The organism is Mesorhizobium sp. M0991 (genome assembly GCF_040318915.1).
Classification (GTDB): domain Bacteria; phylum Pseudomonadota; class Alphaproteobacteria; order Rhizobiales; family Rhizobiaceae; genus Mesorhizobium.
Genome location: NZ_JAMYNE010000039.1, coordinates 1 through 42,657, shown reverse-complemented (window position 1 = coordinate 42,657; position 42,657 = coordinate 1). Strand labels below are relative to the sequence as shown.

34 protein-coding genes and 2 pseudogenes are annotated in these 42,657 nt (G+C 61.8%); 17 read left to right on the top strand and 19 right to left on the bottom strand.

The window, feature by feature from the left end; genetic code table 11:
- Nucleotides 1-455: 455 nt before the first annotated feature.
- From NKH70_RS31475 to NKH70_RS31445, 7 genes are all read right to left on the bottom strand, one after another.
- Nucleotides 456-1,334 (bottom strand): SMP-30/gluconolactonase/LRE family protein, encoded by an 879-nt coding sequence (locus NKH70_RS31475; protein ID WP_353027146.1) that lies wholly within the window; start codon nucleotides 1,332-1,334, stop codon nucleotides 456-458.
- Between the two features lie 35 nt (nucleotides 1,335-1,369).
- Nucleotides 1,370-2,332, bottom strand: a complete 963-nt coding sequence (gene kce / locus NKH70_RS31470; RefSeq protein ID WP_352979686.1) for a 3,5-dioxohexanoate:acetyl-CoA acetone transferase — start codon at nucleotides 2,330-2,332, stop codon at nucleotides 1,370-1,372.
- Nucleotides 2,329-3,276: a 3-hydroxyacyl-CoA dehydrogenase gene (locus NKH70_RS31465; protein ID WP_352979684.1), complete on the bottom strand. Its 948-nt coding sequence runs from the start codon at nucleotides 3,274-3,276 to the stop codon at nucleotides 2,329-2,331. The genes kce and NKH70_RS31465 overlap by 4 nt, the downstream gene beginning before the upstream one ends.
- A 10-nt stretch (nucleotides 3,277-3,286) precedes the next feature.
- Nucleotides 3,287-4,093 (bottom strand): SDR family oxidoreductase, encoded by an 807-nt coding sequence (locus NKH70_RS31460; protein WP_352979682.1) that lies wholly within the window; start codon nucleotides 4,091-4,093, stop codon nucleotides 3,287-3,289.
- Between the two features lie 13 nt (nucleotides 4,094-4,106).
- Nucleotides 4,107-6,179 (bottom strand): ABC transporter permease subunit, encoded by a 2,073-nt coding sequence (locus NKH70_RS31455; protein WP_353027145.1) that lies wholly within the window; start codon nucleotides 6,177-6,179, stop codon nucleotides 4,107-4,109.
- Nucleotides 6,176-7,714, bottom strand: a complete 1,539-nt coding sequence (locus NKH70_RS31450; RefSeq protein ID WP_502908439.1) for a sugar ABC transporter ATP-binding protein — start codon at nucleotides 7,712-7,714, stop codon at nucleotides 6,176-6,178. Before NKH70_RS31450 ends, NKH70_RS31455 begins: the two co-directional genes overlap by 4 nt.
- A gap of 72 nt (nucleotides 7,715-7,786) precedes the next feature.
- Nucleotides 7,787-8,914 (bottom strand): sugar ABC transporter substrate-binding protein, encoded by a 1,128-nt coding sequence (locus NKH70_RS31445; RefSeq protein WP_353027144.1) that lies wholly within the window; start codon nucleotides 8,912-8,914, stop codon nucleotides 7,787-7,789.
- 232 nt (nucleotides 8,915-9,146) lie between these two features.
- On the opposite strand from NKH70_RS31445, the gene NKH70_RS31440 reads away from it, so the two are divergent.
- Nucleotides 9,147-9,827, top strand: coding sequence for a GntR family transcriptional regulator (locus NKH70_RS31440; protein ID WP_292654482.1), 681 nt, complete (start codon nucleotides 9,147-9,149; stop codon nucleotides 9,825-9,827).
- A 94-nt stretch (nucleotides 9,828-9,921) separates the two neighbouring features.
- Here the strand turns inward: NKH70_RS31440 and NKH70_RS31435 are convergent, their stop codons facing one another.
- The 4 genes and pseudogenes from NKH70_RS31435 to NKH70_RS31420 form a co-directional block, all read right to left on the bottom strand.
- Entirely contained in the window at nucleotides 9,922-10,164 is a 243-nt protein-coding gene (locus tag NKH70_RS31435; protein ID WP_353027143.1) for a type II toxin-antitoxin system Phd/YefM family antitoxin, read from the bottom strand.
- A 13-nt stretch (nucleotides 10,165-10,177) separates the two neighbouring features.
- A complete protein-coding gene (locus tag NKH70_RS31430; protein WP_352979673.1) occupies nucleotides 10,178-10,459 on the bottom strand; it encodes a hypothetical protein in 282 nt (93 codons plus the stop codon).
- A 233-nt stretch (nucleotides 10,460-10,692) separates the two neighbouring features.
- Nucleotides 10,693-11,057 (bottom strand): annotated as a pseudogene (locus NKH70_RS31425) (type II toxin-antitoxin system VapC family toxin).
- Nucleotides 11,051-11,266, bottom strand: a complete 216-nt coding sequence (locus NKH70_RS31420; protein ID WP_352979672.1) for a ribbon-helix-helix protein, CopG family — start codon at nucleotides 11,264-11,266, stop codon at nucleotides 11,051-11,053. The pseudogene NKH70_RS31425 and the gene NKH70_RS31420 overlap by 7 nt, the downstream one beginning before the upstream one ends.
- Nucleotides 11,267-11,383: 117 nt before the next feature.
- Between NKH70_RS31420 and NKH70_RS31415 the strand changes: the two genes are divergently transcribed.
- Complete coding sequence (locus tag NKH70_RS31415) at nucleotides 11,384-11,620, top strand: hypothetical protein (RefSeq protein WP_352979670.1); 237 nt, start codon at nucleotides 11,384-11,386, stop codon at nucleotides 11,618-11,620.
- On the opposite strand, the gene NKH70_RS31410 is transcribed toward NKH70_RS31415, so the two are convergent.
- From NKH70_RS31410 to NKH70_RS31400, 3 genes are all read right to left on the bottom strand, one after another.
- Nucleotides 11,586-11,768, bottom strand: a complete 183-nt coding sequence (locus tag NKH70_RS31410; protein ID WP_352979690.1) for a helix-turn-helix transcriptional regulator — start codon at nucleotides 11,766-11,768, stop codon at nucleotides 11,586-11,588. The genes NKH70_RS31415 and NKH70_RS31410 overlap by 35 nt on opposite strands.
- 148 nt (nucleotides 11,769-11,916) lie before the next feature.
- Entirely contained in the window at nucleotides 11,917-12,180 is a 264-nt protein-coding gene (locus NKH70_RS31405) for a hypothetical protein (RefSeq protein WP_352979668.1), read from the bottom strand.
- Nucleotides 12,167-12,427 carry a hypothetical protein gene (locus NKH70_RS31400; protein ID WP_353027142.1) on the bottom strand — a complete coding sequence of 87 codons (261 nt, stop codon included), beginning with the start codon at nucleotides 12,425-12,427 and terminating at the stop codon, nucleotides 12,167-12,169. The genes NKH70_RS31405 and NKH70_RS31400 overlap by 14 nt, the downstream gene beginning before the upstream one ends.
- 503 nt (nucleotides 12,428-12,930) lie before the next feature.
- On the opposite strand from NKH70_RS31400, the gene NKH70_RS31395 reads away from it, so the two are divergent.
- Together NKH70_RS31395 and NKH70_RS31390 are read left to right on the top strand one after the other, a co-directional pair.
- Nucleotides 12,931-13,320, top strand: a complete 390-nt coding sequence (locus NKH70_RS31395) for a VOC family protein (protein WP_352979664.1) — start codon at nucleotides 12,931-12,933, stop codon at nucleotides 13,318-13,320.
- Nucleotides 13,321-13,369: 49 nt separating this feature from the next.
- Nucleotides 13,370-13,567 (top strand): hypothetical protein, encoded by a 198-nt coding sequence (locus NKH70_RS31390; protein WP_352979688.1) that lies wholly within the window; start codon nucleotides 13,370-13,372, stop codon nucleotides 13,565-13,567.
- Here the strand turns inward: NKH70_RS31390 and NKH70_RS31385 are convergent.
- From NKH70_RS31385 to NKH70_RS31365, 5 genes are all read right to left on the bottom strand, one after another.
- Entirely contained in the window at nucleotides 13,558-13,857 is a 300-nt protein-coding gene (locus NKH70_RS31385) for a DUF1236 domain-containing protein (RefSeq protein ID WP_352979662.1), read from the bottom strand. The two genes, NKH70_RS31390 and NKH70_RS31385, sit on opposite strands and share 10 nt — an antisense overlap.
- A gap of 282 nt (nucleotides 13,858-14,139) precedes the next feature.
- Nucleotides 14,140-14,334: a hypothetical protein gene (locus NKH70_RS31380; protein ID WP_352979660.1), complete on the bottom strand. Its 195-nt coding sequence runs from the start codon at nucleotides 14,332-14,334 to the stop codon at nucleotides 14,140-14,142.
- Nucleotides 14,331-14,675 carry an ATP-dependent DNA ligase gene (locus NKH70_RS31375; RefSeq protein WP_353027141.1) on the bottom strand — a complete coding sequence of 115 codons (345 nt, stop codon included), beginning with the start codon at nucleotides 14,673-14,675 and terminating at the stop codon, nucleotides 14,331-14,333. Before NKH70_RS31375 ends, NKH70_RS31380 begins: the two co-directional genes overlap by 4 nt.
- A gap of 4 nt (nucleotides 14,676-14,679) precedes the next feature.
- Nucleotides 14,680-14,961: an ATP-dependent DNA ligase gene (locus NKH70_RS31370; RefSeq protein ID WP_352979656.1), complete on the bottom strand. Its 282-nt coding sequence runs from the start codon at nucleotides 14,959-14,961 to the stop codon at nucleotides 14,680-14,682.
- 143 nt (nucleotides 14,962-15,104) lie between these two features.
- A complete protein-coding gene (locus tag NKH70_RS31365) occupies nucleotides 15,105-15,398 on the bottom strand; it encodes a hypothetical protein (protein ID WP_352979654.1) in 294 nt (97 codons plus the stop codon).
- A 69-nt stretch (nucleotides 15,399-15,467) separates the two neighbouring features.
- On the opposite strand from NKH70_RS31365, the gene NKH70_RS31360 reads away from it, so the two are divergent.
- From NKH70_RS31360 to NKH70_RS31300, 13 genes and pseudogenes are all read left to right on the top strand, one after another.
- The gene (locus NKH70_RS31360; RefSeq protein ID WP_352979652.1) at nucleotides 15,468-15,656 is read left to right on the top strand and encodes a DUF3606 domain-containing protein; all 189 of its coding nucleotides are present in this window, start codon (nucleotides 15,468-15,470) and stop codon (nucleotides 15,654-15,656) included.
- Between the two features lie 1,686 nt (nucleotides 15,657-17,342).
- Nucleotides 17,343-17,768 (top strand): YidB family protein, encoded by a 426-nt coding sequence (locus NKH70_RS31355; protein WP_352979651.1) that lies wholly within the window; start codon nucleotides 17,343-17,345, stop codon nucleotides 17,766-17,768.
- 694 nt (nucleotides 17,769-18,462) lie between these two features.
- Nucleotides 18,463-19,163 (top strand): annotated as a pseudogene (locus tag NKH70_RS31350) (SOS response-associated peptidase).
- A 340-nt stretch (nucleotides 19,164-19,503) separates the two neighbouring features.
- Nucleotides 19,504-20,058, top strand: a complete 555-nt coding sequence (locus tag NKH70_RS31345) for an Lcl C-terminal domain-containing protein (protein ID WP_352979649.1) — start codon at nucleotides 19,504-19,506, stop codon at nucleotides 20,056-20,058.
- Nucleotides 20,059-20,610: 552 nt separating this feature from the next.
- Nucleotides 20,611-21,684 (top strand): hypothetical protein, encoded by a 1,074-nt coding sequence (locus tag NKH70_RS31340; protein ID WP_353027140.1) that lies wholly within the window; start codon nucleotides 20,611-20,613, stop codon nucleotides 21,682-21,684.
- A complete protein-coding gene (locus NKH70_RS31335; RefSeq protein WP_352979645.1) occupies nucleotides 21,681-23,009 on the top strand; it encodes a hypothetical protein in 1,329 nt (442 codons plus the stop codon). The genes NKH70_RS31340 and NKH70_RS31335 overlap by 4 nt, the downstream gene beginning before the upstream one ends.
- Nucleotides 23,006-26,854 (top strand): hypothetical protein, encoded by a 3,849-nt coding sequence (locus NKH70_RS31330; protein ID WP_353027139.1) that lies wholly within the window; start codon nucleotides 23,006-23,008, stop codon nucleotides 26,852-26,854. The genes NKH70_RS31335 and NKH70_RS31330 overlap by 4 nt, the downstream gene beginning before the upstream one ends.
- A 5-nt stretch (nucleotides 26,855-26,859) precedes the next feature.
- A complete protein-coding gene (locus NKH70_RS31325) occupies nucleotides 26,860-28,191 on the top strand; it encodes a hypothetical protein (RefSeq protein ID WP_353027138.1) in 1,332 nt (443 codons plus the stop codon).
- On the top strand, nucleotides 28,188-30,233 hold the full coding sequence (locus tag NKH70_RS31320) for a hypothetical protein (RefSeq protein ID WP_352979639.1): 2,046 nt from the start codon (nucleotides 28,188-28,190) through the stop codon (nucleotides 30,231-30,233). The genes NKH70_RS31325 and NKH70_RS31320 overlap by 4 nt, the downstream gene beginning before the upstream one ends.
- Before the next feature lie 19 nt (nucleotides 30,234-30,252).
- On the top strand, nucleotides 30,253-32,373 hold the full coding sequence (locus NKH70_RS31315) for an RICIN domain-containing protein (RefSeq protein ID WP_352979637.1): 2,121 nt from the start codon (nucleotides 30,253-30,255) through the stop codon (nucleotides 32,371-32,373).
- Nucleotides 32,374-32,439: 66 nt separating this feature from the next.
- Nucleotides 32,440-35,274 (top strand): leucine-rich repeat domain-containing protein, encoded by a 2,835-nt coding sequence (locus NKH70_RS31310; protein WP_353027137.1) that lies wholly within the window; start codon nucleotides 32,440-32,442, stop codon nucleotides 35,272-35,274.
- A gap of 25 nt (nucleotides 35,275-35,299) precedes the next feature.
- Nucleotides 35,300-41,761, top strand: coding sequence for an RHS repeat-associated core domain-containing protein (locus NKH70_RS31305; protein ID WP_353027136.1), 6,462 nt, complete (start codon nucleotides 35,300-35,302; stop codon nucleotides 41,759-41,761).
- A 32-nt stretch (nucleotides 41,762-41,793) separates the two neighbouring features.
- Nucleotides 41,794-42,444 (top strand): hypothetical protein, encoded by a 651-nt coding sequence (locus tag NKH70_RS31300; RefSeq protein ID WP_352716701.1) that lies wholly within the window; start codon nucleotides 41,794-41,796, stop codon nucleotides 42,442-42,444.
- The last annotated feature ends 213 nt before the right edge of the window (nucleotides 42,445-42,657 follow it).

Below are 42,657 nucleotides of genomic sequence, written 5' to 3'. Positions count from 1 at the left end.
TGTTTTTAAAAAGACACTCTAGGCGCCGCCCGCGCGCGTTAAAAATGCGTCCCCGCCCCCCCATATCAAAAAATTGGGGGGGGTTTAAACGGCCCCCGCGCCCGCTCCGGGGGGCGCGCCTCAAAATCCGATCAGGAACTGAGGAAATGACCGTCTTCATGCGTCAGAAAATAGCGTATCTTTTACTGACATTCAAGGCATCGAAAAAATAGGCCTCGCTGTCGGGTTGCTAGGTTTCTCGACAGGGTGCGAGAGCCCAACCAAGCGCCGCGGACTCAGTTGGCGGGCCGCAGCGACAGGGTACCTGGAGAAAGCTTGTCTGGGCGAGCCTAAACGGATTCGGGCACGAAGATCATGCCGGCCGCCGGCCCGTCGGAAGGTAGCCTGCTAGAGGCTGAGATTGCGGAAAGCTGCCGGGACATGACCGCGACTAAGCGACGGTTCAATGCCGAGCTTCATGCGGCAAATCTTGGCTCCGGAACTCCCGTTACGCCGAGGCCGGTGATGGCAAAAAGGCTGCCGCGCAAGACACCGTCGCCCGGAAAGCGCGGCAGCGGCGGTTTGGCCATCGACGTGACGTACAGGGTGTCGAGCTTCGGCCCGCCGAACATGACGCTGGTGATCTTCTTGACGGGCATGTCGATGATGCGATCAACGCTGCCGTCGGGCGCGTAACGCACCAGCCTGCCGTCATAGACCAGCGCGTTCCAGAGGAAGCCCTCGGTATCGACAGTTGAGCCGTCGGCCGCCCCTCCCCGGCTGGTATCGACGCGGGTGAAGGTGCGCCGGTTGTTGGCGGCGCCCGTTTCGATATCATAGTCGTAGGCCCAGATCTCGCCGGTCCAGGTGTCTGCGAAATAGAAGGTGCGGTCGTCGGGGCTCCAGCACGGGCCGTTCGAGCAGATGATGCCGGAATCTATTCTGGTGACGGAGAAATCGGGATCGAGCCGGTAGAGCCCGCCGGAGGGTCCCTCTTCCATCGTGTCCATTGACCCGGCGAAGAAGCGGCCGCGCCGATCGACCTTGCCGTCATTGAGCCGGTTCATCGGCCTGTCCGGCTCTGGATCGTGGATCAGCGTCACCTCGCCGGTGGCGAAATCAAGCAGATGGAAACCGCGCTGCAGCGATACCACCGCGCCACCGCCGTCCTTACGCAATGCCATCGAACCGATCTTCATCGGCACGTCCCAGCAACGGATCTCGCGGCCGTCGGCGGTCGCCCGAAACACACGCCCGTCGAAACTGTCGATCCAGTAGAGGCGCTCCTGTTCAACGTCCCACAGCGGTCCCTCACCCAGCGTGGTCTTCACGTCCACCACGACCTCGATCTTCATGCCGTCCTCCTCTGTTCGAACCTTGCAGAAACCGGTCAGAACGCGACCTGGTCGCCGCCCTTCAATGACAGAATTTCGCGGGCCTCGTCGGGCGTCGCCACTTCCATGCCCAGTCCTTCGATGATCTTGCGGGCAAGCACCACCTGCTCGGCGTTCGATTTGGCAAGCTTGCCCTTGCCGGCCCACAGACTGTCTTCGAGCCCAACGCGAATATTGCCGCCAAGCGCTGCCGATTGCGCGGCGATGCGCAACTGGCTGGCGCCGGCACCCAGCACCGACCAGCGGTATTGATGCCCGAACAGGCGATCGGCGGTGCGCTTCATATGGGCGACGTCTTCCGGGTGCGTACCGATGCCGCCGAGCAGGCCGAATACGGATTGTACGAAGAACGGTGGTTTCACCAGCCCGCGATCGGCGAAATGGGAGAGGTTATAGAGATGGGCGATGTCGTAGCACTCGAACTCGAAGCGCGTGCCGTTGTCGTAACAGGTCTCCAGTATGTACTCGATGTCCTTGAACGAGTTGCGGAAGACCAGGTCACGGGTCGCTTCCAGGTGCGGCCTTTCCCAGTCGAACTTGAATGTTTCGTATTTGTCTACGAGGTGATAGAGCCCGAAATTGATCGACCCCATGTTGAGCGAGGCGACTTCCGGCTTGAACTGGGCGGCGGGGCGCACACGCTCCTCCACCTTCATGTAAGGACTGCCGCCGGTGGTAATGTTGATGGCGGCATTGGTGCCTTGCTTGACGCGCGGCAGGAAACGCGCGAACGCCTCCGGCGTCTGGTCGGGCTTACCGGTCTCAGGGTCGCGGGCATGCAGATGCAGGATCGCCGCGCCAGCCTCCGCCGCCGCGATCGCCTGCGAGGCGATCTGGTCCGGCGTGATCGGCAGATAGGGCGACATGGTCGGCGTATGGATTGCTCCCGTCACCGCACAGGTGATGATGACCTTACCCTTGGTCTGCTGGGTGCCGGGCTTGCGGCTTGTTTCCGTCATCGTCCAAACTCCTGATCCGATTTTTTCTTGTGCGCCGCCAGCGCCATCAGCCGGCGGTCGCGCCAGACCTGCCGTTCGCCGAGTTCTTCCCGCGGCAGCCGCTTGCGGCGCTCGGCCTCGACCGTTTCCATGACTTCGCCCGCCCAGTCGACCCGACGCAGCATCTGCGGGAAGATGTTGGAATAGATCGTCTGGTAGCGCTCTACATAGTCGCGCACACCACCAGGTGCGTTGAGGTCGATCGTTTCGAACGGACCCATGAACGACCAGCGCAGCGCCAGCCCCTCGCGCAGGCCCGTATCGACGTCCTCGACACTGGCATAGCCGTCGGCGACAAGCCGGAACGCCTCCTCCAACAGCGCGCCCTGCAAGCGATTCATGATGAAGCCGTCGAGTTCGCGCTTCATCACCAGCGGCGCGTGGCCCGCTTCGACAAGAAAGGCGCGGGTCCTTTCCACCGTTTCGGCGGAGGTCCATGGCGCCGGCACGACTTCCGCTGCCGGGATGAGATAGGGCGGATTGATCGGGTGTACGACGAGGCAGCGATGGCGCCCCTGCAGATGATCGGTGAATTTCGACGGCAACAGCGCCGAGGTGGAACTGGCGATCACCGCCTGCGGACCGGCAAGCGCATCGATCCGGGAGAACACTTCACGCTTCACCTCAAGGTTTTCCGGTGTGTTCTCCTGGACGTGGACGGCATCGGCCAAGGCTTCGCCAAGCTCCGCCACAATGGTGATGCGGCCGAGCACGGCATCGACCGCTTGTCCCCGCAGCAAATCGTTGGCGGCGAGGTCGCCGAGCACGCCGGCGATATAGTCGCGCGCACCGCTGGTCGCGGCCGGCGCCTGGTCCCACATGCGCACATCATGCCCGGCACGAGCGAAGCTGATCGCCCACGCTCGCCCGATGAAACCGCTTCCGACAATTGCTACCTTCGCCATGATCGCCCCCTCAGAGTGTCTCGACGTTGCCGTCGACGCCGAGCGACTGGCCGGAAATGTTGACGCCCGCATCGGAAAGCAGGAAAGCCACCATCGCCGCGACATCGTATGGGCTGGTCATACGGCGCAGCGAGATGTTCTGCAGATAGCGTTGTGTCATCTCCTCGTTTGAAACGCCTAATTGCTTTGCCCGGTCGGCAATGACCTTGTCGATGCGCGGCCCTTCGATGATGCCGGGCAAGATGGCATTGACCCTGATGCCATGCGGTCCGAGTTCCTTGGCAAGACTCTGAGTCAGGCCGACAACGCCGAACTTGGCAGCCGAATAGGGGGTGCGGAACGCGTAGCCATGGCGGCCGGCGGCCGAAGACATCGAGACAATCGAGCCGCCGCCCGCCGCCTTGATCAGCGGCACGGCACGCCGCGCGCACAGGAACTGGCCGGTCAGGCAGATATCTATGCAACGCCGCCAGTCTGCCGGGTCGATCTCATCGACGCCGCCGGTCGGCCCGGCAATGCCGGCATTGTTGATCAGGGCGTCGAGCCCGCCGAGCTTCTCCTTGACAGTCTCGAACAGCCGGTCGACATCGTCGTCGCGCGAAACGTCGGCTTTGACTGCGGCGGCGAGCGTAATCCTCTCTGGAGCGGCAGCCAGCGCCTCGTCGGAAATATCGCAGATCACGACACGCGCGCCGAGCCGCGACAGCGTCTCTGCAATGGCAAAGCCGATGCCGCCAGCGCCCGCCGTGACCAGCACGCGCTGGCCTCTGATCCCGGTCAGGAATTCGTCCGCCGATGCCGGTGCACTTGAGCTCATTGTTCCATCCCTTTCACTGAATCCGCCTTTCGCGCAGCGCCATGACGGCACCGAGCACCACCAGCCCGAACAGGATCGCCCGCGTCGCGTAAGGCAGCGTCGTGCCGGCGAGCAGCATCTGCAACGCGGTCAGGAGCAGCACCCCGCCCAGCATGCCGAGATAGTGGCCACGCCCGCCGGTGATCAGCGCACCGCCGACCACGACGACGGCGATGGAGGGCAGCAGATAGTCGTCGCCCATGCCGAGGCTGGCCTGGCCGGAAAAGCCGGTCAGCATGATGCCGACCAGCGCCGCGCAGACCGCCGACAGCACATAGACGAGGATGAGCGTGCGACCGACCGCGACGCCGGAGAGCTGGGCTGCGCGCAGGCTGTTGCCGATGCCGTAGACGCGGCGGCCGAAAGCCGTGCGGCCGAGCAGCAGCACGGCAAAGACGACGAAGGCGACCATGAACAGCACCACCGGCGTGATGGCGAATATCTTGCCGGTCATGAACCAGCGCAGCAACGGCGAGGAGAAGCCGGCCGGCGTCCCTTGCGAGTACAGCAAAGCGAAACCTTGCAGAATGCCGTTGGTGGCCAGCGTCATAACGATTGGCGAGATGCCGAGAAAGACGACGCCGACACCGTTGGCGAAACCGATGAGGCAAGCGACGGCGAGCACCGCCGGCAGCGCATAGGCAAGTGCAGCGTTGGATCCGTTGACCATACCTGCGAGCAGGATTCCCGACAGGCCGATCGTCCACGGCACTGACAGGTCAAGCCCGCCGGTGAGAATCACGCTGCCTTGCCCAAGCGTCAGGATGGCAAGGAAGCTCGACAGCACAAACAGCGAATTCCAGTAGCCAAAATTGACGATGGCGCGCCCGAGCCAGATCTGGGTGACGATCACGACGATGGCAAGACAGACATAGGCCGGCAGCGCATAGCGCAGCGTCTCGGCATTACGGACATGGAAGGCAGGCTGCGGCGCCTGCTGGTCGCCGGCGCTGCCCCGCGCAATTCTCAGTCGCCGGTCGGTGCGATCGATCTGCGAGGGCAGCATCCCGGCGCGCCACGCGGCCAGCCGAGCCCGCAGCGCGCGCAGTTGGCGGGCAAGCACGGAGCCATGCGACAGCGAGCCGGCAAGCACGGCAAGGATCAGGATCGTGCCCTCGGCGATCGTCGAATAATAGGCCGAGACGTTGAGCACGAGCAGGATGTTGACGACCATCATCAGGATGTAGGCGCCGAAGACGGTGCCGACCGGCCCACCTTGACCGCCGCCCAGCCTTGTACCGCCGACCACGACCGCCGCGAACATCGATAGCAACAAAGGGTTGCCGACCAGCGGATCGCCGCTGCCCGTCTGGGCGCTGATGAAAACGCCGGCAAGCCCATAGCAGCCGCCGGCAATGACATAGACCAGGAAGCGTACGAGAACGACGCGCACACCAACCGCGGCGGCGGCATCCGGATCGCTGCCGACCGCATAAAGCGCTGTCCCGAAGCGTGTGCCTTTGAGCCAGAACCAGCCGAGCAGGACGACGCCGATGACTACCAGCGGCATCGGTATCCAGCCGGCGATAGCATCACCGAGATAGAAGGCGCCAAGATCGGGCGAGACGAAGCCGCCGGGCTTGTCCATGACCAGCAGCGTTACCCCCTGCAGAATGAACATGGTCGCCAGCGTGACGACGATAGGCTGCATGCGCAGGACGGCAATGAAAAAGCCGTTGAAAGCGCCGACCAGCATGCCGACCCCAATTCCGGCCAAAGTCCACAGCGCGACACTCGTGCGGGTCGCCATCGGATCCATGCCGTTTGCCAGGACGACATTGACCAGCGAGATCACCGCCCCGGCGGACAGGTCGAAACCGCCGGACAGAACGACCAGGGTCTGGCCGATCGCCGCCAATGCCGAAGTGGCGCCGCCGCTCGACAGGAACGAAATGTCGAAATAGGTGAGCCGCCCGGCACTGACCAGATCGACGATCAGCAGGAGCGCCGCAAAGACTATCGCCGCGATGATGGCGCCGCGATGCCGCGCGAGGAGCCGCGACAATGTCGCGGTCGGTGCCGCGGCGGCCAAGCTCGTCACAGTCATTCCGCCGCCTCCCGGACCAACTCGCCATGGCCAAGCGCCGGCCGCATGATCGCGCCTTCCGTGATCTCGTCGCCGGCAAGCTCCGCCACCAGATGGCCGTCATAGAGGACGAGCACCCGGTCGCATTGATGGACCAGTTCGGGAATTTCGGTTGAGTGCAGAAGGATCGAGCCGCCGGCCGCCACATAGTCGCGCATCATCACGTAGAGCTCGTGCTTGGTGCCCACATCAATGCCCCGGGTCGGATCGAAAAGCAGCAGGATCCGGCTTTCGGCGACGAGCCATTTGGCAATGGCTATCTTTTGCTGGTTGCCGCCAGAGAACGCCCCTGCCCTCGTCCACAAGGCACTGCTATCGACCTCCACGGTCGAGAAGGCGGACTGTACGGCCTTTGCCTCCTCGTCTGTTCTGATCAGGCCAAACCGGGTGAAGCGTGCGACGACCGGCAGCGATGCATTCTGCCGGCCCGAGAGCTTCAGGAACAGGCCTTCGGTCTTGCGGTCCTCCGGCACTAGCCCGATTGCCATATTGGGCTTGAGCGCATCGGCGGGCGAGCCGAGCCACACTGTGCGACCGTCGACCAGGATATGACCGCGCTCGATCTCGGCCATGCCGAAACAGGCGAGGAACAGGTCGAGCTGACCCATGCCCTGCAATCCGGCAACACCGAGGATCTCGCCCTTGCGCAGGTCGAAACCGACGCCGTCGAGCTTCCTCCCGGCCTTGAGATCGCGTACGCCGAGCACCGGCGGACCAAAGGCGGCCTCGCTTTCTGGTTTCGGCGGGAAGGTCTGGGCGATGCTGCGGCCGATGATCTTTTCGATCACCTCACCATCCGAAACATCGGCGACCGGCGCGGTCACGATGTGGTGGCCGTTCCTGAGAATGGTCAGCGTGTCGCAGAAAGCCCGCACCTCGCGCATGCGATGGGTGATGAACACGACCGTCGTACCGGCTGCTTTCAACTGCGCGATGATGCCGCCCAGCCACTCGACATCGCCACCCGACAGCGTCGAAGTCGGCTCGTCGAGCAGAAGGATGCGCGGCTTGCGATAGAGCGCGCGCGCGATTTCGATCTTCTGGCGGACGGCGAGATCGAGCGTCGCTACCTCGGCATCGAGATCGACCGTTAACCCCAGATCGGAGATGTGCTTGCGGACGGCCTTGCGCGCGCTCAACCGCCTGATCAGGCCGATCGGACCGACGGGCGCGTATGGCAGCAACATGTTATCGAGAACGCTGAGATCGCGTACCAGCGTCATTTCCTGGAAGGCTGTCTGCACGCCTTTGGCGTGCGCGGCGCGCGGCGAACCGAGTGGCGCCGGTTCGCCTAACAGGGTGATTTGCCCGTCGTCGGGCCGTGCCAGCCCCGACAGCAGCTTGACGAGCGTGGACTTGCCCGCACCGTTCTCGCCAAGCAAGGCATGCACGCTGCCGGAAGCGATCTCGAAGGAAACGCCATCGAGGGCGACTGTCGCGCCAAACGCCTTGCGGACGCCCTCTATGCCGACAGCTGTCGAATGCGCTGACATCATGATCCCAGTCCCGGCCTGCATCAGAGGTACGTGGAGTGCCTCGAAAGCACCCCACGCCCACTTTCGGAGTGCCTACTCCTCGGGCTGGCCTACAAGGGCGGCTGCGAGACCGATTTCCGGTGTCTGATCGGAGAAGATCGAGGCGAACCAGCCTGGGTTCGAGACCAGCGACGGTTTGAACGCGTTGCAACCAGCCTTCATCTCCGCCCATGTGCCTTCGTCGCAGAGCTTTATCGTCTCGTTGGTGACGACCGGCAGTGGCAGGATCGTCTTCTTGGCAACGTCCTTGCCCTCAAGCGCCTCGACGGCAAGCTTGAGAGCGAGCGCCCCGGAATAAGGCGGCGAGGCGTAGGAAATGCGCGACGCGCCGAGCGGTGCGTAGGGAGACGTCGCGCCCTCGACCTCCGTGCCCTCCGGCAGCATCTGGATACGCCCGCCATTGGAACCTTCGCCGGCGCAAGGCAGGAGTTCGCTGGTCTTCTTGCCGGCCTCGAGCTGCATGGAATTGGCGGTGAAGCAGCCGACCTGCATCCACAGCCCGTTGATGTCGTCCCAACTGCGCGTCGCCAATATTTTGGAAAGTTCGGTACGGGCAACCGCCTGGCTCCACATGCCGACAGCCTCGCCGACGATCTTGATGTCGGGATGCTTGGCAAACACCTCCTTCGCGGCTTTGGTGCGCAGATCATCGACCGAGGTGCCGGGGACGCCGGTCACCGCGATGATGTTGCCTTTGCCATTAAGCTTCTTGACCAGCCACTCCGCCGTCACGCGGCCAGCCTCCTCCTGGTCGATATGGACATTGTAGGCGCAGGGCTCGGTGATCTCGGCATCATAGGCAAACACCTTCACGCCCTTATCGCAGGCGTTCTTCACCACCTGGTTGAGCGCTGTCGGCGAGATCGGGAAGATCACGATGGCTTCGGCGCCTGCCTGCACCATCGCATTGATCTGCTGGATCTGGCGCTGTGCGTTCGGCCCCGCCACCTGGACCTGGAGGTCCACCTTGTCGGCCATGCTCTTGTGCGACGCCATCGCCTTGACCATGTTGGCGGCCTCGGCCTGCCAATCATTGCCGATGAAGCTCATGCTAAGAAATATCTTGTGCTTTCCGGCCGCTTCGGCGGCGGACGTACCAAGAACGCAAACAGCTATTCCGGCAAGCAGCGCAAGCCGCCGGCCTTTCGATCCGATACCCATTCGAAACTCCTCCCAGTTCAGACGACCGAATGCCTCCCAAGGGTACGAGACGTACTCCTTGTCATTCGATGCGGCTGACCGTATCATGATTTGATCAAAGATCAATGATGAAATGGCTGAGAGGCAAAAGCTGGACACGCGGGCGCTTGACGCGGCAATTCGAACCTTGCATTCCGGGCACAGGCGCCGGGGATGACAAGAGCGTCGCCCGAACGGGGGAAGGTTGGCAGAAATGGCTGGGGCAGCATTCAGGAAGCCGGGCGTCGAGATCACGCCGCTGTCCAGGGAAACCCTGCAGGACAGGGTTTACCGGCACGTTACCGAGTTGATCCTCGACGGCAGCATCGTTCCAGGTGAGATGGTGACGGTGCAGAGCCTCGCCGACGCTTTCGGCGTCAGCCCGATGCCGGTTCGCGAGGCACTGCGGCGTCTGAGCGCCGCCAACGCCTTGATGGTGGTTTCCGGCCGTTCGATCGGTATCCCGGCATTAAGTCGTGCGCGGCTTATCGATCTCAGGAACGTCAGGTTCGAAATCGAGGCGATCGCCGCCGCATGGGCCGCAGAACGCATTGACGATCACGGCGTGATGCTGCTGGGCCAGCATCTGGAGGCACTCGAGCAGGCCAATGCCGCCGGCGACGTCAAATCCTATCTCAGGGCCAATTACGCCTTTCACTTTTCCATCTACCGGGCCGCGGGCTCGGAAAACATGCTCAGCATCATCGAGAACCTGTGGCTGCAGATCAGCCCCTATTTCAACATGCTGCACGATTCTGGAAACTATTCGACCGCCAACCAGCACCATCAGCAGATGTTTGCAGCGCTGCGAGACCGCAATGCGGAAGCGGTCCGGGCGGCGGTCCGCGCCGACATCGACGCGGCTTTCACAGTGCTGATCAAACTGCTGAAGTAAGATTCCTCGAAGTCGCGCTGGTACGGCGGCGAGCCGCCGCTAGCCACGAATATGTCCATCTGCGTGTAGCGCCCGCCCGTCTGCATCCCTGAGATCAGGAAGGTATAGACTCCGGCTCCATTTCAGAGGCTTCGACCGCCGCGATCTCGTTCGCGCCGAGCTCCGCTGTCAGCTGGACCCGCCGGTCGCGCTTCGACAGCCGGACAAAATCCTCGTAGGCCAGCAGCACCGTGCGCGGGCGACCGTTCTTGGTGATGATGACCGGGGCGCGGACCGCGGCATCCTGATAGGCGCCAAAATTTTTCGAGACGGCGGCGGCGGGGACGGTGGTGGTCATCGGCGAGACTCCTTTATTCCGGAATATACGGGCTTTCCGCAACTGTCGGGCGCCCGCCAGATGGAAACGAGGCAGTGACAGGGCAACTCCCAAAGACCCGGAATGGTAGAATCGTCGCGAGACGGCCGAAACCCTCGACGCACGCGATTCCGTGCTGCCCTTCGACCGCGTCGATTTTTTTCTGGTCCTCGGACAGGGTGACGATGGTCACGCCTGCGAAACTCAGGCCCTTGAAGACGCCTGCCACGTCCTCCTGATCGCGACTGATGGGATCCAGCGCCTCTGACAGAATCATGCCGAAACGGCCCGCCTGAGCATCGGCAAGAAGCGACTGAATACAAGGGATGCTCCGGAGATGCCCGGTCGGATTAGTTCTCTACCGGTCCATCCCTCGCGCGGCGCGCTCACAACACCGGCGCAACTGGTCCTCGATGGAGGCGTCGCGCTGGTTCTCGGAGGAATAACGGGCCTAAAGGGCAATACGGGACATGGGCTGGCTCCTATCGTTACGGGCCGGGGGCGCGCTCGCTACAGGGTGTATGGTTGGCGTATCCCCGGATCGTCAGGTGGAAGGTCTTTGGTATTGCGGGTCACTAGCAAGCGTCCGGCGGTTTGCGCCGTAGCCCAAATCACGGCGTCGGGCAGCTTGATGCGATGTGCTCGCCGCAGCGCTACTGCACGGTTGGCGATCTCGTCGTCCAGAGCGATGACTTTGAAGCCTTCGAGGAAAAGCCGGTCGGCTCGACCAGATCCGGGTCTTCGCCAACCATCACTTCCATCCAGGTGATGATACTGACGGCACGGCTTTCGAACCGCTCGATTTCCTCGCAGGCCCGGGGGACGGCGTTCAGATAGTCGATGAGGATATTGGTGTCGAAAAGCGCGCCTACCATTCGCGGCGCACTTTCTCCTGATAAGCCAGCCCATCAACCTTGCGCTTACCCCATAGGCCGAAGCCATCCTCGACCTGCTCGCGATGATGGCGCTCGAGATAATCGTCTATTGCCGCCCGGATCAGGGCCGCACGGGATTGGCGCGCCCGTTTGGCAAGAGTGTCGAGGGCTTCAACCTGGGCATCGTTCATGTCGATAAGGGCTCGCATCGTAGACTCCATGATGTGCCTTATACATGTCGTATACTCGATACATCGGAAGGGAAAAGATCGTCTCGGGAGCATGTCTCGAGGCAGTCTCTTTACTCCCTGGCGGCCTCGTCTTCCATGGTCGGGGTGTTCAGGGGTTTGTTGTCGTTCGCTGCGGTGCGCGCGGCAAAAATCCTCACGTGCTATGCGGCGGCCGATGATCTGCGCAAGCTGGAGCGCGACGTCGTCGCCCTTTCGCAGCGCCTCGGGATCCGGGGCCGTCCGCGTCGCCATGACTATTGGCCCCCTCTTTCTCTACCGGTGCGTTTCCGCTCACCGGTCACGGCCAAGCTTCTCCCTCTGGCCGCCACCTGACCGGATCGGCAACCCACCTGTTGATATCGGATTCCCGCCATCCTGCGCCGTTGACGCTGATCCTGAACTGGGCCGGGAACGTCCCTTCGGCGATCTTGCTGTAGATTGTGGATCGTGACAGGCCGGTGCGAGCAAGGACGGTGTTCAGGCGGCGACGTCAAATCCTATCTCAGGGCCAATTAACTTCTCGATACAGGGCCGCCGGCTCGGAAAACATGCTCAACATCATCGAGAACCTGTGGCTGCAGATCAGCCCCTATTTCAACGTGCTGCTATTCGGCCGCCAACCAGCACCATCAGCAGATGTTTGCGCTGCGTGACCGCGACGCGAAGGCGGTCCGGGCTGCGGTTCGCGCTGACATCGACGCGGCTTTCACAGTGCTGATCATATTGCTGTCGGTGTTCGGGATGGACGCCCCCACCTCGAACCACCAGCTCGGTGTAGGTGTGGACCTAGGGAGCTGCTGACTACCAAGCGCGGCCGGCTCTACACGCACATGGCTGGCGCGCTCGATCTCGGCAGCCCGGTTAAGACGGTTCGCGATTTCACCGATGTTCATGGCGCGCCTCCTTTTCCTGGCTGTTCTGTTCCTCACCACCGTCCGTGCGGTTGATTGTCACCGTGCACGTGATCAGGGAATTCCAGTCCGGGCCGTGTTCGATGACGTTATGAAGCTCGGAAATCTCTTCTAGAAAATGCTCGATCGCAATGGGGCCGTTCTGGTGGGCGTAGACTAGGACCGCTTTCCAGCGCTTGTCACCATGAAGCGTTACGACGTTACTCATGCCGAGTGTCTCCTGGGTCACGAACAAATCCCGCTGGATGCCCGCGGGGCCAAATGCCTTGACCACCGCTCATATAGCACGCGTCGAGTGCGAACCTCGGTGGGACGACGCCGCGAAAAGTCCTGGGCAACAATCTGGAGCTCATCGTTCGGGCAACCATCCCATGTTATCAATCGTTCGCCGGCGCGGCGCTCAATTTTCGCCGGGCAAGCTCGCACCAGCCTCAGGCGGCGGATCGCGGTCGACAACATGCCGTAGAAGGAAACGCCAAGGTCAAGGCGCAGATCGCCATTGCTCGCGCGATGATGCGCTAGGCCGGCCTTGACGATTGCCAGACGAGCGCCAGATGGGGCCACATGAAGCGGGTCAGGACTGACAACCTAAGCATTTCATCCATTGACCGGTGTGCTGGCAGAATATCGACGCGCACGACTTCGGACAGGTGTCTCACCACGCCGAACCGCAGCATCAGCCACTTTCCCGGGCGGTAGCTGTTTTACGAGCGCCTAAAGAGGTTGGACGTCATGGCCAGACCAATCATCCACTTTGAAATAATAGGGCGCAATCCAGCGAATCTGCGGCGCTTTTACTCGCTACTCTTCGGATGGGAATTCGAGGTCGGCGGAGCAGTGTCGCCGCTTGTTTCCGACGCAGGCGACTATGGCTTCCTCGCCCCACCCTCCGGGGCTCAACCGGTGGCAGGGGGTGTTGGAGGCGGGAGGAATTTTGATCCACACACCATCATTTACGTCAGCGTGACCGATATCGAGACATACCTGGCCAAAGTAGAGCAGTTGGGCGGGTCACGAGTTCTTGGGCCGGAACGCTCGCCCGGCACCCCGCTGACGATTGGGCAGTTCCGAGATCCCGAGGGTAACCTCGTCGGTCTGGCACAAATCGACGAAAACACCTGATCTCTTCAATAATCGATCCCGTGGCAGCAACGGCGGCCAGCTCGTGCGTATGGCGATCGAACTCACTTGCCCGGCCGGCGTGCTGCCGAGCGAAGAGGCAGTCAACCTACTCTATGGACCGTTGCCGGTGCATGAGGGCGAGGCGCTTGCAAAAGCGATCATTGAGACTGTCGAGCGGCTGACCCAGACTATCGACGCTTTGCCGCCGCTGTCCGGGCCAGCGCTCCCGAGATCAGATCAGTCGTAGACCTTGACGATCTTGCGCGTGCTCGGATCCACCAGAACGGTCCGGTTGTCGACCACCACGTAGCGATATTTGACGTTCGGCACTTCATGAAGCTCGACTGTATCCGGAAGGGCCGAACCGATATTGAGCTCCACTCCAGGAATTTTCACCGAAGCGAGCGGCTGCTTCTTCACGAATTCTTTGATGACGGTTTCCTGCTGCGGTTCGATAATCACATCCTGGGCGGCAGCGGCACCAATGCCGGCCAACAACAGAAATCCCGCGGCTGCGGTGGAAAGATGCATTCTCATAGCCGTCTCCTTGTTGAATTTTGCCGGGACGCAGCTTCATCGCGCCAAGCTCACCTCAACGCGAGCCAACCAACGAACGTTCCTCGACGGGGCTTAAACCACTAGACCGTAAGACCTAAGTCTGGCCTACCTGCGCAATGGTCCGTGCACAGGCCGCGACGGGAACAGCCGTAGCTCTTTGTAGTTGGTGCGTCATCTCCGAGAGGAGAAATCGGCGCAAGAACAGGCCCTTCATGCGCTGATTAGGGTCCGCCGACCATGCTGGATTTGGCAGGCGGACCCTTAGTTCCCCGAACGCCCCGGATCGTCGCCAAAGCCCAGCAGCGAAGCGTGGCGTATGTACTTATGCTCGCCACGAAGATGCTTGATCCGCAGCTTCACGCCTGGCTCCACCCACTGCGTCGCCGGTCGCTTCTTGACGCCTTCCGGAGGTGGGCCGGCATGTTCCTTGACCCGCTTCCACAGCCGTTCCTTCATGTCGCGACCCAGGCTGATGAAGGCCGAGCCGACATATTTTCCGGTACCGGGTTGCGCCAGCAGGGCGAACGCCGCCTTGCCAGGCTCCCGCTCAACGCCGAGCAGTTTGATGTTGGCCCGCTCCGATACGGGCTCTCCGCGCGCTTGGAGACGATGCCCTCAAGCCCCGCCTGGTCGGCGAGATAGAAGATAGCCTTAGGGTCGCCAGGGATGGCTTCGCTGAACTGGATGCGGCTGTTCGGCTTGATGATGCCGAACAGCATTTCGCGGCGCGCCTTGCAGCCAATATCGCGAAGATCGTGCCCATCAAGATATATGATGTCGAAGGCGCCGAGAATCATTGCATTAGGGATCGCTGTGGACGGCCTGCTGCAGCGCGTCGAAGTCGGGCAGACCGGCCGCATTGGTGACCACTGCCTCACCCTCGAAGATCGCGTTCTTGACGTCGAGCTCGCGCGCGGCTTCGACGAGCCCTTTGTATTTGCTCGTCCAGTCAGCGCCGGACTTGGTGAAGGCGCGGATATCTTCGGAGCTGTTGATGACGATCGGGGTGCGGTAGCCGTCGAGCTTGATCTCGTGAATCCAGTGTTCACCCTCGGGTGGCTTTGGGACCAGCTTGGGCTCCATCGGCGGAATGAACTCGAGCTGCCGCCGCCGGTACTTACAATTTTACGCACCCAGTCAATACTAGGTACAAAGCTTATATTAGCCAGAGTGAACGGAACGTGATTCCGAACGGCTACGGCAACGCGCGCGGGCTCACCTTGCGCTCAGTGATGAAGAGCTATCCAAATGATAAGCCCGAGCAGCAGAACAAAAACGATCGCGGCGCTACGTCTGACCCCACGTTTCAGGGATTCAGTGAGCCCATACTTCTCGTACGCCCGCTGTGGATCGACGCGGACATCCTCTTGGAATTGGAGTTCAATTCTTTCCTGCAGGCTGAACTCAGTTCGCTCTTTTTTTGACATTGGTGCTCCCCAGACCAGCCCGCTCTCTGCCGCCCCCATCTGCTCGCCATCATCCTCCCTTAGGAAGAGATGTCCATGGGCGTCAGCCGCCATTGCCCGCGCCGGCCGCAACGAAAGTTACTTGCCGGCGTTGCTGTCGATCCAACTCGAAGGAGGACCCAGATGGCTGACGATAGGAGTAAGCGGGATTTCCGAGACCGCAATCGCGTATCCGCGGACGAAGACTATGAGGTGGAATATTTCGCCGAGCAGAACGGCCTGACGCCCGACCAGGTTCGGCAGTTGATCAAGACCTACGGCAACGACCGCGCCCGCCTGACAGAAGCTGCAAAATCGCTTCGTCTCCGGTGATCCCCGAACAAATGCACCAACGCAATTCAGCGATATTTCTTCGAAGGCGGGCCTATCGGTGGAGAGACTTGCTGCGTTAAGATGAACCGCCGCGCCGGTCGGGTGTTACAGCACCAAAAAGTCCCGCCGCACTGCCAGGACGGCGGGACCCGATCAAGCGACTTGCACCAAGCTAGGGACTTCGGGGGTTGGGCTGGTGCGCGCGATCAGGTCGACTTTAGGCGCATGATCTGTAACGCGTCCACCAACCGGCGGTTTTAGTCAGCGCCGGCGTCCGACCCGGTCATGGCTGAATTGCAACAGAGTTTTGGCCGGCAAGCCGGTGCAGAAGGCGCTACTTGGCAAACTAAGGGGGGCACGGGGTCTTCGCGTGAGCCAGTTATCCGATCACCCGCTCAGAAATTTTTACCAAACATTTCCAGGAACAAATTGAGTCCGGAGCAGATCGCTGAGGAACCCTTCGGTACGCTTTCGCACATCGAATTGATCCTTATGACGACGGTAGTATCATCGAACCCTTACAACCGGGGGGTTGGATGGGCGTTGCAAGGATCGATCCAGTGTTGGAGGAGGCAATTAATGCGGTCCTCACCAGGGCTGACCGAGAGGACACCATATCGATTTCTGCCGCGCTACGCCGGGTTCGGGAGGCGGCACCTCATTTGGTCGCGACAGACCAAGAGATAAAGGACGCCATAGTCGAAGTTGCCGATGCCCTTCGGCTGCCAGTAGCGGACAATGACACGTAAAGGCTGCTAAGGAGGGCGGCCCTCTGTTTAGGGCTCGGAGTGCCCGATGTCCGGTTCCGCCTCCACATCGTGGCGCGTGCCCCTCATGGGAACATCGCCCAGGACGGATGAGCACCGCGTGCCGCAGCCTTCCGACTGATCCTTCGCGGCAATCGCCGTCACCACTAAACCGAATGCAAGCGAAATGGCGAGAGCGACACCCATTGGGAGATGATGCATGCCTGCCCGCCTACCGAGCGCTTCGAAGGCGGTCGATGAACGTTTGGAGACAATCCCATCACGGCCTCAAACATGCCTAACGAACCGTTATGCGCCGTCATCGGTTGAAGGAAGGCTATTTCAGAGCCGGGGGCTGGCTACCCACAGAAGCAGTGCAACGCGGATCCCGTAGGGAACCAGCACGACCGCCAGCGCTACCCAAAAGCCGGGGTCCACCAGCACTGCCATTTCACTGCGAAGCTGTTCAATCGCGTGTTTCCAAGGAGGGCGTGTTTTCAGCCTTCAGCCGCTGCTCCCGGAGCCGAGCCGTCTTTGCCTCTCGGACCGCGCGCTCAACATCGATTAACGACCGGGCAGCATCTGACGTGCGCTGCTCTCTCTCGTCTCTTTGTGTCCAAGTGGGCAAGCGGCGCTCTCCTATGCGAGGCCCCGATCTGGGCGAATAGTGTTATTGATCGAACTATCGTCGCAAGCGGGTGTTCCACCCAAGACAACAAAAAGCCCGCCGACCGAAGCCGACGGGCCAGTGTGACCGACAGCTGATCACAATTTGCTGTCTGGCCGGAGTACAAAGCACCAACACGCGAAAGGGCCGAAAGTTCCGCAGATGCTAATATACAACAGGTTCGGGGCTAGCCCGGAATTCCGGTGGGAGACCCGAATCGTGGAACCTTTCAAAAGCGCATGACTTTTGCCTTCTTGTGGAAGGAGATGCGAAATGAGCCTTGACATAGGAAAGGTCGCCATAGCGTTGCTTGGCCTGCTTGCCTACAAGAACAGGGACAAGATCGGCGAGTTGATCGCTGGCAGGAAATCGACAGATCCCAACGCTAGCGCTGGCTCGCCCGGCGGCCTCGGCGACATCCTGGACCGTCTCAGAAATGTGGGTGCGGGCGATCAGGTAGATTCTTGGGTAGGAAAAGGATCCAACCGACCCGTTCAGCGCGAACAGGTTGAGAAAGCAATCGACCCGCAAACGTTGGACGATCTGGCCGAGCAAACCGGATTGTCACATGACGAGCTTCTCGACCGGCTCACAAGAGAACTCCCCGACGCAGTGGACAAGCTCACTCCCGACGGCCAGTTGCCAGCGAGTAAGGGTCCAAATCTCTTGGACGAGGTCCCAAGGACTGGTCGTACTTAGCGCCACCTCGCCACCGACAGGTAACGTTGCGGGCAAGCTGATCCAGATGGCGCGTGGACTTCGGAGGGCAAGCTTGCGCCGTGCGTCCAACTTTTCCACTGCAAATTTCGCCCGTTCTCAATTTTTTGCCTCCATTTCTCGCGACTCAATTAGCATCCGCTGATGGAACGTCGTCACGCCCTCCGAAGAGTCACGAACGGGTTTTGGGAGGTGTATGATATAGATGACGACCAGGTTGTCTTCACAGACGGGGTAGCTCTGACAAATTTGCAGGGGGAAGAGGCACTTGACGCTCTGGAGCTACTGAAGGGCGGATTCCTGATCCCGAGCAAGCGAAGGCGTTCCCGATACTGACCCGCCTGATGCTTTCCGACAAGGTGCAGCATGGAATTATCGCGCATTACAGATGCGCGATAATTCCTATCGGCGCTCAGGTGGCAAGGTTTTTTGCGCATCTAAAATGCGCGATATTGTTGCGCAGAGATCAGGCTGGGCGTAGTCCGCTCCCTTCGGAGATCGCGACAGCCAACACTGCTCGGATGCATTCTAACGCTGCTAGGAGGAGCCGCCTGGTGTGCGCTTCGCCAAAGCAAGTCTTGCTAAACCTCTGCCAGGCCATTTCAGGGGAATGGAAGCCGTGCCTATTGCCCTGTGGACGTTGCGACACAGCAGCGATTGGGGCACATTCCAGGCCATGTGCAATCTTTACAATATCACGACCAGCCAGGAGGCCATTCGCCAGTGGACCCGCGCCTTGCGCGACATCCTCGGCAATCTCGAACCCTCCATCGACATCCCAACCAGCCAGGCCCGGTGGTGCGCAATGCGTCGGACGGCGAACGCGAACTGGCCAATCTGCTGTGGGGCATGCCGACGCCACTGGAGCGGGTGAAGGGCAAGGCCGACTACGGCACCACCAATATCCGCAATCCGCAATACGGCCACTGGCAGCAATATCTCGGCATCGAGAACCGCTGCGTGGTGCCCGTCACCAGCTTTGCCGAGCCCAGCCCGACGCCCGGCGACAAGGACCCCGAGACCGGCATCCAGCGCAACTACTGGTTTGCACTCGGCGAGGACCGCCCGCTGTTCTTCTTTGCCGGCCTGTGGACGCGCTGGCAGGGCATTCGCAAGGTCAAGGACGGCCCCGGCGATCACCAGGTCTATGGCTTCATGACGACCAGGCCCAACGCGCCGATCCACGACAAGGCAATGCCGGTGATCCTGACCACGCCGGAAGAAACCCAGACCTGGCTCACCGCGCCATGGTCGGAGGCAAGACACCTGCAGCGCACGGCGCCCGATGATGCGCTGGTGATCGTCGACAAGCCGGCGACACAGATTAAGTTCGCGGCAGCGCCTGAACACGCGCCGGCGCAAGGGTCGCTGTTTTAGGTATGAGTCAACACTCGCTCCGCACTTAAGCGAACGGGCCTTGTCGCGCCGTCGCGCTCGCCCTTTGGCGCCCCCTGTATGGTCTAATAAGTTAGCTGTGGTCGGCTGTTCGCCAATATGCTCCCATGCAGTTGGCATACGTCACGCAACCAGTTCCCCATGTATGGAAACCTCTTGCAGCAGATTTTCGGCCGAGCACCAACTGGGATGTCCGTCATGGTGGCCGTAAATTCAAGGAAGTTCCTGCCATCTCCGAAGTGCAGGAACTTTTAATTGTTCGCCGGTTCAACTACGCTTATTCGGATGCCACGCGGAACACGTGGGCAGGAAGGAGGAAGGCATGCTTCGGATTGCCACCCTTGCGACTTTCAGCATTGGCTTTGCCGTTTTCGCAACCATGTCGGCGCCACAGTCCCAAGCCGCACCTTGCGGTATTGTGCACAAGCAGGCCCGCCAGCCGCTGAATGACCAAAATTTCTGGCTGCTCGCTGAACATGGCGGCAGGGCCTTCGTTGACCAACGCACTTGCCTCGTCGCCAGGATAGACAGGCTTGATCAGCCTGCCACGCTGAGCGATGCGATGGGGTATTGCGCTACGCTCGGACAAGGCGGGCCGTACGGCGACATGGGCTGGCAACTTCCGACGATGGCGGAATTGACGAGCCTCGATTCGGCGGACTGGCCAAGGCAGCGCGAGGCGTTCGCGCAATACAAGCTGCCACCGCTCGCGCGTAGCGAAACCGAATACTGGACGCGCACTGAATGGCCAGGGCTGGCAGGATCCTTCGCGGTCGTCACATTCAGTGCACCCACGACTCTGGTGCGTCCGCTTGAAGCGACCAAGAAGGCAAGCGCATGGTGCGTCTTTGGGGTGCCGGCCACAGGCGTGGACTAGCTACTGGCGTGACCTATTGAGCACCATATCGCTCTTATGCGAGCTATATTTCCGCGATTGTGGAAGGTAATCATAGAGTCGTTATGAATTTGCCAAATTGGCGATCGCCAGGCGATCGCTGGACGTTGGTCTGCTCTTCCTCAGCGCAGTTCTTCGGCTTCTCAGGCCAGATCGTGACCTTCCGCACTCGAACGTGGGCGCCGAACGACGCTTGGACGAGGCCAAAGCAAGCGGAAAGACAATTCTTTACGATATGTTAACTGCCTCGACACTTAGGCCGAGTTTTCCGGGATGGAATGCAAAAAGCCAGGTGTGTTGACAGACAAATTGTTTTAACTTACTTTATTGAGGCGTTTTATAGCGAATGTGAGGTTGAATTGGCCACGCCTTTGGCGGCCAATTTTCGCTGTAACGAGCAAATACCAAAAGTAGCCTGCTAGATATTGCCAGTAAAAAAGCAATGGGGCCGCCGCTTCGGCGGGAGGGGAGGCTTTTGTGCATTTTCCTTTGGTCGTTATGTTGAAGAGATGCGTCTTCAATACAGCGATCATCTTGGCCGCGGTTCTTGTGCTCGGCGGAGGGGTTGACCTCGCGGCAGCCCAGCAAATGTGCGGCTCCGCGCTATCGCAGTGCGACCTGCAGACCGACCCCGCATGTCTTGAACGCACCTATGCGTGCGGCGAATATGATACCGTTATCCAGTCGCTCTTCGTCGAGCGGTTCGAACCGACGCCCGACCAGAAATACTTCGTCGGCGCATCGTTCTACGGACGCCATATTCGCGAACGCGCCGCCGGCGTGCAGTGCGAGATGGTGAAGTTCGCGCGCGAATACCTGACCGACTATCTGTCCGGCGTCGAGGCTGAGTTCACCACCAGCGGCTCGTTCGGCACCATGCGACAGATGGATCAAATCTATCATGCCGCGCAGATGCTGACTGACCTCGGCGACGTCACCGGCTGTCCGGAATCGGCGCTGACACGCGCTACCGTCGAGGACATCGCCCGTAGCGAGGCCGTACGTTATGCGCGCTCGGTATTCCTGCAGCCGCCGCCGGAAGCCCGTTCCTCGTTCGACACGCTGCAACTGGCGCTGAGAAGCTTTGTCAGTCGAGCGTCCGATCTCGAAACAGGCATCGCTCTGCGCCGCGTCGAGATCAAATCGGCCGATACGCACTTGAAGGCGATCCGCGCCATTTTTGCAGAGATCTTCGGACCGGTGAGCGGTGCGGGCGCGACGCTGGTCGCCAACACCTCGATCCTCGACGGGCTGGCGGCGAAGACAACGCAGATGCTGCGCTCCGTCGAAGTCTCGGAGGGAGAGTTCAAGCGGGCGCTCGGCGACGTCACGCCTGAGCAATACGCAAATCTCAATCGCAACACTGTTGCAAGCGCCGAGGACTTTCTCAAAATCTCTGCCTTCCACATCAACATGATCGGAGTGCTGCTGCCGACCGATCCGGCAAAGCCCTTCTGGCGACTGGACGCCGAGGTTCATGCCGACAATGCGGCACAGGGCGCATTCAACGATCTCGCCAAAATAAAGGCTGACTGGAAGGCGCACGGCGGTGCGACCGGAATCTGCGCCCAGGCTGGCGCGGCCGACAGGGTGTGGTACTGCCGATGACAAGCATCCGAGACATTGTGCTGTTTCTAATCGTCAGTTGCGTCCTGGCCGGCGAAGCCGGCGCCGCATCGATCCTGGAGCGCGCTTACACGTCGGAGAAGCTTGACAGTTTCTGGAACGCGACGCTCTCTAGCGCGACGCCCGAGACGACCCGGTTCAGCCTGCTCGCCCCCGGTCCCGCCGCCGTCGAACCGAGTCGCGAGGCGACGCAGCCCGATTTCGGCCTGCCCTTCGCCGGCGAGGTAATCGGCGAGGCATCGGCCCCTTCCGGCGGCAGCCGCAGCGTCGGTTTTCCGGTCATCCCGCTTTCGGCCGACGATGCCTCGGTGCTGTTGCGACGCCTTGCCTGGGCGGAGATTTATCTCAGCCGCTACCGCTTCTTCGCCCCAGTTTCGACCGATAGCGCCGAAGAGCTCGCCGCCCTCGTCGGCCGACAATACGCAGCCGCCATCGAGGCTTATCTGGTCACCGGGCGGCTTTACTTCTCGGGGGCCGACTTGCCGGCGAAATGCCGGCATCTGACGAGAATGAACGAAATCGATGCCGGGCCTTTGTCGGGCGCAAGCGCGGATGCGCTGCCTGCCGCCTGGCGTCCGCTATTCCCGATCGTCGAGGCCGTGCGCGCACGGCTCGGCTCGGACGCGCTGGCGAAGCTGGTCTGTTCGGCCAAGCCAGTGCGCGGGCGCGCCGAAACGACCGAGCTGATCGAGACGCGGGTGCGCGGCCAGATCGTCAAGGCAGTCAGGACGAAGGTCGACGATACGCTCAACCTGATGAACGCCGCTTCGACCGAATACCAGTCGCTGGTCAACGAGATGGACGTGTCGATCAAGTCGGCCGAGGTTATGGAGTTGGAGCGTGTGCTCGGCAACGCGCAGGCCAACATGGTGCTCGTCAAGGCGGATCAGCTGAAGGCAGCCGAGACGATCGCCACGCTGCAAGCGGTCGATCTCTCCAGCCTCAACCAGCCGGATTCGCTGAAGGAGTTCGAAGACGGGAAGGCAAGGATGGCGCAGATCGTCGGGCAGATCGAAGGGGTGATGACGGCTCTGTCGGGCCTCACGCATGTTGTCGACGATCCTGCGATCACGGCTGAGCTTTCTTCCTGCGCAGGACTGGGTGGAGCGTATTCAGCGCTCGACCTCACGCTCGACACTGGCGCGCTGACCGCGAAAATCAGCAGCCCCTACGAGGACTGTATCAACCATGCCCGCGCAGTGGTCGCACGGTTCCAGAATCCGTCGCTTTCCAAGGCGCAGATGGCCGAACTTGCCCGGCATGTGCGCCAGATTTCCGAGGTCTTTCTGATGGCGGGGCAGCCATGAGGCGGTTCTTCCTGCTTTGCGGACTGGTCATCAGCATCATCTTTGCGGCTGCGGGAATGGCGCGCGCGCAAGATTGCATGGCGCTCGACGTCGACGCGGCCGCCGGCCATGCCGGCGAGCTGACGACGCTGCTCAAGATCGCCAATTTCCGAGCCGACGTGAAATATATGGGTGAAGTCGCAACCGAACTCGAACAGTTCTTGACGACCTGCGGCGACGAGACGACCGGACGGCTGGCGATCGTGTGCGATTTCGACTGCCACCTGCAACTGGGGCGCTATCGCCTGTTCCTCGCTGCTGACATGCCCTTCCTGTCATCGGCGAGCGGCGTCAGCCGCAACGATACGCCGGTTTCGCCGCAGGCGGCGCAGGAATTCGGCCGGCAAGGGATCGAGATCGTCGACCGGGGCCTTCGCGTTCTCGCCCGACAACAAGGGGGTGACCATGGCACCACGGCGGGAGAGGATGCGAGCTACCGCACCTTCGTGCGGCAGCTGACGGCGCTGTCTTCGCTGAAGATCCAACTGCTGATGAATACCGGCGACGTATGGTACCAGACCCTTTCGGAGGCTCGCGTCAAGGTGCTCGACTTCCTGGTCAGCGATACACTGGGCGCCGTTGGAGGCGCTGGTCTCGACAGCCAACCCAACCTCTCCAAGGCCTACACCAACTACGAAGCCGCGATGTGGGTGCTGGTCGAGACGCAAATGGATATTCCGGGCGAGTCCACCTACGACGACCTGCGAGCCGACCTGCTGCTGCAGCAGAGCGACCTGAACGCACGCATGGACAGTGTGCGCAAGGGTTTCCTGTTCCTCAATATCGACCCGATGCAGTTCACGACGATCCCGTTCGAGGAACTGCAGCAGGCACTGACCGAGAGCGAACAGCGGCTGACCGATGTTGAGCGCAATGTCGAGACGTTGGTTGACCGGTGGTACGCCAACAAAGAGGGCGAAGCGACCCGCGCGATCGACGAGGAGCGGACGATCCGTAGTCAGGAAGTCAACCTGATCGCCCACAAGATCGGCAAGCTGGAACACGAGGCGCAGACTTTCGCCACCACTGTCCAGCAAGAGATCAACGCGGTCGATGCCGAGAAGGACACGTTCGGCTATCGCCAGCAGATCAGGTCGCTGGAGATCGAGCTCGCCACCAAGATCGCCGAGTTCGAGAACCAGCGCCGTCAAATCAACGACAGGCAGGAACTCGACCTGATCGTCCTCTCCAAGGAGGCCGAAATCGAGCGGCGCAACGAACTGCGCTGGCTGCTGAACTGGGAAATGACGCAGATGAACCTCGATCTGCAGATTTCCTCGCTCGAAAGCCAGATCACCGAATATGCCCGCCAGACCGAGCGCAACGCCAACCAGCTCGAACAGGCGGTTCGCCAGCGGCAGATCCTCCAAACGCAAATCACCAACAACCAGGGTGCGATCGCTCGCGCGAACGGAGCAATCACTGAACTGCAACTGCGCCAGACCGATCTCTATCAGCGCCGCCGGGCCGTCGACCGCGAGCAGCTTTGCGGCATCGAGAACCAGCTTGCCTTGATCGGAGAAACGCCGGCCCATCCGTTCACCCCACTGCTGGCGGGTGAACAGCCGTGCCAGACAGTAACGCCGGCGTTCACACGTAACCAGTACGTGGCCCAGATGTGCGGCCCGGACGGACAATCAGGCCTCAGGGCTCAGCTCCTCACCACGCAGACCCAGGCCAGGGCTTTCCTGATGAAGTGCGTCATCGGTGACGCCGATTTCGCCGACGTCGAGCCGCTGATGTCCGATCAACAGATGATCACGTCGAACATCTCGCTGCCGCAGGAACTGGCGAACGTCAGTTGCGGCTCGTTCACGCAGACGGAAACCGACTTCGCCAAGAAACTCTACCAAGCCGAGCGTGACGTCTACGCTAAGAGGAAGGCAGACCTCGAGGAGGCGCGTGACCAGGTCGACGGCCAGCTCACCGAGGTGATCGCCTGGTTCGCCGCGTTCAACGGCACGACGCAGGCCGCGCAGATCACACTCACCGCCATCCAGGCCGCCTACGCGATCTCCGCGGCGATACCCGAGGTCAATGTCTGCGCCTGCGGGCTCGCCAGCGGCGCGGCGACCAAGATCGACACCTCCAAGGTCGTCAAGGCATCGCTCGAAGCGGCGCAGTCGATCCTGTCGACGATCATCGCGACCGGCCGGGTGACGCAGGAGAACATCAACCAGATCAATGGCCTGAAGCAGCGGATCACGCAGCTTCGCCAGGCGAACGAGGAACTCGACCTCGACAAGGCGCTCAAAGCCCGGGCACTCATCGACACCCACTTCCAGCTCGCCGGTCGGCTGGCGCAGGGAGCCGAGGAGATCAAGGAACTGACGCTGCAGGGCTCGATGGCGGCGGTCGACTGCCAGAGCCAGGATCTCGGCATCGACGAGCAGGTGGCGCGACTCACGTCCGACCATGCACGCATACTCGCCGGGCTCGATCTTCAGGCGCGCGAAAACGACATGCTCAGTTTCCAGATCGCCGACCAGCAACGCACGATCGACCGGCTGACCAACGAGATCGCTATTGTCAATCTCGAACTCGACAAGCTGTCCCTGTCGGAAGCTCAGCTCAACGACGACAATGCACGTGTCGCCGAACTGGTCGCCGCAACCAACGGCCGCATCGACCGCGTTCGCGCCGCGCAGACGACCGTGACTGGCCTCGCCGAGGAATCAAATGCCTCTACCAACCTGATCAACGAACTGCGCGACCGGCAGAAGGACAAGATGCTGGCGCTGAACGATGCCGAGCTCGCCTTCGTCGAGCAGCGCATTACACAGTCGCGCGGCAACACCGAGGAACTCGTCGCAGGCCTGAACCAGGCCAAGGAACTCGGTCTCAAGAGCCGCGCGCTGCAGGACAGCATGCTGAAGTTCCAGAGCAACGTTCAGGCCGAGGTGACGAAGCAGCAGGAGGACATGACGAAGCTCGTCACCCAGATTGACGATCCGGCGAGAAGCAAGAATCTGTTCATCGCAACCCAGGACACCGTCGCCGACCTGATGAAGGGCATCCCCGAATATCTGGTGACCAAGCGGCGCGTGCTCGAGACCGCCAACCGGCTGATGCACCTCATGCGCCGCCGCTTTGAAGTGGTGCAGGCCTTCACCGGCGAGGCGGCGACTGTGCCCGTGGTCTATGTGCGCAACGCAACTCAGCTTCAGGCGATGATCGACGACATTGTTGCCAAGCGCTTCTTCGACGAGCGGCAGATCAATATCGATGTCGCCCAGATCGTCGTGCCCGCCAATTCCGGTTTCGCCCGCAAGCTGGCGCTCGACGAGAATGTCGAGTTCGAGGTTTCGCCCTTCGCGTCGACCGACGCGCTGATGAAGGCAAACGGCTATTTCGCGCTGTGGGCGCCCAACAAATTCCGTGAGCGCAAGAACCTGACCCTGATCGATGTCTTCGTCGGCACCGACTATCAGTGCACTGGGGCGCAGTGGAACCGCTTCGCGTTGCAACACCGCGGCAGCGGCTTCGTCCTCAAGCCGCTGACCAAGGGGTCGAGCGAGGTCCGCGCCGACATTTCGGTCGGGCCCGAGCGGGTCGCTTTGCAGACCTTTTTCAACCAGGCCGACAGCGGCGACGAGATCAGCCGGATCATCCGCTACTGGGTGCAGGATCGCTACCAGGCGCGCAAGTTCCCGCGCGCTCCCGGACCATCGAACGACACCAGCCTGATCCTGCCCTATCTCGGTGCGCCGCTGATCGGCTCGTACCGGCTGTCGCTGCAGCCGAGCGACTGCCCCTTCGACGGCGCTGTGTTCACCCTCTATTTCATCTTCGCGAGCGCTCCGTGAGAGCCATGGTCGTCACAGCAGCGCTCGGTCTGGCGCTTTGCGCGACGGGAGCGGCCGCGCGCGACCTGTTTGTCGACAATCTCGCCGGCTATACGATCGAATCGCGCGTTCTCGACGCTCCCAACTGCGAGGGGCCGGCCATTCCGGACGGCACGCTGAAGACCTTCGAGCAAGGCCTCTGCGTCTTCCACCGCCCGGCCCGCAGTCCCGACGACAGCCAACGCGCTGCCAATCTGATGCGCGAGGCGCAGACACGCGGACTGCCGCCTGTCCACCAGCAGCTCGCCGCTCTGATTTCAGGCTTGGCCAACTGTGCCGAGGCGACGCGTCATCTCGACGCCTACCGCGCTTCGGGCAACCAGAGCCGGATGGAACAGACGCTGTTCTGCCGCGACCGGCGGCACAGCCAGGCTGACTTGAATGCGATCGAATGGAACCATGCGCTGTTCGAGTATGCCGACCGACTCGGTTCGAACCGAACGCTCGACCAGAGGCTGGCCGAGATGAGCACCTGCCAGGCCGGCCCCTTGAGCGCCGATTTCGACGCCCAGTGCGGCCTGATCTCCAATCTGTCCGACACCGAGATCGATGCCTTCTCCGACGGGGCGGCCGGCAAGGTGATCGAGAGCTACTTCGCCAGCGTTGAGAGCCCGATCACGGCGATGTTTTCCCGCAAGCTGAAGCGCGCCGAGGGCCTGATGCAGAGTTCGCGCGCCGGCATCGACGACATCAAGACCGGTGCCGATGCAGTGAACAAGGAGTATGCCGCGCTGAACCAGGTCTACGAGGCGGCGCGCGACACCAAGATGGGGTCGATCTACAGCGCCTACCGCGAGGCGATCCTCAGGGCGACCTCGATCCTTGACGAGTTCGACCGCTGGAAAGGCGGGCTGTTCATAACCTCGGAAAACATCAACCTGATGCCGAAGATCACCGAACGGTCGGGTGAGATCACGGGCGAGAAGACCCGCGTCGAAAGCCTCGCCTTCGAAGCCAAGGCGGGCGCGCTGGTCGCAGACATCAAGCGCATCATCAATGCCGACGCCGAGAACCGCGCCACTGTCGCCGCGCTCTGCCGTATCTACTTCTGCGAACTGACCAATCGCCGCGCGATGGCCGACGTCATCCGCACCTGCCGTCGGCCGGCGCTGGCCAACAATCCGCTGTGCGTCGGCCAGAACGGGCAGATCACCAGCGGAAAGCTTACGGTCGACTTCCAGGGGCCGCACTCGATCTCGGTCAAGGAGTTGTGCCAGTCGGCCGGCCTCGATCCGTTGATGACCGAGGTCAACATGGATCCCGTCCGCGCAGCAAGCTGCCTGAGCGAATTGCGATGAGACAGGCGCCCGCCTTGCTCGCCCTGTTTCTCGCGGGCGCTTCGGTGGCCCGCGCCGAGCCGCAGCTTGCTGCTTTCGTGACCGACCAGAACAAGGACGTCTATGTCGCGCTTTTCGACGGCAAGGCGGTGGAACTCGCCGGCTGCACCAGCCCAGGCCAGGCGAAGCGGCTGCTGCATCTGCCCGACACCGCCACGGTCTCGCAGACGACGCTCGCCAAGGTTCAAGCTGAAAACGGCTTTGGGGCGCAGCCGCGGCTGCCATGCCTTGGCACCGCATTCGATATCGACTGGCCGGCGACAACCGCGATCTGGGCCGACGTCGAGGCATCGGGCAATTATTATCTCCCCTCCCCCTCGGGCAGCGGCTATTTTGCCGTGCCCACCGCCTGCGCGGAGATCAAGGCGGCGCTCGCCATCCGCGAGCGACTGCAACTGCCGGGGGTGCTCCAGGGCTTCGTCACGCCGCCCAGCGTTGGGACACCGTTCGTACTCGATTGCGGGCGCGGCGATCTCGGCGGCCCGTTGGACCTAGCAGTGCCGAGCGTCGCCCGCTGGAGCCTGCACCGGTTTGAAACCTTCCTCAGCGCCGACAGCATCGGCGACACGGTCTATGTCGTGCGCTACACGCCGCCCGGCGAAGGCGCGCAGCCCTCCTACCTGCCCATTGTGCGCCTCGACGGCAGGGCGACGCGCGACATCATCGTCGATGCGGCTGCGGCGGAAGCGGTAGAGAAGAAATTGCGAGCATTCTTCGGAATCGCCGAGGCCGAGGCCGTAACCCTGCTCGGCGCCGACGCGGTGGCTGCGCTTCGTTCGGCGCCCTTCGTCGACCTGTGTCTGTCGAATTGCGACGGCTATCAGCGCGAGCACGCGGCCTTCGCGCAGCCGGGCATCGACCTCGGCCTGGCGCCGCTGCCAGCCGGCCCGTCCATCAGCTCGCTTGACCCCCTCGGCAATGCGCGGCTGGACTGGACCTTCGCGGAAGGGCGAAGCCTGTCCTTCACGGGCTGCCCGCTTCTCACCTCGGCGCTCGGCCTGTCTGCCCCCGGCATTGGCGACTGGATGGGCGAGACTGATCGCGCGCTGACAGCCGCTCCGCCGCCGGCTACCGGTTTCGATTGTCGCGGCTCGGCCAGCGATACGTGCGTTCGCCGCATTAATGATGGCGGCTCGCTGACGCTGACGCAATTCTCCGCCGAGGGCGATTGCGCCGGGCGGGTCAATCTCAGGCTCGAACTGCCTGCAGCGGTCCAGGTGCCGCAGACACTGGTCTTGAAGGGATTGCCGTTCCAGACGGTGCATATGGCGCCTGCCCCCGGCGTCGCCCGCACGCGGCTCGTCGGCACCGCCAACCGCGTGCCGGCCGGAACCTCGTCATGCATCCTGTCCGCGACTGGCGTGATCATCGTTGCGGATGGTTTGCCGCGGCTCGAGCTTGAGCGGATCGATCTGGCACGGGCAGCCGATCAAACGACCGACGAGGTCGTCGCCGTGATCGCGCAGAACGGCACTGTCGCGCTCGACAATGTGACGATCGGCACCGTGGCGGACGGATTGTCGCCGGTGGCGCGTGGCGTGTCTCTGTGCCTGGCCGATCTTTATGCGCGCGGCCTCAGGGTGGAAGCAGACATGCTGGCGATCCAAGGCGTAAGGGCACGGCTGCTGATCTCGGCCCAGGCGCCCGCCCGGTCCACTATTGTCCGCGCGCGCTTCGGCGCGGTGCTCACCTCCGACAGCCTGATGCGGGTGGACTTTACCGATGTCGCCGCCGCCAATCCGCTGGTTCTGCGAGGGGCGATCGTGGCGGGCCGCTCGGATAGCTTCGCGCCGACCGCCACTGGCCTTGCGATCGGCTCCGCCATCCAGCTCGAGCGCGGTTCGTCGGCGAATTTCACCACCTCGACGGTATCCGGCTTCCGCTGCGCGGTCAGTTTCGCAGACAGCGGCTCAAGCGCCAGTTTCCTGCTGCCGGGCAACGACATCGCACGCGACAATACGAGCCGGGCTTGCGGGCCAGGCCGCTTCAGCCTGGTCGAATAGAGCGGAAAGGAGAAACCAGATGAACTGCATCGCTTGCTCGCTGCTCCTTCTGCTGACGCTGCTCCTGGCGGTCGATGCCGGTCCGGCCCGCGCCGAGGAGCCGAAGGTCGTCCTGTTGGAGGACCCGACGCTGAACGCCAGCCGCTTGCACTATCCCCTGCTCATCTCCGAAGGACGCGGCTACCGCATCCGCTGCAACGACCAGGCTGACGAAGAGGCGGTGATCCGTGGACTGGGCTTCGCCACCGTTCCGTCGCAAGTGCTGACCGCCGTCGACAATGCGGTCATCGCGGCCGACCCCGCCGCCAATCCGCTGTTGTGTCCGTCCGACGAGAACTACCCGATCAAGGTCTTTGCGCACGACGGTGGCAGCGGGCTCGTCTACTACCTGCAGTTCCCGACCGATTTCGGATCAACATCCTTCTCCGACCAACTCTACATTCCCGGCTGCGCGCCCCTAGTCGCGGAACTGAAACTCAATCTCAATCAGGCGATTGACGCCGATCCCACCGCATTCTTCGCCGGAAAGGTTCATACCATTGCATGCGTCGCCGGCGCGCCACTTGTCGGCCGGCCGACGACCTTTGCCAGCTGGTGCTTCAAGGATGACCTTGATCCCGCCCAGCAGACGACGGTCGAGGAGCTGCTTGCCCTGACACCCGGCGGTGCCTCTGCGCTGGGCAATCCGGCCGCGTGCGCAAGCGCGCAGGATTTTCTCGCGTCTAGCACGACGCTCGACCTCGCCGGGCGACGGCTGACCAACCTTGAGCCGCTGGCGACACTCACCCATCTGACGAGCCTGACCTTGTCCGGCAATGAAATTGCCGACACGCGCGATCTCGAAAAGCTCACCGAGCTGACGTTCCTCGATCTGTCGCGAAACAGGATCAGCAACATCAACGTGGCGGCCGTGATGAAGAAGCTGGCCGACGCCGACCTCAGTTCCAACCAGATCGCCGACCTGCGACCGCTCGCCTCGGCGCGGGCTTTGATGCGGCTGGTTCTGGCCAACAACAAGATCACAGACGTGTCGCCGCTGCGCTTTCTGCAAGAACTCACGGTGCTCGACCTGTCGAAGAACCGGATCGCGGATGCGCGCGCCTTGACGGGCTTGACCAAACTTACCGCTCTGAACCTGCGCGCCAACCGCCTGGCCACGGTGCAGTCCGTCAGCGCCATCCTGCCATTCAACCCTTCGCTGGACGGCAATCCGGTCTGCATCAGTCGACCGGAGCATTCAACCGTCGCCTCCGGGAAGATTTTCGAAGCCTGCATCACGGCAATCAAGGAGGCCGACGTGGTGCTGGCAAACATGCAGACCGGCAAATGCCTGGCCGTTGCCGAGGGGCGCCTCGACAACAACGCGCCGGCAGTACAGTTCAACTGCGACGGCGACCAGTGGCGCCGCTGGAAGCTGGTCGAGACGGACGACGGTTTTCAGCTGCAGAACGTGCGGTCCGGAAAATGCCTGACCATTGCCGGCGGGATCAGCACGGACAACAATATCCCGGCCCTCCAATTCAACTGCGACCGGGACCCGTCGCGACGCTGGAAGCTGACCGCGACCGGCGACGGCTTTCAGGCTGAAAACGTGCAGACGAAAAAATGCCTGACGATTGCCGGCGGGGTGAGCACCGACGACGACATCCCTGCCCTCCAGTTCAACTGCGACCGCGATCCGGCACGGTTCTGGAGTATACGGGCGGCCGACCCCGAGGTCGTGCTGGTGAACCGGCAAACCGAAAAGTGCCTGTCGGTCGCGCAAGGAAGAACCGACAATAACGCGCCGACGGTGCAATTCGACTGCGACAATAGTCAATGGCAGCGCTGGAGGCTGGTCGAAACAGGCGACGGCTTCCAGGTGGCGAACGTCCAGACAGGCAAGTGCCTGACGATTGCCGGCGGAGTCAGCACCGAAAACAATATCCCGGCCCTGCAATTCAACTGTGACGGCGATCCTTCACGCCGCTGGAATCTAATCGAGACGCGCGACGGAGTTCAGGCGGAGAACGTCCAGACGGGCAAGTGCCTGACGATTGCCGGCGGGGTTAGCAACTTGAACAACATCCCGGCCCTTCAGTTCGCCTGCGATCGCGATCCGTCGAGCTATTGGACCGTCAAGGCGGCGGACGAGAGGTAGCGTCGCTAATGGTTCGGGCTGATTGACCTGCATCGATCAGCCTGGAGCCTCGAAAGGAGAAGCCAGATGAAACGCATCGCCCGATCGCTGCTCCTCGGTCTGGTCCTGCTCGTGACCGCCGGCGCCGGCCTGACCCGCGCGGACGAACCGAAGGTTGTGTTGTTCGAGGATCCGTCTCTGGAGGCGAACCGACTGCACTATCCGCTGCTTATCTCCGACGGGCGCGGTTATCGCATCCGTTGCAAGGACCAGGCTGACGAGGAAGCAGTGATTCGCGGACTTGGCTTCGCGACGGTTCCCTCGGAGGTGCTAACCGCCGTCGACAGCGCGATCGTCGCCGCGGATCCCGCTGCCAACCCGCTGCTGTGCCCGTCGGGCGAGACATATCCGATCAAGGTGTTCGCGCACGATAATGGCAGCGGCCTCGTCTATTACCTGCAATTCCCCTCCGATTTCGGCGCGACGACATTTTCCGACCGGATCTACATTCCCAGCTGCGCGCCGCTGGTCACCGAGCTGAAGCTGAATCTCGACCAGGCTCTGAACGCGGATCCCACGCCGTTCTTCGTCGGCAAGATCCACACCATCGCGTGCCTCTCCGGCGCGCCGCTGGTCGATAAGCCGACGACCTTCGCAAAATGGTGCGTCAAGGGCGACCGCACGCCGGCTGAAACGGCGACCGTGATGGCGGTGCTCGATTCAACGCCCGGCGGGGTCTCTGCGCTCGGCAACTCGGCCGCCTGCGCCACCGCCCAGACCTTCTTGGAATCGATCGCGACGCTGAACTTGAACGGCAAGGGCGTGCAATCGCTCGAGCCGATTACAGTGCTGACGAACCTCACCAGCCTGTCGATCGCCAACAATTCGATCGCCGAGCCCGGTCCGCTGGCCAAGCTCAAGACGCTGACCTTCCTCGACATTTCCGGCAATCACATCAGCAACATCAACGCGCTGGCGCCACTGACCGCGCTGACCCGGGCCGACCTCTCCGACAACGACATCACCGACATCCGCGCGCTGTCAGCGCTGGCGTTACTTACGAACCTTACACTCGACAACAACAAGATCGCCAGCCTTGAGCCGCTGCAATTCCTGCAGGCGCTCTCGATACTGTCCATTGGCAACAATGGACTCACAGGCGACATGCTCGAACCGCTCAGCGCGCTCGGCGGGCTGACCAGCCTCAACCTTGCCAACAACAAGATCGATACCTTCGCCAATCTCGGAAGCTTCCCCTCGACGCTAGCCATCAACCTCAGCGGCAACCCAATCGTAGCGGGCGGCGGGCAAAGCTTCGTTGACCTTTGCGTGCTGCACCGCGATGCCGCGACCCCGCTTGGGCAGACCGTTCGCGCCATGGTCGAATTGGAGGGCGGCGGAACATGTTCGGCGGTCGGCAACAAGCTGCTGGCGACCACGGCGCTCGACCTGTCGTCCAAGATCGTCAGCGACCTGCGTCCGCTCGCCACCTTGCCGCAACTCACCTCGCTCAACCTCTCGAGCAATGACATCACCGACGTCGCGCCGCTCGCCGGCCTGACCAATCTCGGCATACTCAACCTGTCAAAGAATTCGATCGCTAATGTCAGGCCGCTGGCGGCGCTGTCGGGCCTGATCAATCTCGATCTTTCCGACAATCCTGTGCAAGCGACTGATTTCCTGTCGGCATGCCTGATGCGCAACCAGACCGACTTTCTGACCCCCGCGCAAGCCGCAGAAGTGAACGCGCTGTTGTCCATCTCAGGCAAGACTGTCTGCGGCAGAGCCTATGACGATCTCAGCTCACGCCAGTTCGCCGATGCGAAGAACCGTGGGTTGACCAGCGTCTCGCTCTTCCAGGTGATGGGCAATCTGACCTCCATCGACCTGTCCGACAACCAGCTGTCCGACGTCTCGGCGCTGTCGGCAGTACCGGGGCTGACAAAACTTTGGATTCGCAACAACCAGATCCCCTCGATTCAAGGGGTATTGCAACTGCGCCGCCTTGAACAACTGAACGTCGACGGCAATCCACTGTCGAACCTGATCGGCATCGGGCTGCTCAACAAGCTCACCAAGCTCTATTTCTCGAACACCCAGGTGCAATCCGTTATGCCGTTGGCGGACCTGCCGTTGCTCGACGACGCCGGAATGCGCAACCTGCCGCTGCAGTACGCCAGCTTCGCTGAATACTGCATCGTCTACCGGTTCGATTCGATCGCGCTCGGCGACTCGCGCGGCTTCATGGCGGCACTCGACAGCCGCATGCAGGCCGGCCACATCGACAGCACCGATTGCAGCGCAGCGCAGAACTGGGCGCAGTCATTGACCAGCCTGACGCTGAACAAGAAGTCGATCATCGCCGTCAACCCTGTGGTCTATTTCCGGGCGCTGGGCGAACTCAACCTGTTCGACAACCTGATCACCGACGCGTCGCCGATCGCATCGCTGACGGGACTTCAGAAGCTGAACCTCGCCACCAACCGGCTGTCGGCCATCCCGCGCTTCGGCTCGAGCGGGCTCAAATACATCTACCTGAATAACAACCAGATCACCAATGTCGGCAATCTGTCGAGCATGCCAGCGTTGTCGGATGTCGATCTGCGCAACAACCGCGTTTTCAATGCGCTGCCGCTCGGCACGCTTCCGGCGCTGTCGGTCGTCGATCTGAGGGGTAACCGGGTTGAGAATTTCGCTCAGGTCCATCCGGTGATCGGAAAGTCCTATCTCGGCAACAACCCGATCTGCTCGTTCCCGCAGCCGCTCCTCCAGCAAGTCGCCGAAGCCTGCAAGCGCGAGCCGTTGCGTATCTTCGATGGAAACATTCACTTGCAAGACGCGATCGCCGTCCAGCCCTCGGTCATCTGTCCACGCCCGAATTGCTTGCAACTCATCATCGTGAGCCCGCACATTCATCAGTAATGCCTGCATCCGGAGAGGTAGTCCCATGTTCGCAAAGACCTTTGCCACTCTCGCAGCCCTGACCGCCGGCGCCGCAGTACTCGGCTCCCCGGCCCGCGCCGAAGACAAATCGGCGACGTCAGTCGTGCAATTGCCCGCGGCGGGCGGCACCGTCTCGCAAGAGGAAGGCAGCTTCTCGCTGAACAACAACACGGGATCCGCGAACTTCACCTTGCCGCTGCCCACCTTGCCGACGCGCGGCCAGTTCGGGCCGCAGATGAGCCTCACCTACAGCCAGTTCGCGGGCGATACCGGCAACGGGCTCGGCATCGGCTGGCAGTTCAACACCCAGGCGATCGCCGTCAATGACGATCTCGGCACGGCCTTGCCCGGCACCAAGCCGGGCGGCGATTTCTTCTCCCGCCTGTCATACATGGGCGCTCGGCTCGTCTTTCTCGGAAACCAGAACGGCGTCTGGGAGTACAAGCCCGAATACGCCGAGGATTTCGTCAAGATCCTCTACCACACTGGCGCGTTCGACGTCGTTTCGCTCGACCTGACAGGCGGCCTGCACACCGATACCATCCCCTCAGGCTTCGAGGTGATTAATGCCAACGGAACGCGGCTGATCTTCAGCGGCGATCCGTCCGTGGCGGAGGGCAATTTCGATATAGCCACCCCCTACGTCACGAAATGGCCGCTGGTTCTGCAGCTCAACGCCAACCGCGAAGCCGTCCGCTACGACTACCAGCGTTTCGGTGGACGCAGCTATCTTACAAAGGCCAGCTTCGCCGGCGGCCAGAGCAGCTATCAGTTCGACTTGATCGAGACACAATCGACGCTCGTCAGCCACACCAATGGCAGCAGACAGGAAAACGCCCGGCTCTACGGCAAGATGACAGCCAAGTTTAAGGACACCGTCTACGGCCAATGGTGCATGGGATATGTCGGCCGTGATACCAGTGACACGTCGAAGTTCATCGTCCGGGCGCATCCGGACTGCCTGGCGAAGGCTCAGGCCGACCTGACACCGCTTATCGATACCCAGTCGGTCAATGTGCTCGACCAGCTGCGCGTGCTTTATCGCTATGGCGACACCGGCGGCGAGGCGCTGGCGCAATCGACGCTGAAGTTCCCGGATATCCATTTCGGCTATTCGTCGTGGACAAGCGCCGAGCTGGCGTCGCGCCCCGTCGTGTTCGAAGCGCCAAAGATGGCGTTCGCTGGCGACATCCCCCCGCAGAATTTCGAGTTGGCCGACCTCAATATGGATGCGCTGGCCGACATCGTGCAGAGCAAGGATGATGGCGCGACCGTGCATCTTGGCAGCGGCGACCTGAACAGCGCCTTCGGCGAAACGAGCCAGCTCATCCTGTCGCGTCCGACCGAGGCTGGACTGATGCGCCAGATCGCGCCACGGCTCACCGACAACCGCTTCGCTTTTGCCGACATCCTTGGTGACAGCTTCGTCGACATCGTCGAAATCGAAGATGGGTTGATGCACGTCTATGATGGCAAGGCCGACGGGACTTTCCCCTATCTCGGCCGCTCGATCCCGCTACTCGGCGTCTCGCCGACGACATTCGCGGGCGGCAACGGCCGCTTCGCCGACGTCAATATGGACAGCCTGTCTGACATCGTCACGACGCGCCTCAACGCTGATGGCCGCACCGAATGGCGGATATTCCTCAATCTCACACGGCGCCAGGCCGATGGCGGTTACAGCGTCAACTTCGGCACGCTGACCAAGGCGTTCCCATTCAACAGCCAGGACGGCCAGATACTCGGTCGCAACAATGTGCGGATGGTCGACATCAATGGCGACCGGCTGCCCGATCTCGTCGTCATCCGCCCAGCCGACCAGGGCTTCTGCCTCTACGAGAACCAGGGCAACGCCTTCTCGACGGACTCGAATGCGTTGCTGTTCGGAGATGCCGCGATCAGCGATCCGGTCTGCGGTCACGGCACCTTCTCGAAGATTGGCGGCATGCTGCCCGGCGATAGCCTCGCCACGATGTGGTACATCGACGCCAATGGGGACGGCATCATCGATTTCGCGTCTATGGGCGAGCGCACCGACCAGATGCGCATCTGGCTCGGCTTTGGCGACGGCACCTACCTGAAAGATCCGCTCGGCATCACACTCAATCTGCGGGTTCAACTCGGCACGTCGACACAGACCTTCGGTTCGCGCGTCGCCGACATCGACGGCGACGGTCAGACCGAAATCATCGTGTTCCAGAAGCCGTCCGGCGATGAGGTGAAGCCCGTCGTCGTCATTGACTTCAACCGCACCGACACGATGCAACTCGTCAAGGCCAACCTGCTCACGGTCGTCGACTTTGATTCCGGCCGGCGGCACGACATTCGCTATGCGACCTCGATCGACGAGATGCTGCGCGACCGCGCCAACGGCCAGCCGACGCGCAACCTGCACTTCCCTGTTGTCGTCGCCAAGCAGCTCGTCACGTCGCAGGGAATACCGGGCCAGGCTCGCGACCAGGTGCAGACGGACGAATATTTCTACCACAACCCATTCTACGACGTGATCAATCGCCGTTTCATCGGCTTCTCGGATGTCGAGAAGGTCGCTTACGGCGACGAGAACGCGGCCGGCCAGCGTGTCACGCAGCGTTCAAGTCTCGATCGCGAACAATATTACACCTTCGCCGAAACGGCGGCTGACCTGAACCTCGCCGGCAAACTGAAGATCCGCAAGATCTATGAAGTGAAGCCCGAGGCGACACTCGTTGCGAGCGCGGAGACAACCGAGACGCTTGATCCGTCGGCGGCGGCGCTGCACTCGCTGTCGACTGCCACGCGCAGCCAGAAGCTGCCGACGACCGGCATGATGCTCAAATGCGAGGCTTCGATTTGGGAAGCCCACCCGAACGGCGACGGCTCGTCATACCTCAGGAAAGTCAAGGAAACTCTAACCGAGTCCGCCGGCGAGGCCGAACAGCAGGAACCGGCGGATCCCGAATGCAAGGATCCGGTTAAAACCCAGACCTATACGGACTTCGACGAATTCAATATGCCCGCCTCGGAAACGGTGCAGGTTCGCGATATCCCGGGACCCGCGGGTTTGACTGTCCAGGGCTTTAGCCGCACCACCCAGACCGGGTATGCGCAATCGCGGGCCGATCTCGCCGCGCTCAGCATTGTCAACGCCGCATCCGAGCGCCGTATCCTTACCGGCACGCGACTGCTCAGCCGTGAAAGCTTCACCTATCTAGCCGACGCGGGCGGTCGCATGGGCACCCGGACGCTCGAAGTCTTTTCAGGCCTCAGCAGCTTGCCGGCGTCGCTCGAGCAGTTCCGCAACGCCACCCGCACGCTCACCAAGAGCATGGCCTATGACGTCTTCGGCAACACCACGGCGCTGTCGGACGACCTAGGGCAGACAGAGGCCGTTCTCTACGAGGAGACCGGCACCCTGCCGCTGAGCCACACCAAGATGGCAGGTGGTGCGTCCGAGCTCAACCAGGTCACGTCTATGACCTACGACGGACCACGGGCCGGAGCTGTGCGGACGATGACGACTCCCCTCGGCATGGTCGTCACCAACGACTATGACGCGCTCGGCCGCAGGATCCACGAGGCGGCAGCCGACGGTGCGGAGAAATTCTACAGCTACAAGATCGGCGAGAGCGGCCTGCCCTCACTGATCCTGACATCGAAGCGCCGCTACAAGAGCGCAGCTGAAACGCCGGAAGGCGAAAGCGAGTTCATAGCCGAACTGGCGGCATATAATGCGCGCGGGAACCAGGTCGCCGATCTGGAAAGCGTTGCCGAGGGGGGCGTGCGGGTCCGCAACTTCGCGCTCTACAATCGTAACGAGAAACTGGTGTTCCGCTGGACCCCATTCGTCGTCAGGAGCTTCGGCGGTGTCGACGACCTGAACCTGCAGAAGGTGTTCGACCTCGGCGACGTTCCGCGCCCGGATCACGAAATCGGCAACGCGTACACATACGACGCGGCAGGCCGCATGGTGCGCGAGTCCTACCCGTCTGGCAAGCTTTCCGAGATGACCTTCGGGCCTTGGGGCACGCACACAATCACGACCTATGCCGATCAGTTCGACGGTACGGTACGGAGCGAGGAATATTCGCTCAGCAACGAGAACGGAGTGACCGGCTTCATCGCCGCCAACGGCGACGGCGTAATGCACATCTCCCGCTTCGTGCGCGATTCCTTCGGCTATTTGAGCGAGATTTGGCTGCCGGGCGAAACCACTCCTCGACGGCTAGTCTACAATTCGGTCGGCGACATCGAATTCCAGTCGATTCCCGGAATGGGCGACCGGTACGCCTTCTACGACGCGCGCGGGCGGCAATCAGCGATCGCGCGCGTCGGCACGAACGGCGAAGCTTCCGTGCAGACGTCCACCTACGACTTCCTCAACCGCAAACTCACTGAGGTTGACGATGGTGTCCTCCATCTTGAATACCGCTACGACCGGGGCGTCGACATCGCCTCTGCGGACGGGTTCGAACTGCCGATCGCATTACCGCTCGACAAAATAACCGAGGTCATAATCCACGATCCCAATGGCCTGTTCGACGCGGTCGAACGCTACGCCTACAATGCCAATGGCCGTATGACGGCCAACGAGGTGGAGATCAACCACGTAAAATATGCCGATCGCTTCCATCACACGCTCGATGGCCGGATTGACTCATCGATTGGCCCACGCGGCCTCGCGTCGAAATTCGCGCTTGGACCGGACAAGAACCTCCGCTCCGTGACGGTATCCCATCCAGACTTCGCCGGCCCGCAGAAAGTGATCGAGAACATCACCTACAATCCGGAAGGACGCATCGAGCGCGTCGACTACCGGCTCGGCGCCTTCACGCAGATGACCTACGATCCGACGACGCTGTTCCTGACGCATATTGTCTCGCAAGCGGGAGGCGTTCCGCTGCAGGACCTGGCGATGGCGTTCAATTCGAACGGCTCGATCACACAGATCGTCGATGCGCTGGGCAGTGGTGCCGGCGGCGCGACCCACGTCGATCGCTCCGGCAGCTTTCACTATGACTTCAAGAACGAGCTCGTGAGCATCGATCGCTACGGCAAGCATGCCGAATTCGGCTATTCGCCGGCCGGCACCTTCGCCCGCAATGACGAGCTCGATCCCGGGGCAGGGATTGTCCCGGCGGCAGCCAGCGCAACCGGCCTCATTCCGGCCGGCAGCGCGTCGAAGCCATATGGTTTCGACGGCTTCGGTCAGCTGGCGACGTCGCCGAACCTTACCGGCACTGTCTTCGACATCAACGGCAGGCTCATCCGAGCGCAGACCGCAACGAACGACGTCTTTTACGGCTACGACCAGACCGGTCGGCGCCTATACAAGAAGGTCGCCACTCCGGACGGATCGAAGCCTGACCAGCTTTATCTCTATCCGGTGGAGACATTCGAGGTCGGCCCAAAGGGCGAGGAGAGCTATGTCAACATTGCCTCAACCAAGTTGGTGCGGCTCGAGCACGGTACCGGCAAATGGTTTTATTACCTCAAGGACCATATTGAGAGCAGCGACTATGTGATCGCCTCGGGCGGCACCCCGGTGGAGCAGATGCTCTATCGGGCATACGGAACCGAGCACAAGCCGGAGCTGCTGGCTCCTGCCTGGGCCGATCACTTGACGGATGTTTCGGGCGAGTTGCCGCGCGAAAAGACGCACCATCGGTTCACCGGCAAATATCTCGACGACGATACCGGGCTCTACTATTTCGGTGCCCGCTACTACGATCCGGCCCTTGGCCGCTTCGTCTCACCCGACCCGCTCTATGTCGGCGATCCTGAGCGCTGCACCGGCAACCCAACCTCATGCAATCTCTTCGCTTATGCCAACAACAATCCGATGGCCTATATCGACCCGACAGGCCTAAAGGAGATCGTGGCCGGCGATGCCGCCTACCGGCGGCAGGTTGAGGAGGACATCCAGCGTACCGACCCGACTGCCCGAGTCGACAGCAAGACCGGCGAGGTTTCGCAAAGCTGGCTCCACGGCGCCTGGCTCGACGTCAAGGACTTCTTCGTGCCCGGTACCGGAATGGATACAGGGCGCGAACTCACCAAAAGGATTGTCGACAGCCCGGAAACGGTGACGATCCAGAACGTCGCCGGCCGTACGGGAACCGATCTCGCCGATCCCACGAAGAACCCGATGACGACACCGGGAGGGGCGATCATCTCTTACGATCCGGCCGCGGCCCGTATCCGCACGTCGAGCGAGTTCGACAAGTCGACCGGCACGGTCGCGAAAAACCCGGCCGACCCTGGCATCGTGCTTGCCCATGAGCAGATCCACGCCTCCCACATCCAGGCGGGGCAGATCTCCGGCATGGGGCCAGCCACCTACAACGGGCTGGATGGAAAGCCGCATACCTCTATGGACGAGGAAGCGCGGACCGTCGGTGTCGGCGGAACGCCGCGGCCTGACGACATAACAGAGAACCAATTGCGCGACATGCTCGGCATCAAGCCGCGCAACCACTACAACTGATTCGCGGCAACGTAGAAGGACGGAGGCATGACATGCGAAACTTCCCTCTCCTTACGGCGGCCCTGGCCGGGCTGGCGATGCTCGCCACCGCGGGGGCGCTCGCCCAATCCATGAACCCGCAGATGAAGGAGCCACAAGCGATTCCGCTCGATTTCCTGACCTGGATCGATCGCGACTCAGACTGGCTGCAGAAGCAAATTGCAGCACTTGGCGGAACTGGAAAGCTCACCATCAATGGCGGCATTCTGGAGACGACAGACCTTGATACCTTGAGGGCAGCCAATCGCATCCGTGCCTTTGCCTACCTCGCGACCAAGGGCCTGAGGCCTCCCTATTTCGATCTGACGATCGCTGCGGGTGATGCGACAGCGCGGTGCGTCACACAATTCCCCCGCAGCATAGCGCCAGGCATCGGTCCCATGGATTTCGCAAGGAAGAGTTTCCCGGCTGACGCTGCCGACCAAACCGAACTGAAATCCTGCACCGTCGCAGGTAAGGGCGGAGACTATGCAGGGCTTGACCGGGCGAGCTTTCGAGATCGCTACTTCGACGCCTCCGGCACATTGAAGCCGGAATTCCAGGACCTCGGCTCCGATCCCGCGTTCAAAGCCAAGGCCATCGATGAGGGCTTCTTCCTGACGACGGAGGACTATAGCGGCCAATTGCAGCTGGACCTGCGGTAGGCAGCTACGAGGTAGCAGCAACAGCCGCGAGCGAACGAGGCTAGCCCAGACGCTCGTGGCCTGCTGCCTGAGTCAGGCACCGCATCGCATGGCTCGGCAATCTGCGCACTCTACTGTCTAACAGATCACTAGAGTCTTTCACGTTTTGACGGAAGCGTATCCGGCGTTTGCGAAGTAGTTTTTGCATTCGCCGGGTTCGATCGTCGCAACGAG

Bases quoted from the DNA above. Each gene is read 5' to 3' on its own strand.
- NKH70_RS31320 (WP_352979639.1), top strand. From the start codon at position 28,188: ATGAGACAGGCGCCCGCCTTGCTCGCCCTGTTTCTCGCGGGCGCTTCG.
- NKH70_RS31305 (WP_353027136.1), top strand. From the start codon at position 35,300: ATGTTCGCAAAGACCTTTGCCACTCTCGCAGCCCTGACCGCCGGCGCC.
- NKH70_RS31460 (WP_352979682.1), bottom strand. From the start codon at position 4,093: ATGAGCTCAAGTGCACCGGCATCGGCGGACGAATTCCTGACCGGGATC.
- NKH70_RS31420 (WP_352979672.1), bottom strand. From the start codon at position 11,266: ATGCGAGCCCTTATCGACATGAACGATGCCCAGGTTGAAGCCCTCGAC.
- NKH70_RS31475 (WP_353027146.1), bottom strand. From the start codon at position 1,334: ATGAAGATCGAGGTCGTGGTGGACGTGAAGACCACGCTGGGTGAGGGA.
- NKH70_RS31415 (WP_352979670.1), top strand. From the start codon at position 11,384: ATGGTCGGGGTGTTCAGGGGTTTGTTGTCGTTCGCTGCGGTGCGCGCG.
- NKH70_RS31395 (WP_352979664.1), top strand. From the start codon at position 12,931: ATGGCCAGACCAATCATCCACTTTGAAATAATAGGGCGCAATCCAGCG.
- NKH70_RS31325 (WP_353027138.1), top strand. From the start codon at position 26,860: ATGGTCGTCACAGCAGCGCTCGGTCTGGCGCTTTGCGCGACGGGAGCG.
- NKH70_RS31440 (WP_292654482.1), top strand. From the start codon at position 9,147: ATGGCTGGGGCAGCATTCAGGAAGCCGGGCGTCGAGATCACGCCGCTG.
- NKH70_RS31370 (WP_352979656.1), bottom strand. From the start codon at position 14,961: ATGGAGCCCAAGCTGGTCCCAAAGCCACCCGAGGGTGAACACTGGATT.
- NKH70_RS31310 (WP_353027137.1), top strand. From the start codon at position 32,440: ATGAAACGCATCGCCCGATCGCTGCTCCTCGGTCTGGTCCTGCTCGTG.
- NKH70_RS31365 (WP_352979654.1), bottom strand. From the start codon at position 15,398: ATGGCGGCTGACGCCCATGGACATCTCTTCCTAAGGGAGGATGATGGC.
- NKH70_RS31345 (WP_352979649.1), top strand. From the start codon at position 19,504: ATGCTTCGGATTGCCACCCTTGCGACTTTCAGCATTGGCTTTGCCGTT.
- NKH70_RS31405 (WP_352979668.1), bottom strand. From the start codon at position 12,180: ATGAACATCGGTGAAATCGCGAACCGTCTTAACCGGGCTGCCGAGATC.
- NKH70_RS31465 (WP_352979684.1), bottom strand. From the start codon at position 3,276: ATGGCGAAGGTAGCAATTGTCGGAAGCGGTTTCATCGGGCGAGCGTGG.
- NKH70_RS31330 (WP_353027139.1), top strand. From the start codon at position 23,006: ATGAGGCGGTTCTTCCTGCTTTGCGGACTGGTCATCAGCATCATCTTT.
- kce (WP_352979686.1), bottom strand. From the start codon at position 2,332: ATGACGGAAACAAGCCGCAAGCCCGGCACCCAGCAGACCAAGGGTAAG.
- NKH70_RS31300 (WP_352716701.1), top strand. From the start codon at position 41,794: ATGCGAAACTTCCCTCTCCTTACGGCGGCCCTGGCCGGGCTGGCGATG.
- NKH70_RS31360 (WP_352979652.1), top strand. From the start codon at position 15,468: ATGGCTGACGATAGGAGTAAGCGGGATTTCCGAGACCGCAATCGCGTA.
- NKH70_RS31335 (WP_352979645.1), top strand. From the start codon at position 21,681: ATGACAAGCATCCGAGACATTGTGCTGTTTCTAATCGTCAGTTGCGTC.
- NKH70_RS31430 (WP_352979673.1), bottom strand. From the start codon at position 10,459: ATGATTCTGTCAGAGGCGCTGGATCCCATCAGTCGCGATCAGGAGGAC.
- NKH70_RS31435 (WP_353027143.1), bottom strand. From the start codon at position 10,164: ATGACCACCACCGTCCCCGCCGCCGCCGTCTCGAAAAATTTTGGCGCC.
- NKH70_RS31375 (WP_353027141.1), bottom strand. From the start codon at position 14,675: ATGATTCTCGGCGCCTTCGACATCATATATCTTGATGGGCACGATCTT.
- NKH70_RS31390 (WP_352979688.1), top strand. From the start codon at position 13,370: ATGGCGATCGAACTCACTTGCCCGGCCGGCGTGCTGCCGAGCGAAGAG.
- NKH70_RS31315 (WP_352979637.1), top strand. From the start codon at position 30,253: ATGAACTGCATCGCTTGCTCGCTGCTCCTTCTGCTGACGCTGCTCCTG.
- NKH70_RS31380 (WP_352979660.1), bottom strand. From the start codon at position 14,334: ATGAAGGAACGGCTGTGGAAGCGGGTCAAGGAACATGCCGGCCCACCT.
- NKH70_RS31450 (WP_502908439.1), bottom strand. From the start codon at position 7,714: ATGATGTCAGCGCATTCGACAGCTGTCGGCATAGAGGGCGTCCGCAAG.
- NKH70_RS31355 (WP_352979651.1), top strand. From the start codon at position 17,343: ATGAGCCTTGACATAGGAAAGGTCGCCATAGCGTTGCTTGGCCTGCTT.
- NKH70_RS31385 (WP_352979662.1), bottom strand. From the start codon at position 13,857: ATGAGAATGCATCTTTCCACCGCAGCCGCGGGATTTCTGTTGTTGGCC.
- NKH70_RS31445 (WP_353027144.1), bottom strand. From the start codon at position 8,914: ATGGGTATCGGATCGAAAGGCCGGCGGCTTGCGCTGCTTGCCGGAATA.
- NKH70_RS31455 (WP_353027145.1), bottom strand. From the start codon at position 6,179: ATGACTGTGACGAGCTTGGCCGCCGCGGCACCGACCGCGACATTGTCG.